General features: G+C 69.1%; 59 protein-coding genes (2 of these 59 cut by a window edge). 22 read left to right on the top strand and 37 right to left on the bottom strand.

Annotated features, from left to right (window positions below; translation table 11 throughout):
• The 5 genes from purT to pgk form a co-directional block, all read left to right on the top strand.
• A protein-coding gene (purT, locus tag EGK63_RS12360; RefSeq protein WP_125901743.1) for a formate-dependent phosphoribosylglycinamide formyltransferase crosses the window boundary here: on the top strand, positions 1-847 show its 3' portion. Its footprint begins 347 nt before the window's first position; the window shows 847 of its 1,194 coding nt (coding positions 348-1,194); its start codon lies beyond the left edge, outside the window; its stop codon occupies positions 845-847.
• Positions 848-972: 125 nt separating this feature from the next.
• On the top strand, positions 973-3,060 hold the full coding sequence (locus tag EGK63_RS12365) for a carbon starvation CstA family protein (RefSeq protein ID WP_125901744.1): 2,088 nt from the start codon (positions 973-975) through the stop codon (positions 3,058-3,060).
• The gene (locus EGK63_RS16920) at positions 3,053-3,307 is read left to right on the top strand and encodes a YbdD/YjiX family protein (RefSeq protein WP_256375790.1); all 255 of its coding nucleotides are present in this window, start codon (positions 3,053-3,055) and stop codon (positions 3,305-3,307) included. The genes EGK63_RS12365 and EGK63_RS16920 overlap by 8 nt, the downstream gene beginning before the upstream one ends.
• A 198-nt stretch (positions 3,308-3,505) precedes the next feature.
• On the top strand, positions 3,506-4,513 hold the full coding sequence (gene gap / locus EGK63_RS12375) for a type I glyceraldehyde-3-phosphate dehydrogenase (protein WP_003165800.1): 1,008 nt from the start codon (positions 3,506-3,508) through the stop codon (positions 4,511-4,513).
• A gap of 112 nt (positions 4,514-4,625) precedes the next feature.
• On the top strand, positions 4,626-5,822 hold the full coding sequence (pgk, locus tag EGK63_RS12380) for a phosphoglycerate kinase (RefSeq protein ID WP_125901745.1): 1,197 nt from the start codon (positions 4,626-4,628) through the stop codon (positions 5,820-5,822).
• 55 nt (positions 5,823-5,877) lie between these two features.
• On the opposite strand, the gene EGK63_RS12385 is transcribed toward pgk, so the two are convergent.
• The gene (locus tag EGK63_RS12385; protein ID WP_125901746.1) at positions 5,878-6,279 is read right to left on the bottom strand and encodes a hypothetical protein; all 402 of its coding nucleotides are present in this window, start codon (positions 6,277-6,279) and stop codon (positions 5,878-5,880) included.
• A gap of 157 nt (positions 6,280-6,436) precedes the next feature.
• Between EGK63_RS12385 and fba the strand changes: the two genes are divergently transcribed.
• Positions 6,437-7,501 carry a class II fructose-bisphosphate aldolase gene (fba, locus tag EGK63_RS12390; RefSeq protein ID WP_088410130.1) on the top strand — a complete coding sequence of 355 codons (1,065 nt, stop codon included), beginning with the start codon at positions 6,437-6,439 and terminating at the stop codon, positions 7,499-7,501.
• A gap of 67 nt (positions 7,502-7,568) precedes the next feature.
• Here the strand turns inward: fba and EGK63_RS12395 are convergent, their stop codons facing one another.
• Positions 7,569-8,207 carry a DUF2799 domain-containing protein gene (locus tag EGK63_RS12395; RefSeq protein ID WP_125901747.1) on the bottom strand — a complete coding sequence of 213 codons (639 nt, stop codon included), beginning with the start codon at positions 8,205-8,207 and terminating at the stop codon, positions 7,569-7,571.
• 72 nt (positions 8,208-8,279) lie between these two features.
• Here EGK63_RS12395 and EGK63_RS12400 point away from each other — a divergent pair, with 72 nt between their 5' ends.
• Together EGK63_RS12400 and rpoH are read left to right on the top strand one after the other, a co-directional pair.
• Positions 8,280-9,284, top strand: a complete 1,005-nt coding sequence (locus EGK63_RS12400; protein ID WP_125901748.1) for an RluA family pseudouridine synthase — start codon at positions 8,280-8,282, stop codon at positions 9,282-9,284.
• 233 nt (positions 9,285-9,517) lie between these two features.
• Positions 9,518-10,402 (top strand): RNA polymerase sigma factor RpoH, encoded by an 885-nt coding sequence (gene rpoH, locus EGK63_RS12405; protein ID WP_125901749.1) that lies wholly within the window; start codon positions 9,518-9,520, stop codon positions 10,400-10,402.
• 16 nt (positions 10,403-10,418) lie between these two features.
• Here the strand turns inward: rpoH and EGK63_RS12410 are convergent, their stop codons facing one another.
• The 8 genes from EGK63_RS12410 to EGK63_RS12445 form a co-directional block, all read right to left on the bottom strand.
• The gene (locus EGK63_RS12410; protein ID WP_125901750.1) at positions 10,419-11,225 is read right to left on the bottom strand and encodes a two-component system response regulator; all 807 of its coding nucleotides are present in this window, start codon (positions 11,223-11,225) and stop codon (positions 10,419-10,421) included.
• A 77-nt stretch (positions 11,226-11,302) separates the two neighbouring features.
• A complete protein-coding gene (locus EGK63_RS12415; protein ID WP_040345924.1) occupies positions 11,303-12,598 on the bottom strand; it encodes an adenylosuccinate synthase in 1,296 nt (431 codons plus the stop codon).
• A 92-nt stretch (positions 12,599-12,690) separates the two neighbouring features.
• A complete protein-coding gene (locus EGK63_RS12420; RefSeq protein ID WP_125901751.1) occupies positions 12,691-13,851 on the bottom strand; it encodes a phosphoserine transaminase in 1,161 nt (386 codons plus the stop codon).
• Between the two features lie 53 nt (positions 13,852-13,904).
• The gene (locus EGK63_RS12425) at positions 13,905-14,840 is read right to left on the bottom strand and encodes a DnaJ C-terminal domain-containing protein (RefSeq protein WP_125901752.1); all 936 of its coding nucleotides are present in this window, start codon (positions 14,838-14,840) and stop codon (positions 13,905-13,907) included.
• 126 nt (positions 14,841-14,966) lie between these two features.
• A complete protein-coding gene (locus EGK63_RS12430) occupies positions 14,967-18,644 on the bottom strand; it encodes a glycoside hydrolase/phage tail family protein (protein WP_125901753.1) in 3,678 nt (1,225 codons plus the stop codon).
• 3 nt (positions 18,645-18,647) lie between these two features.
• Positions 18,648-19,085, bottom strand: a complete 438-nt coding sequence (locus EGK63_RS12435) for an NlpC/P60 family protein (RefSeq protein WP_243637681.1) — start codon at positions 19,083-19,085, stop codon at positions 18,648-18,650.
• Positions 19,086-19,264: 179 nt separating this feature from the next.
• On the bottom strand, positions 19,265-19,918 hold the full coding sequence (locus EGK63_RS12440) for a DUF2163 domain-containing protein (RefSeq protein ID WP_125901755.1): 654 nt from the start codon (positions 19,916-19,918) through the stop codon (positions 19,265-19,267).
• Between the two features lie 3 nt (positions 19,919-19,921).
• Positions 19,922-20,533 (bottom strand): DUF2460 domain-containing protein, encoded by a 612-nt coding sequence (locus tag EGK63_RS12445; protein WP_125901756.1) that lies wholly within the window; start codon positions 20,531-20,533, stop codon positions 19,922-19,924.
• A 163-nt stretch (positions 20,534-20,696) separates the two neighbouring features.
• On the opposite strand from EGK63_RS12445, the gene EGK63_RS12450 reads away from it, so the two are divergent.
• Positions 20,697-21,395: a DUF805 domain-containing protein gene (locus EGK63_RS12450; RefSeq protein WP_207896375.1), complete on the top strand. Its 699-nt coding sequence runs from the start codon at positions 20,697-20,699 to the stop codon at positions 21,393-21,395.
• Between the two features lie 90 nt (positions 21,396-21,485).
• On the opposite strand, the gene EGK63_RS12455 is transcribed toward EGK63_RS12450, so the two are convergent.
• The 8 genes from EGK63_RS12455 to EGK63_RS12490 all read right to left on the bottom strand — a co-directional run bounded on the left by EGK63_RS12455 (position 21,486) and on the right by EGK63_RS12490 (position 25,473).
• Complete coding sequence (locus EGK63_RS12455) at positions 21,486-22,022, bottom strand: phage tail tape measure protein (protein ID WP_125901758.1); 537 nt, start codon at positions 22,020-22,022, stop codon at positions 21,486-21,488.
• Positions 22,012-22,200, bottom strand: coding sequence for a phage tail assembly chaperone (locus tag EGK63_RS12460; RefSeq protein ID WP_125901759.1), 189 nt, complete (start codon positions 22,198-22,200; stop codon positions 22,012-22,014). The genes EGK63_RS12455 and EGK63_RS12460 overlap by 11 nt, the downstream gene beginning before the upstream one ends.
• Positions 22,200-22,493 (bottom strand): GTA-gp10 family protein, encoded by a 294-nt coding sequence (locus tag EGK63_RS12465; protein WP_125901760.1) that lies wholly within the window; start codon positions 22,491-22,493, stop codon positions 22,200-22,202. The genes EGK63_RS12460 and EGK63_RS12465 overlap by 1 nt, the downstream gene beginning before the upstream one ends.
• Positions 22,490-22,900, bottom strand: a complete 411-nt coding sequence (locus EGK63_RS12470) for a phage major tail protein, TP901-1 family (RefSeq protein WP_125901761.1) — start codon at positions 22,898-22,900, stop codon at positions 22,490-22,492. The genes EGK63_RS12465 and EGK63_RS12470 overlap by 4 nt, the downstream gene beginning before the upstream one ends.
• Positions 22,901-23,096: 196 nt before the next feature.
• Positions 23,097-23,504: a DUF3168 domain-containing protein gene (locus EGK63_RS12475; RefSeq protein ID WP_125901762.1), complete on the bottom strand. Its 408-nt coding sequence runs from the start codon at positions 23,502-23,504 to the stop codon at positions 23,097-23,099.
• The gene (locus EGK63_RS16960; RefSeq protein ID WP_305764432.1) at positions 23,501-23,818 is read right to left on the bottom strand and encodes a head-tail adaptor protein; all 318 of its coding nucleotides are present in this window, start codon (positions 23,816-23,818) and stop codon (positions 23,501-23,503) included. The genes EGK63_RS12475 and EGK63_RS16960 overlap by 4 nt, the downstream gene beginning before the upstream one ends.
• Positions 23,815-24,081 (bottom strand): head-tail connector protein, encoded by a 267-nt coding sequence (locus EGK63_RS12485; RefSeq protein WP_125901764.1) that lies wholly within the window; start codon positions 24,079-24,081, stop codon positions 23,815-23,817. The genes EGK63_RS16960 and EGK63_RS12485 overlap by 4 nt, the downstream gene beginning before the upstream one ends.
• Positions 24,082-24,246: 165 nt before the next feature.
• Positions 24,247-25,473 (bottom strand): phage major capsid protein, encoded by a 1,227-nt coding sequence (locus EGK63_RS12490; RefSeq protein WP_125901765.1) that lies wholly within the window; start codon positions 25,471-25,473, stop codon positions 24,247-24,249.
• 127 nt (positions 25,474-25,600) lie between these two features.
• On the opposite strand from EGK63_RS12490, the gene EGK63_RS12495 reads away from it, so the two are divergent.
• Together EGK63_RS12495 and EGK63_RS12500 are read left to right on the top strand one after the other, a co-directional pair.
• Positions 25,601-26,032: a hypothetical protein gene (locus EGK63_RS12495; protein WP_125901766.1), complete on the top strand. Its 432-nt coding sequence runs from the start codon at positions 25,601-25,603 to the stop codon at positions 26,030-26,032.
• 3 nt (positions 26,033-26,035) lie between these two features.
• Complete coding sequence (locus EGK63_RS12500; RefSeq protein ID WP_125901767.1) at positions 26,036-26,566, top strand: shikimate kinase; 531 nt, start codon at positions 26,036-26,038, stop codon at positions 26,564-26,566.
• 4 nt (positions 26,567-26,570) lie between these two features.
• Here EGK63_RS12500 and EGK63_RS12505 read toward each other — a convergent pair whose 3' ends face one another.
• The 11 genes from EGK63_RS12505 to EGK63_RS12555 form a co-directional block, all read right to left on the bottom strand.
• Entirely contained in the window at positions 26,571-27,014 is a 444-nt protein-coding gene (locus EGK63_RS12505; protein ID WP_125901768.1) for an HK97 family phage prohead protease, read from the bottom strand.
• Entirely contained in the window at positions 27,011-27,226 is a 216-nt protein-coding gene (locus tag EGK63_RS12510; RefSeq protein WP_234288076.1) for a hypothetical protein, read from the bottom strand. The genes EGK63_RS12505 and EGK63_RS12510 overlap by 4 nt, the downstream gene beginning before the upstream one ends.
• 8 nt (positions 27,227-27,234) lie before the next feature.
• Positions 27,235-28,413, bottom strand: coding sequence for a phage portal protein (locus EGK63_RS12515; RefSeq protein ID WP_125901770.1), 1,179 nt, complete (start codon positions 28,411-28,413; stop codon positions 27,235-27,237).
• Between the two features lie 103 nt (positions 28,414-28,516).
• Complete coding sequence (locus tag EGK63_RS12520; RefSeq protein WP_125901771.1) at positions 28,517-29,059, bottom strand: hypothetical protein; 543 nt, start codon at positions 29,057-29,059, stop codon at positions 28,517-28,519.
• 407 nt (positions 29,060-29,466) lie between these two features.
• Entirely contained in the window at positions 29,467-30,711 is a 1,245-nt protein-coding gene (locus EGK63_RS12525; RefSeq protein ID WP_243637682.1) for a DNA-packaging protein, read from the bottom strand.
• Entirely contained in the window at positions 30,611-31,066 is a 456-nt protein-coding gene (locus tag EGK63_RS12530) for a hypothetical protein (protein ID WP_125901772.1), read from the bottom strand. Before EGK63_RS12530 ends, EGK63_RS12525 begins: the two co-directional genes overlap by 101 nt.
• Positions 31,067-31,187: 121 nt before the next feature.
• Complete coding sequence (locus EGK63_RS12535) at positions 31,188-33,599, bottom strand: PAS domain-containing protein (protein ID WP_125901773.1); 2,412 nt, start codon at positions 33,597-33,599, stop codon at positions 31,188-31,190.
• A 32-nt stretch (positions 33,600-33,631) separates the two neighbouring features.
• On the bottom strand, positions 33,632-34,111 hold the full coding sequence (locus EGK63_RS12540; protein ID WP_125901774.1) for a YcgN family cysteine cluster protein: 480 nt from the start codon (positions 34,109-34,111) through the stop codon (positions 33,632-33,634).
• Positions 34,112-34,153: 42 nt separating this feature from the next.
• Complete coding sequence (locus tag EGK63_RS12545; RefSeq protein WP_125901775.1) at positions 34,154-34,492, bottom strand: multidrug efflux SMR transporter; 339 nt, start codon at positions 34,490-34,492, stop codon at positions 34,154-34,156.
• Positions 34,489-35,079, bottom strand: coding sequence for a TetR/AcrR family transcriptional regulator (locus tag EGK63_RS12550; protein WP_125901776.1), 591 nt, complete (start codon positions 35,077-35,079; stop codon positions 34,489-34,491). Before EGK63_RS12550 ends, EGK63_RS12545 begins: the two co-directional genes overlap by 4 nt.
• A 47-nt stretch (positions 35,080-35,126) precedes the next feature.
• Entirely contained in the window at positions 35,127-35,720 is a 594-nt protein-coding gene (locus tag EGK63_RS12555) for a hypothetical protein (protein WP_125901777.1), read from the bottom strand.
• Between the two features lie 97 nt (positions 35,721-35,817).
• On the opposite strand from EGK63_RS12555, the gene EGK63_RS12560 reads away from it, so the two are divergent.
• From EGK63_RS12560 to EGK63_RS12580, 5 genes are all read left to right on the top strand, one after another.
• Positions 35,818-37,635 carry an ABC-F family ATP-binding cassette domain-containing protein gene (locus tag EGK63_RS12560; RefSeq protein ID WP_125901778.1) on the top strand — a complete coding sequence of 606 codons (1,818 nt, stop codon included), beginning with the start codon at positions 35,818-35,820 and terminating at the stop codon, positions 37,633-37,635.
• 186 nt (positions 37,636-37,821) lie between these two features.
• The gene (locus EGK63_RS12565) at positions 37,822-39,366 is read left to right on the top strand and encodes a S10 family peptidase (RefSeq protein ID WP_125901779.1); all 1,545 of its coding nucleotides are present in this window, start codon (positions 37,822-37,824) and stop codon (positions 39,364-39,366) included.
• A 669-nt stretch (positions 39,367-40,035) separates the two neighbouring features.
• Entirely contained in the window at positions 40,036-41,064 is a 1,029-nt protein-coding gene (locus EGK63_RS12570) for an ABC transporter substrate-binding protein (protein ID WP_243637683.1), read from the top strand.
• Positions 41,065-41,144: 80 nt separating this feature from the next.
• Positions 41,145-42,569, top strand: a complete 1,425-nt coding sequence (locus EGK63_RS16965; protein WP_165906605.1) for a hypothetical protein — start codon at positions 41,145-41,147, stop codon at positions 42,567-42,569.
• Positions 42,566-43,684: a DUF2336 domain-containing protein gene (locus EGK63_RS12580; RefSeq protein WP_125901781.1), complete on the top strand. Its 1,119-nt coding sequence runs from the start codon at positions 42,566-42,568 to the stop codon at positions 43,682-43,684. The genes EGK63_RS16965 and EGK63_RS12580 overlap by 4 nt, the downstream gene beginning before the upstream one ends.
• A gap of 84 nt (positions 43,685-43,768) precedes the next feature.
• Here the strand turns inward: EGK63_RS12580 and EGK63_RS12585 are convergent, their stop codons facing one another.
• The 7 genes from EGK63_RS12585 to EGK63_RS12615 all read right to left on the bottom strand — a co-directional run bounded on the left by EGK63_RS12585 (position 43,769) and on the right by EGK63_RS12615 (position 49,035).
• Complete coding sequence (locus tag EGK63_RS12585) at positions 43,769-44,191, bottom strand: MucR family transcriptional regulator (RefSeq protein WP_125901782.1); 423 nt, start codon at positions 44,189-44,191, stop codon at positions 43,769-43,771.
• Between the two features lie 164 nt (positions 44,192-44,355).
• Positions 44,356-45,570 carry a DUF2336 domain-containing protein gene (locus EGK63_RS12590; protein ID WP_125901783.1) on the bottom strand — a complete coding sequence of 405 codons (1,215 nt, stop codon included), beginning with the start codon at positions 45,568-45,570 and terminating at the stop codon, positions 44,356-44,358.
• 52 nt (positions 45,571-45,622) lie between these two features.
• Entirely contained in the window at positions 45,623-46,615 is a 993-nt protein-coding gene (gene cysK / locus EGK63_RS12595; RefSeq protein WP_125901784.1) for a cysteine synthase A, read from the bottom strand.
• Between the two features lie 128 nt (positions 46,616-46,743).
• Positions 46,744-47,424: a GNA1162 family protein gene (locus tag EGK63_RS12600; protein ID WP_125901785.1), complete on the bottom strand. Its 681-nt coding sequence runs from the start codon at positions 47,422-47,424 to the stop codon at positions 46,744-46,746.
• The gene (locus EGK63_RS12605; protein WP_125901786.1) at positions 47,421-47,789 is read right to left on the bottom strand and encodes a DUF4810 domain-containing protein; all 369 of its coding nucleotides are present in this window, start codon (positions 47,787-47,789) and stop codon (positions 47,421-47,423) included. The genes EGK63_RS12600 and EGK63_RS12605 overlap by 4 nt, the downstream gene beginning before the upstream one ends.
• Positions 47,786-48,103 carry a hypothetical protein gene (locus EGK63_RS12610; protein WP_125901787.1) on the bottom strand — a complete coding sequence of 106 codons (318 nt, stop codon included), beginning with the start codon at positions 48,101-48,103 and terminating at the stop codon, positions 47,786-47,788. Before EGK63_RS12610 ends, EGK63_RS12605 begins: the two co-directional genes overlap by 4 nt.
• A complete protein-coding gene (locus EGK63_RS12615; protein WP_125901788.1) occupies positions 48,100-49,035 on the bottom strand; it encodes a CsgG/HfaB family protein in 936 nt (311 codons plus the stop codon). The genes EGK63_RS12610 and EGK63_RS12615 overlap by 4 nt, the downstream gene beginning before the upstream one ends.
• A gap of 166 nt (positions 49,036-49,201) precedes the next feature.
• Here EGK63_RS12615 and EGK63_RS12620 point away from each other — a divergent pair, with 166 nt between their 5' ends.
• Positions 49,202-50,644 (top strand): aldehyde dehydrogenase family protein, encoded by a 1,443-nt coding sequence (locus EGK63_RS12620; RefSeq protein WP_125901789.1) that lies wholly within the window; start codon positions 49,202-49,204, stop codon positions 50,642-50,644.
• Positions 50,645-50,822: 178 nt separating this feature from the next.
• Here EGK63_RS12620 and gloB read toward each other — a convergent pair whose 3' ends face one another.
• Positions 50,823-51,554 (bottom strand): hydroxyacylglutathione hydrolase, encoded by a 732-nt coding sequence (gene gloB, locus EGK63_RS12625; RefSeq protein ID WP_125901790.1) that lies wholly within the window; start codon positions 51,552-51,554, stop codon positions 50,823-50,825.
• A 192-nt stretch (positions 51,555-51,746) separates the two neighbouring features.
• On the opposite strand from gloB, the gene EGK63_RS12630 reads away from it, so the two are divergent.
• From EGK63_RS12630 to EGK63_RS12650, 5 genes are all read left to right on the top strand, one after another.
• Positions 51,747-52,517 (top strand): class I SAM-dependent methyltransferase, encoded by a 771-nt coding sequence (locus EGK63_RS12630; RefSeq protein WP_125901791.1) that lies wholly within the window; start codon positions 51,747-51,749, stop codon positions 52,515-52,517.
• Positions 52,518-52,527: 10 nt separating this feature from the next.
• Positions 52,528-53,022, top strand: coding sequence for a histidine phosphatase family protein (locus tag EGK63_RS12635; protein WP_125901792.1), 495 nt, complete (start codon positions 52,528-52,530; stop codon positions 53,020-53,022).
• Entirely contained in the window at positions 53,019-53,372 is a 354-nt protein-coding gene (locus EGK63_RS12640) for a DUF952 domain-containing protein (RefSeq protein ID WP_125901793.1), read from the top strand. Before EGK63_RS12635 ends, EGK63_RS12640 begins: the two co-directional genes overlap by 4 nt.
• 2 nt (positions 53,373-53,374) lie before the next feature.
• Positions 53,375-54,412 (top strand): quinone-dependent dihydroorotate dehydrogenase, encoded by a 1,038-nt coding sequence (locus EGK63_RS12645; protein WP_125901794.1) that lies wholly within the window; start codon positions 53,375-53,377, stop codon positions 54,410-54,412.
• A 64-nt stretch (positions 54,413-54,476) separates the two neighbouring features.
• Positions 54,477-54,996 carry the 5' portion of an ATP-binding protein gene (locus tag EGK63_RS12650; protein WP_125901795.1) on the top strand. It continues 1,403 nt past the right edge of the window, so only the first 520 of its 1,923 coding nucleotides appear in the window; the start codon lies at positions 54,477-54,479; its stop codon lies beyond the right edge, outside the window.

A 54,996-nucleotide genomic window follows, 5' to 3' on the forward strand; every position in this document is an offset into this window, starting at 1 on the left:
CATCCGCCGTCTGGCCGCCGAAGAGCTGGGCCTGCCGACCAGCCCCTACGCCTTCGCCAGCTCGGCCGAGGAACTGGCGGCGGGGGCCGAGGTCGTGGGCTTCCCCTGCTTCGTCAAGCCGGTGATGTCGTCATCGGGCAAGGGCCAGTCCTATGTCGAAGGACCTGAGGGCGTGGCCGACGCCTGGGCCTATGCCGAGGCGTCAGGGCGGGTCGCAGGCGGCGTCGTCATCGTCGAGGGCAAGATCGACTTCGACTATGAGATCACCCTGCTGACGGTGCGGTCGTTGCGCGACGGCGTGGTCCGTACCGACTTCTGCGCCCCCATCGGCCATCGCCAGCAGAAGGGCGACTATGTCGAAAGCTGGCAGCCGCAGATCATGAGCGAGGCCGCGCTGAAAGCGGCGCAGGCCATCGCGGGCAAGGTCACGGACGTCTTGGGCGGCCTCGGCGTCTTCGGCGTCGAACTGTTCGTGAAGGGCGACGAGGTCTGGTTCTCGGAGGTGTCGCCGCGTCCGCATGATACGGGCCTGGTGACGCTGGCGACGCAGGTCATGAGCGAGTTCGCCCTGCACGCCCGCGCCATCCTGGGCCTGCCCGTAGACGTGACCTTGCGCGAGCCCGGCGCCAGCGCCGTCATCTACGGCGGCATGGAGGCCGAGGGCGTAGTGTTCGAGGGCGTAGCCGAGGCCCTGTCGGTCCCGACCGCCGACCTGCGCCTGTTCGGCAAGCCCCAAGCCTTCGAGCGCCGTCGCATGGGCGTGGCCCTGGCGCGCGGCGCCGACACGGACGAAGCGCGTGCGCGCGCGACCGAAGCGGCGGGCAAGGTGCGGGTGGTCGCTCCGTAATCCTTCTCCCGCAAGGGGAGAAGGACCGGCCAAGCTTCTTCGACTTTTGTCGATTGGCGCCGGACGCGATTAGGGTCCAAAAAAGGCGAAAGGTCGCACCCAGTCGACCCGGAGGACCGTTCGCCATGGGCAAGCTCAAGACGGCGCTGATTTTCGGCGCCATCGCCATATTGGGGGCCGTGTCCCTCGCCGTCATCGCCCTGCATCAGGGCGAAAGCATCAGCGCAGTATGGATCGTGGTCGCGGCGTTGTGCGTCTACGCCATCGCCTACCGCTTCTACGCCCGCTATCTGGCCGGGAAGGTGCTGGGGCTGAACGCCCGCAGACCCACGCCCGCCGTGCGGCATAACGACGGGCTGGATTACGTCCCGACGCCGCGTAACGTGCTGTTCGGCCACCATTTCGCGGCCATTGCGGGCGCGGGGCCTCTGGTCGGGCCGGTGCTGGCGGCGCAGATGGGCTATCTGCCCGGCGTGCTGTGGATTCTGGTCGGCGCCGTTCTAGCGGGGGCGGTGCAGGACATGATCGTCCTGTTCATGTCGACCCGCCGCGACGGCCGCTCGCTGGGCGACATGGTGCGCACCGAGATGGGCCCCATCCCCGGCGTCATCGCCCAGGTCGGGGTGCTGATGATCATGGTCATCATCCTGGCGGTTCTGGCCCTGGTGGTGGTCAAGGCTCTGGCCGAGAGCCCCTGGGGCACCTTCACCGTCGCCGCCACCATTCCCATCGCCGTCTTCATGGGCCTGTACACCCGCTTTCTGCGGCCCGGCCGCGTGGGCGAGGTGTCGGTGATCGGCGTGGTGCTGCTGGTTCTGGCCATCATCGGCGGCGGCCATATTGCGGCGGATCCCTTCTGGGGTCCGGCCTTCACCCTGTCGGGCACGACGCTGGCCATCGCCATGATGGCCTATGGCTTCATCGCCTCGGTCATTCCGGTGTGGCTGCTGCTGGCCCCGCGCGACTACCTGTCCACCTTCCTGAAGATCGGCGCCATCGTCGCCCTGGCCGTCGGCATATTGATCGTGCGGCCGCATGTGCAGATGCCCGCCATCACCCCCTTCATCGACGGCACCGGGCCGGTCTTCTCGGGCGCCCTGTTCCCCTTCCTGTTCATCACCATCGCCTGCGGAGCCGTGTCGGGCTTCCACGCCCTGATCTCGTCGGGCACCACGCCCAAGCTGCTGGAGAACGAGAATCAGATCCCGCTGATCGGCTATGGCGCCATGCTGTGTGAAAGCTTCGTGGCCATCATGGCCCTGATCGCCGCCACCGTGTTGGACCCGGCCGTCTATTTCGCCATGAACAGCCCGGTCGCCGTCATCGGCGACAACGCCGCCTCGGCCGCCGCCGCCGTGGCCCAGTGGGGCTTCCACATCACCCCGGCCGAGCTGGAGCAGTTGGCCAAGGACGTGGGCGAACACTCCATCCTGTCGCGCGCGGGCGGGGCGCCCACTCTGGCCGTCGGCATGGCGCACATCCTGTCGGGCGTCATCGGCGGCAAGGCCATGATGGCCTTCTGGTATCACTTCGCCATCCTGTTCGAGGCCCTGTTCATCCTGACCACGGTCGATGCGGGCACCCGCGTCTGCCGCTTCATGATCCAGGATCTGCTGGGCATGGCCGTGCCGAAGATGCGCCAGACCCAGTCCTGGACCGGCAATGTCGTGGCCACGGCCCTGACGGTCGGGCTGTGGGGCTATTTCCTCTATACCGGCGTGGTCGACCCTCTGGGCGGGATCAACAGCCTGTGGCCCCTGTTCGGCATCGCCAACCAGATGCTGGCGGCGGTCGCCCTGATCCTGGGCACGGTCGTCCTGTTCAAGATGAAGCGGCACAGGTTCGCCTGGGCCACGGCGGTTCCGGCGGTCTGGCTGCTGATCTGCACCGTCACGGCGGGGCTGCAGAAGCTGTTCCACCCCGACGTGAAGATCGGCTTCCTGGCCCACGCGCGGAAGTATCAGGACGCCATGGCCGCCGGCGACATCCTGGCCCCGGCCAAGACCATCGGCGACATGCACCGGGTCATCGTCAACGACTACGTCAACTCGGCGCTGACGGCGGGCTTCCTGTTCGTGGTGCTGACGGTCGTGGTCTATGGCGTCGGAGCCTGCCTCAAGGCGCTGAAGTCCGACCAGCCGACCGTGGTCGAAACCCCGGCCGAGCATGAACTGACCCTGAGCGACGAAGCCATGGACATCGCCCGTGCTTAAGTCCTCTTCATCCTCGGCGACGAGCGGCGGCGCGGACCTGCTCTGCGCCTGCCGGGACACCCTGGTGCGGTGGGGCAAGGACGCCCGCCGCACCGCCGGGCTGATGATCGGCCAGCCCGATTATGACGCCTATGTCGCCCATGCCGCCGTCACCCACCCGGATCAGGCGCCGCTGGACCGCACCGCCTTCTTCCGCCTGCATGAGGCGCGGCGGTTCGGCGAAGGCGGCGGCTTCCGCTGCTGCTGAGGGCGCCGGCCCCTCCCACGCCGTCATCCTCGGGTCAAGCCCGAGGATGACGGCTATGAAAGGCAGAAGGCAAAGCGGCGCCGGCCCCGGACGGTTACACCCGATCATACCTTGTTACGGCGACGGGGTTGCAACCGCGCGCGCTCCGTCCCACTAAGGCGCCCATCATAATCGCCCCTGTTCAGGAGACTGCTCCCCATGACCGTTCGCGTCGCCATCAACGGCTTCGGCCGCATCGGCCGCCTCGTCCTCCGCTCGATCGTCGAGCACGGCCGCAAGGACATCGAGGTCGTGGCGATCAACGACCTGGGCCCGGTCGAGACCAACGCCCACCTGTTCCGCTATGACTCGGTGCACGGCCGCTTCCCCGGCACGGTCACGACCGGCGAGGACTGGATCGACGTCGGCACGGGCAAGATCAAGGTCACGGCTGAGCGCGACCCGGCCAACCTGCCGCACGCCGAGCTGAAGGTGGACATCGCCCTGGAATGCACGGGCATCTTCACCTCCAAGGACAAGGCCTCGGCTCACCTGAAGGCCGGCGCCAAGCGCGTGCTGGTCTCGGCCCCGGCCGACAACGCCGACAAGACCATCGTCTTTAAGGTCAACCATGAGACCCTGACGGCCGACGACATCGTCGTCTCCAACGGCTCGTGCACGACCAACGCCTTGGCCCCGGTGGCCAAGGTGCTGCACGACCTGTTCGGCATCGAGCGCGGCTACATGACCACCATCCACGCCTACACCGGCGACCAGCCGACGCTGGATACGATGCACAAGGATCTGTACCGCGGCCGCGCCGCCGCCCTGTCCATGATCCCGACCTCGACCGGCGCCGCCAAGGCCCTGGGTCTGGTCCTGCCGGAACTGAAGGGCAAGCTGGACGGCTCGTCGATCCGCGTCCCGACCCCGAACGTCTCGGTCGTCGACCTGAAGGTCGTCGCCGGTCGCGAAGTCACGGTCGAGGAAATCAACGCCGCCCTGCTGGCCGCCGCGAACGGCCCGATGAGCGGCGTCCTGGCCACGACCACCGACCCGCTTGTCTCGGTCGACCTGAACCACGTCGCCGCCTCTTCGACCGCCGCCCTGCCCCAGACGCAGGTCGTCGACGGCAAGCTGGCCCGCGTCCTGACCTGGTACGACAACGAATGGGGCTTCGCGACCCGCATGGCCGACACCGCCCTGGTAATGGCGAAGTTCCTCTGATCCGGTCTCGCGCCTGACAGACTGCTGACCTATGAGGGGCTCTCGCCGAACGGCTGAGAGCCCCTTGTTTCAAGACGACGGGCCGCCGCCCAGATCAAAAGACGGACCACCGATGACCTTCCGCACCCTCGACGACGTTTCCGACCTTTCGGGCAAGGCCGCCCTGGTCCGCGTGGACTTCAACGTGCCGATGGAGGACGGGAACGTCACCGACGACACTCGTCTAAAGGCCGCCCTGCCGACCATCCACCGCCTGCGCGAAGCGGGCGCCAAGGTGGTGCTGCTGGCCCACTTCGACCGTCCCAAGGGCGAGCGCGTGCCGTCGATGAGCCTGAAGCCTGTCGTTCAGCCGCTGGAGCTGCTGCTGCACGGCCCCGTGCGCTTCGCCGACGACTGCGTGGGCGACGAGGCCAAGGCCGCCGTGGCCGATCTGGACGCGGGCGGCGTGCTGCTGCTGGAGAACGTCCGCTTCCACAAGGGCGAGGAAAAGAACGATCCGGCTTTCGCCCAACAACTGGCGGAACTGGGCGATCTCTACGTCAACGACGCCTTCTCGGCCGCGCACCGCGCGCATGCCTCGACCGAGGGGCTGGCCCGCCTGCTGCCCGCCTATGCCGGTTGCGCCATGGCGCGCGAGCTTGAGGCGCTGGACGCCGCGCTGGGCAAGCCGCAGAAGCCGGTCATCGGCATCGTCGGCGGCGCCAAGGTCTCGACCAAGCTGGACCTGCTGAAGAATCTGGTCGCCAAGCTGGACTATCTGGCCATCGGCGGCGGCATGGCCAACACCTTCCTGTTCGCCCAGGGCGTCGATGTCGGCGGTTCGCTGTGCGAGAAGGATCTGGCCGACACCGCCCGCGAGATCATCGAGGAAGCCCGCCGTCAGGGCTGCGAGCTGCTGCTGCCGGTCGATGTGGTGGTCGCCAAGGGCGTCAAGCCGGGCATCGAATCGGGCGTCCGCGCTCTGGACCGCATCGCCGCCGACGACCTGATCCTGGACGCCGGGCCGGAGACGGTCGCCCGCCTGAACCGCGCCATGGATCTGTCCAAGACCCTGATCTGGAACGGCCCGCTGGGCGTGTTCGAGGTTCCGCCCTTCGACAAGGCCACGGTCGAGGCCGCCAAACACGCCGCCGAACTGGCCAAGGCCGGCAAGCTGGTCGCCGTGGCCGGCGGCGGCGACACGGTCGCGGCCCTGAACCACGCGGGCACGGCCGACGACATGACCTTCGTCTCCACCGCGGGCGGCGCCTTCCTGGAATGGATGGAGGGCAAGGTTCTGCCGGGCGTCGAAGCCCTGCGCGCCGCCTAACGGCAACCATCAAGGCGAGGGCTGTCCGCGGCCCTCGCCCCTGATGCCCGAAGCTTTAGTCTTCGCCGTCCATGTCGACGGCGCGCGCGACCAGATCGCGCCACGTCGGATCGGTGTCGTCCACCAGATCGACGTCGTCCAGCAGGGCCACCGCCCCGCCGCCGTCGGGCAGGATCAGACCCAGCACTTCCATCACATCGCCGTCGGGCCCGACGTGGGCCTCGGCCTGAACGATCACGGCCGCCTGCTCGCCGTCCTCCTCCCACCAGATGACGGGCTGAGGCAGCTCCATGTTGATGACGCGCGCCTCTTCAGTGTCGCCCAGGGCGAACACGGCCTTGCCCGCTTGAACGTCGTCCAGCGTCGCCACCGCGCCCGTGAAAGGCGTCAGCCGCGACCAGTCGTCGACGTCGAAACCGCCGCCGTCTTCATCCAGCGCATCGTCGTTCTGGCTCATCGCCGCTCCTTGGTCGGACACGCCCGAGGCGTCGCGTCCACTTAGAGGCTGCGCGCCCAAAGTCCACCAGGCTTGCGTCCTGTCACATCGGCGTGACTTCCCCCGCCTGACGGGCTAAGACCTCGGGCAAAATCATATCTGGTTCAGGAGACTATCCATGGCGCGCATCACGCTGCGACAACTGCTCGACCACGCGGCGGAGCACGACTACGGCCTGCCCGCCTACAACATCAACAACATGGAGCAGGGCCTGGCCATCATGGAGGCCGCCGACGCCGTCAATGCGCCGGTCATCATCCAAGCCTCGCGCGGCGCCCGCTCCTACGCCAACGACGTCGTCCTGGCCAAGCTGATCGACGCCCTGGCCGAACTGTATCCGCACATCCCGGTCTGCATGCACCAGGACCACGGCAACGGCCCGGCCACCTGCGCCACCGCCATCCAGTACGGCTTCACCTCGGTGATGATGGACGGCTCGCTGGAAGAAGACGCCAAGACCCCCGCCTCCTACGAATACAACGTCGAAGTGACCCGCCGCGTCACCGAGATGGCCCACAGCTGCGGCGTCTCGGTCGAGGGCGAACTGGGCGTGCTGGGTTCACTGGAAACCGGCATGGGCGAGGCCGAAGACGGCCACGGCTTCGAAGGCAAGCTGGACCACTCGGCCCTGCTGACCGACCCGGATCAGGCCGTCGACTTCGTCAAGGCCACCAAGGTCGACGCCCTGGCCATCGCCATGGGCACCTCGCACGGCGCCTATAAGTTCACGCGTCAGCCGGACGGTGAAGTCCTGGCCATGAACGTGATCGAGGAAATCCACCGTCGCCTGCCCAACACCCACCTGGTGATGCACGGATCAAGCTCGGTGCCGCAGGATCTGCAGGACATCATCAACGCCTATGGCGGCCAGATGCCCCAGACCTGGGGCGTACCGGTCGAAGAGATCCAGCGCGGCATCAAGAACGGCGTGCGCAAGGTGAACATCGACACCGACAACCGCATGGCCATGACCGGCGCCATCCGCAAACTGCTGGCCGAGAAGCCGGGCGAGTTCGATCCCCGCGCCTATCTGAAGCCCGCCAAGGAAGCCATGCGCAAGCTGTGCCAGGAGCGCTATCTGCAGTTCGGCTGCGAAGGCCAGGCGTCGAAGATCAAGCCCCTGTCCACGGCCCAGATGGCCAAGCGCTACGCCGGCGGCGAACTGGACCCGCGCATCGGCTGATCGCCGGTCGCATCGCCGTCAAATTGAAACGCCCGCCTCCGTCGACCGGAGGCGGGCGTTTTCATGTTCACCAGACGCCGTAACGGCCATCGAGCATACGGCGCACAGTCCGCAGTTCGACCTCAGCGTAGCGCAGGTCGTCCTCGGCCCGCCGCGCGGAGCGATGCGCGTCGTCCAGTTCGCCCTCGACCTCGCGGATGCGGTTGCGGATACGCTGGCGCTCTTCGGAGGTCAGGCCTTCCTGACGCAGTTCGCGCCGCTTGGCGTCCAGCTTGTCCTCACGGCTTTCGATGCGACGGATCGCCGAGTTCAACGCGCTTTCGGCCGAAGAGACGGCCTGCTCGACCTCATACAGCTGTCGTCCGTCGCGATGCGCGGGCACGAAGGCCCGCTCTTCCGCCGGCGAACAGACGCCCTGATAGGTTCCGCCCGCACGCCCCGCGCGGAAGCCGTTCTCCCAGGTGCAATAGGTCCGCAACCCATCCTCGCGCGCCGCCATATAGGCGCTCATGTTCGGGGTCACGCCATGCTTGGCGCAGGCCTTGGCGTGGTTATGCAGGCGGCTGGACGGATGCCCTTCGGCCCCATCGCGGTAGCCCTGTCCGCCCCAGTCGCCGACCAGGCACTGGCCCTCGCTCATCGTGGCGCAGCCCGACAACAGGACGACGCTGGATGCCGCAACGACGGCGACGGTCAGCAACTTCATTTAGGCCTCTAGACAACAGCCGCGCTCGAGGTCCGATGACGCCTCTTCACGCAAGCCATGCTATTTCACACCATGGCTGATGAACCTTTACTGTCGGAAGACGACGAAGCGCCTGAATTGCTCAACGCGCGCATCGACGCGCCGGGCGTGCGTCTGGACAAGGCTCTGGCCGAGGCCTTCCCGACCCTGTCCCGCGCCCGGCTCCAGGCCCTGCTGGCCGACGGCGCCGTCACCCGCGACGGCCAGACGGTCTCCAACGGTTCGGCCAAGGCCCAACCCGGTCTCTATGTGGTCGCCCTGCCGCCCGTCGCCCCGGCCACGCCCCAGCCGGAAGCCATTCCTCTGACCGTCCTGTTCGAGGACGCCGACCTGATCGTCATCGACAAGGCGCCCGGCATGGCCGCCCACCCGGCGCCGGGCTGCGAGACAGGCACTCTGGTCAACGCCCTGCTTGCCCACTGCGGCGACAGTCTCTCCGGCATCGGCGGCGTCGCCCGCCCCGGCATCGTCCACCGCCTGGACAAGGACACTTCGGGCGTCATGGTCGCCGCCAAGTCCGACCGCGCCCACGCAGGTCTGTCCGCCCTGTTCGCCGCCCACGACATCGAGCGCACCTATGTGGCCCTGACGCGCGGCGCGCCCTCGCCCGAAAAGGGCCGCATCCAGACCCAGATCGGCCGCTCCAGCGGCGACCGCAAGAAGATGGCCGTGCTGCGCTCCGGCGGGCGCGAAGCGATCACCGACTATGTGGTTCAGCAAACCTTCGGCCGCCCGGCCAAGGCCTCGAACGCCCCGCTAGCCGCTCGCGTCGCCTGCACCCTGCACACCGGCCGCACCCACCAGATCCGCGTCCACATGGCGTCCAAGGGCGCGCCCCTGCTCGGCGATCCTGTCTACGGCTCGGGCAGCCCCGCCGCCACCGTCCGCGCCGCCGTCGAGGAGTCCGGCTTGATACGCCAGGCCCTGCACGCCGCCGTCCTCGGCTTCATCCACCCCGTCACCGGCGAAGCCCTCCGCTTCGAAACCGCCCCGCCCGAGGACATGCTGCGGCTGGAAGCCCTGCTCAGCGAACTCTGACGCTTTGGCGCGCCGTCGCGTCTGCGCCAAACTGTCCGCTTTATTAGCAACAACATCTGTGCTAGATAATCGCCACGACGGACGACCCGCGCGGTCGCCGCCGAATTGAGACAATCCGCCCCTTTCGCTCCGGGCAACGGATTCCCATCTTATCAGTTGAGGGGCGAGGCGATGATGCACGTCATGTGGTCAAAGCCGCGGCGCCTGCTCTAGCATTCGGTCGGAGGGACCACATGGCCAATACCACGCTGACGGTGATGTCGCCTGAACAGGGACTGTCCCGTTATCTCACGGAAATCCGTAAGTTTCCGATGCTGACCAAGGATGAGGAGTTCATGCTCGCCAAGCGGTGGAGCGAACACCAGGATCCTGAGGCCGCCCACCGTCTCGTGACCTCTCACCTGCGCCTCGTGGCCAAGATCGCCATGGGTTATCGCGGCTACGGCCTGCCGATCGGCGAGGTGATCTCCGAGGGCAACGTCGGCCTGATGCAGGCCGTCAAGAAATTCGATCCCGACAAGGGCTTCCGCCTGGCGACCTACGCCATGTGGTGGATTCGCGCCTCGATCCAGGAATACATCCTGCGTTCCTGGTCTCTCGTGAAGATGGGCACCACGGCGGCGCAGAAGAAGCTCTTCTTCAACCTGCGCAAGGCCAAGAGCCAGATCTCGGCCTTCGAGGAAGGCGACCTGCACCCGGAACACCTGGCGGCCATCGCCACCAAGCTGGGCGTGTCGGAAGAAGAAGTCACCAACATGAACCGCCGCCTCGGCGGCGACGCTTCGCTGAACGCCCCGTTGCGCGCGGACGGCGAAAGCGAGTGGCAGGACTGGCTGGCCGACGACGACGCCGTCAGCCAGGAGACCCAACTCGCCGAAGACGAGGAAAAGTCGATCCGCATGAGCCTGCTGCAAGAGGCCATGGAGGAGTTGACCGACCGCGAGAAGCACATCCTGACCGAGCGTCGCCTCAAGGACGACCCGGTCACGCTGGAAGAACTCGCCGGCCAGTACGGCGTCAGCCGCGAACGCGTGCGTCAGATCGAGGTGCGCGCCTTCGAAAAGCTGCAGAAGGCCATGCGCGCTGCGGCCGAGGAACGGAACCTGGTCGACGCCTGACGTCGACCACGGCTCCCTACCCCGCCCGCGCCAGGGTCTCGGGCGGCGCCAGCTTCAGCACCGCCTGAACCGGCGCCGTCAGGACGGCTTTCGTCGGCGCCCCGGCGGCCAGCACCGTATCCAGACCCGCCGCCGCGATCGCCAGCGGCGCGTCGCCGGTCTTGATGGCCAGCGCCTTCAACGTCTCGGCCTGCTGCTTGATGGCCCGTACGGCCTGCATCGGGTCGCTGTCGAACTGCGTCAGGGCCGAGAACAGGATCCGCATCGCCTGATCCTTGACCGCCACCGCGGCCTCGGCGCCGGAACGCGGCTTGTCCGCCTTGCGCTTCTGCGGTCCGGCGTAGTCGTCCGAGTTGAAGCGCCGCCGATCCGGGCCGACATAACCCACCGCCTCGACCCAGTCGCGCGGCTTGGTCGCCAGGTTCTCGATCCGACGTTGCAGATCGCCGCTGGTGAAGGGTTTTCTCAGGAACTCGTGCACGCCGGAATCCCGCGCGCCCTTGATGGCGCTGGCGGTCGCCTCGGCCGTCACCATGATGATCGGCGCGCGTCGGCACGACAGGCTGGAGCGACGGATGCGCCGCACCAGGGCCTCGCCGTCCAGCTTCGGCCCCGCCCGCTCGGTGCAGATCAGGCCCGGCTCCATCTCGCGCGCCAGGTCCAGCACGCGCGCCTCGTCGCCCTCGACCACGATCTCGCGCGATCCGAACCCCTTCAGCAGGTCCATCAGCAGGCGCGCGGCGGCGGGATTGGGATCAACGATCAGCACGCGCCGAACCACCGGCGCGATCCTCTGTATCGTTTTGGCGTCTAGGGCGAACACGGGGCGAGCTCCATTCCAGAGCCCGACCCTATGCCCCACGGGTTAAGGCGATGTTGCCTCAGCCCAAAAATGTAAACTTAGCCTTGGAACGGATCGCGCATCAGAATGGTGTCGTCGCGCTCGGGGCTGGTCGACAGCAGGGCCACCGGCGCGCCGATCAGCTCCTCGATCCGCCGCACATACTTCAGCGCATGGGCGTTCAGATCCTTGAAGCTGCGGACGCCGCCCGTGCTCTCGGTCCAGCCTTCCAGCTCCTCGAACACCGGCTCGGCCGAAGCCTGATCCTTCAGGCTGGACGGCAGATAGTCCAGCACCTCGCCGTTGATGCGATAGCCGACGCAGATCTTCAGCGTCTTCAGTCCGTCCAGCACGTCCAGCTTGGTCAGGGCGATGCCGTCGATGCCGTTGATCGCCACCGACTGGCGCACCAGCACCGCATCGAACCAGCCGCAGCGACGCGCCCGGCCGGTGTTCACGCCGACCTCGCGACCCACGACCGCCAGATGTTCGCCGACCTCATCGTTCAGTTCGCAGGCGAAGGGGCCTTCGCCGACGCGCGTCGTATAGGCCTTCACAATGCCCAGCACATAGCCGACGCCGCGCGGACCGACGCCCGACCCCGCCGCCGCCTGTCCGGCGATGGTGTTCGAGCTGGTCACATAGGGATAGGTGCCGTGATCCACGTCCAGGAAGGCGCCCTGCGCCCCTTCGAACAGCACGCGCTTGCCTGCCTTCTGCGCGGCGTCCAGCACCCGCCACGCCGGCTTGACGTAGGGCAGGATCTTCGGCGCGATCTCCAGCAGTTGCGCCAGCAGGGCCGCCGGGTCGATCGGCTCCAGCCCCAGACCCGCGCGCAGCGGATCATGGTGCGAGCGCAGACGGTCGATCTTGATCTTCAGGTCGTCTTCATTGGCCAGGTCGCAGACGCGGATGGCGCGGCGGCCCACCTTGTCCTCATAGGCCGGGCCGATGCCGCGGCCGGTCGTGCCGATCTTGGCGCCCGGCGCGCTGGCGGCGGCCTCGCGCGCCACGTCCAGCGCCGGGTGGATCGGCAGGATCAGGCAGGCGTTGTCGGCGATGGTCAGGATGTCGGGGGTGATGGCCACGCCCTGGGCCTGGATCTTCTCGATCTCGCCGACCAGGTGCCACGGGTCCACGACCACGCCGTTGCCGATGATCGAGGGCTTGCCCTGCACCACGCCCGAAGGCAGCAGCGCTAGCTTGTAGACCTTGCCGTCGACGACCAGCGTATGCCCGGCGTTATGGCCGCCCTGGAACCGCACGACCATGTCGGCCCGGTTCGACAACCAGTCGACAATCTTGCCCTTGCCCTCGTCGCCCCATTGGGCGCCGACCACTGCGACGTTAGCCAAGACCGTTTCTCCGCAATCCAGAATGCGGTGGGAGCCTATAACCCCTGAATCGTCCGGAGTCGCCCCCAAAGGGCGTAGGATGGGCGACAGAATTATCCAACCAGCTCGCCGACCGCCGTCTGGAACGCCCACTCCAGCCACGGCGTCGCGGCCACGACGTCCGCCGTCTCGACCGTGCAACCGCACCACAGGCGCAGGCCCGGAGGCGCATAACGATGCGGCTCCATGTCATAGACCGCCCCTTCGCCTTCCAGCAGCCCCTTGAACCGCTTCACGAAGGCCTTCTGTCCCGCCTCGTCCATCGCCGCCACGCGCGGATCGACGAACTTCAGGCAGACCGACGTGGTCGAGCGGATTTCGGGGCGCTCCGGCAGGAAGTCGATCCAGTCGGTCCGCTCCACCCACTCGGCCAGAGCCGCATAGTTGGCGTCGGTGCGCGCGATCAGCGCGGGCAGGCCGCCCACGCCCTTCGCCCAGTCCAGCGCGTCGATCCAGTCCTCGATGGTCAGGACCGAGAAGGTGTTCATCACCACCCCGTCCGCCAGGGTCCGGTCAAAACCCTTCCTGTCGACGATCCGCAGCACCTTGGGCACGGCCCGATCGGGGCGATAGGCGTCCAGCCGCGCCACGGCGCGCGGCGACAGCACCATCAGGCCGATGCCCGCCTCGCCGCCCAGCGCCTTCTGGAAGCTGAAGGTCGTCACATCCAGCTTGTCCCACGGCAGATCCATCGCAAACGCCGCCGAGGTCGCGTCGCAGATGGTCAGCCCCTCGCGGTCGTCGGCGATCCAGTCCCCATCCGGCACTCGCACGCCCGAGGTCGTGCCGTTCCACGGGAACACCACGTCCTTCTTCGGATCGACCTGGGACAGATCCGGCAGCTCGCCCCACGGCGCCGTCAGCACTTCCGGCTCCAGCTTCAGGTGGTCGCGCACGTCGGTCGCCCAGACCTGACCGAAATTCTCATAGGCGACGACCTGCACCGGCCGCTCGCCCAGCATGCACCACAGCGCAGCCTCGACCGCCCCGGTGTCCGAGCCGGGCGTATAGAGCAGCACATAGTCGTCCGGCGGGCTCAGCACCTCGCGCGTCAGCTTCAGCCCATGCGCAAACCGCTCGGCCACTTCCGGCGCGCGGATGCCCCGGCCCATCAGATTGGTCGGCAGCCCCGCCAACGACCAGCCCGGACGCTTGGCCGTCGGCCCGGCCGAGAACCAGGGGCGAGCGGGCTTGGCGGCGGGCTTGGACGTCATGACGGTCTCTACAGTCTCGGGGAGGAGAAGAAGTAAGCTAAGCCCTTAAGCCGTCAGCGGCCGGGCTTATAGGGCCGGCGTTCACGCCATTCGGCCGCAAACCGGACCAGTTCGTCGTCCGGCGTCTCCGGCAGCGTCACCACCAGCTTCGCCAGCAGATCGCCGCGCTTGCCGTTCGCATAGGCGCCGCGCCCCTTCAGCCGCAGCACCTTGCCCGAGTTCGAGCCCTTGGGGATGGTCATCATCACCGCGCCCTCGGGCGTCGGCACCTGGATCTTCCCGCCCAGCACCGCGTCGGGGACCGACACCGCCAGATCCATCGTCAGATCAGCGCCGTCGCGCTTGAACACCGGGTGCGGCTGGATACGCAGTTCGATCAGGGCGTCGCCCGCCTGACCGCCCCGCCCCGACGCGCCCTGCCCCTTCAACCGGATCACCTGGCCTTCGGACGCGCCCTTGGGAATGGCCACATCCAGCATCCGCCCGTCCGAGAACTGGATGCGCCGCGTCGTCCCGGCGATGGCGTCCTCAAGGCTGATGTCCAGGGTGGCCCGCACGTCCTGGCCGCGCCCGCCGCCGAACCCACGCCCGGCCCCACGCCCGCCGCCGCCGAAAGCGCCGAAAATCTCTTCCAGATCGATGTCGTCGAAGCTGGCCCGGCCGCCGGGACCGCCCTCGCCGCGCCCGCCGAAGCCGAAGCCCCCGAAACCCCCGCCGCCCGGCCGTCCGCCCTGCGCCCCGCCGCCGAAGCCGCGAAACTGCTCGCGTCCGTCGGCGTCGATCTCGCCGCGATCATACTTCGCCCGCTTCTCGGCGTCGCCCAACAGGTCGAAGGCGGCGGTGATGCGCTTGAACCGTTCCTCGGCGGCCTTGTCGCCGGGATTCTTGTCGGGGTGCAGTTCCTTGGCCAGCTTGCGGAACGCCTTCTTGATCTCGTCCGCGCTCGCGCCCTTGGAAACGCCCAGTTCCTGATAGGGATCGCCAGCCAATTTTCGCTCCACTCGGATCAATACGAACCAGAGCGTCAGTTAAGCCATGCGCCCGCCCGCCGAAAGAGGCGAGGATGGTTTCCTCATGTTGCAACACCCTCTCCCGGCGGGAGAGGGCCTTGTATCTCACAACCCCAACACCGCCTCCGTCCCCCAGCCATACCCTTCGCCCCACTGAGCCACGGCAACCCGGACGCCCGCCCCAACGCCCCCGGGAAAGTCCGCCGCGACCTCTACCGCGCCATAGACCGCCGCCAGCCCCTCGACCTCCCAAACCCGGCGCACGACGACGCCGTCCAGCACCCGCACCCGAAACCGCCTCGGATCGACCTCGGGCGGCTCGCCTTCCCAACCGTCGCCGCCCCGCCGCACGCGCGGCAACCAGTTCAACCGCCACCCGCCGCCCTCCGACCTCGCCTGCAGATGCGCCGGTCGCCACGGCGCCGCGTTCCGGTTGCTCCAGACGAAGCCGACCTCCGTCGTCCCCGCCCCGCCCGGCGGCGAACCCACAGGCCCCGCCCGCCAGATCCGCGGCAATCCACGCTCGACCGCATCGACCTCGGCGCGCGCCATGCCGCGATCCAGCACCACGACCAGCGTCCCCGGTTCCGCCCCGCGCGCGGCCGCCTCTTCCGTCCCCTGCTGTCCGCGCAACAGGCCGCTCAACCGCCACACGTCGCCGCCGACCATCTCGGCCCGGCGGAACTGCACCAGCTCCCACCCGTCCGCACTGCGCACCGCCAGCAGATTGGCGCCCGACAGAACCGCCTCGGCCGCCCGGCTCTGCGGCGCCTGCCCCTCGATCCGCACGTTCAGCACGCCCGTCTCGTCCCTGCGCCCGACCACGCCGGGCCGCAAGCGCGCCGTCAGCGTCCCCACCGTCGCGGGCGTCTCCACCACCGCCCTCTGCGTCAGACTGTCGACTGAGGCCCCGCCATGCAGGGCCATCGGCGTCCACGGCTCCGCCGCGGCCGCGACCACCGGCCGCCCGTCCGCCTCCTCGCCCGGCAGAGGCGGCAGGTCCAACAGCATCAGGAACGGCGCCCCCGGCGTTCCCGCCCCGCCGCCGTCTCCGCGCCAATCCTCGGGCGCGTCCACGACAGCGACCTCGACCACCGGCGCCAGCACCGCCCTGGGCGTCTCATCCCAGTCCAGCCGCTCGACGCGCCAGTCGCCCGCACGCCCCTCCACCGCCGTCACATCGCCCGGCTCCAGCCTCAGCGCCTCCAGCGGCCCCAGCTTCAGCGTCAGCCGCTCCACCGCCTCGCCCGCCAACAGCCGCTGCGCCGCCGCCGTCGCCAGCCCGGCCCCGACCACGGCGGGCAAGGCCGCATCCACGCCGCCGCCTTCGCCCTCGCCGCGCACCGTCACCGCGCCCAACTGATAATCCGCCGCCTCATCGATGAAGCGCAGCCGCGCCGCGCCCGGCCGAGGCGTCAACCGACGATCCGCCGCCGCGCTCCCGCCCTTGTCGGGCAGGGCCAGCGCCGCCTGATGCAGCGTCATCCCCCGCGCCGTCTCGCCCAGCACGGCCACCCGACCACCCCGCTCGGCTGTCGTCGCCCCCAGCGCCTGCACCAGCGGCGACAAGGCGTCCTTCGTCGCCATCGGCCGGTCGATGACATAGCCCGTCACCCCGCCGTCCACCGCCCCGAGCGTGAAGTCCGTCTCCGCCAAACCGCCGCGCTTCAGGATCGCCTCGATCAGCCCGCGCGCATCGCCGCCCATCCGCCCGTTCAGCCAGTGCCCCGTGCGCCAGGCGCCCGCATCGGCCCACACTTCACTCAGCGCCGGAAACGCCGGATAAGGCCGCGCGTCCCAGCACCAGACGTCCGCCCCTTCCAGCATCGGCCCGCCATAGACGCTTGAAACCGGGTTGTTCGCGGGCTGCGCATAATGCCCCAGCACCGCCTCGATCAGCCGCCGCTGCATCCGGTCGTCGCGCGCCCCGGTCGAGTACGGCGGAAGGGCGTTCTCGCTGCTCTTCGGGTCTTGGAACAGGTTCGGCGCATTGCCCCCGCGATCCACCGCCGCACAGCCGAACTCGGTCAGCCGGATCGGCTTCATCCCCGGAACCCAGGCCGTCGGCGACGCCTGCCGCACGCCGCCCACGCGCTCATGATGCCGGTTCGACCACCAGCCCTTCAGATCCTTGTAGCACCAGATCCAGTCCTCGCCGTGGGCGCCGTCCGTGATCGGCGTCCGCGTCTGCGCCGCCCGATCCGCCGCGCTGGCGTAGAACCAGTCATACCCCTCGCCGCCCGCCACCTGCGCCGCCAGATAGGCCGGGTCCGACGGCCCCTTGAAATCTTCGGCGTCCCGCCCTCCGGCGCCCGCGCGCCAGTCGCCCATCGGCGGATACCAGTCGATGCCGACGTAATCGATGTTCGGGTCCGCCCACAGCGGATCGAGGTGAAACCTTGCCTCTCCATCCCTCTGCCAGCCGAAATACTCCGACCAGTCGGCAGCGTAGCTCAGCTTGACCCGCGCCCCGACCACCGCCCGACACTCCGCCGCCAGCGTCCGGAACTGCGCCACCGCCGGAAAGCCTCCGTCCGCATCCCGCGTCCAGGTCAGCCCTCGCATCTCCGAGCCGATCAGCAGGCCGTCCGCCCCCTCATCCGCCGCCATGCGGGCATAGTGCAGCGCCAGCCGCCTCAACCCCCAACCGCCCGCCGTCCCGAACAGAGCCGCGACCTCGGCCGTCGCCCCCGCCCCGTCCGTCCCCGTGATCCGCCCCCGCCACGGATAGCCGGGGCAGTCCATGAAGACGAAGGGATACAGCGTCACCTCCAGCCCGCGCGCCTTCAGCGCCCGGATCGCCTGCCGCACGCTGTCGTCCGAGGGCGTGCCGCCATAGGCCGGACCATCCTCTACCTGAGAGATCAGATGCGCGTCCGCCCGCTCGACCCCGGCCACGCGCCAGACCAGCGGCTCGGTCGGTTTCTGACGCCGCTCCACCCCCGGCCGGATGCGGCAATGGCTCATGCGTATGTCGTCGCCGAACCAGCCGACCACCAGACTGACCCGCTTCAACCTCGGCGCCTGGGCCGTCAGCTGATCCAGCGAGGCCTCCAGGTCGGTCTGACCCGCCGTCAAATGCACGTTCTCCGGCGTCGATTTCGCCAGCCCTTCGCGCCGCATCACCGGCTCGGTCGCCAGGCAGAACTCCCCCGCGCCGGGGATCAGGCAAACGCCCTCAAGCCGGTCTTCCAGCTGCGGCGCCGCCCCCTGCGGCCGCCGGAACACCTCGAACGCCAGTTGCGGCGGCCGGTCGCCCCAGGCGTCCAGCGGCAGATCCTCGAACACCACATAGGCTGTACCGCGATAAGCGGGCGCCCGCCCCTCCACCGCCTCGATCAACGGATCCGGCGTCTGATCCTCGGTCCCGCGATGCAGGCGCATGGTCACGCCCGCCATGTCCATCGGCTGGCCGTCGGCCCAGATGCGGCCCACTCCGTCGATCGGCCCCTCGCACAGGGCCACCGCGAAACTCAGCGAATAGGCGTAGTCGACCGTCTTTCCCGCCTTGCCCGCCGACCGCTTCTCCTTGCGCTCCAGAAACCGCGCGGCCCAGATCACCTGTCCCGTCACCCGCGCCCGCCCGAAGACGCAGGCCATCGGCGCCCCCTCGGCCGAGGATTGCAGCTTCAGCCCCTCCAGCCTCGGCCCGACCTGCCGCGCGGGCGACAATCCAGCGACCAGCCTGTCGTCCAGCGCCCGCCCCAGCAGCCCCCCGGCCAACAGGCCCAGGCTGCTGACGCCCGCCATGCCCCCAAGGCCGCCCAGCAGCACCTGCGCCATCGTCTACTCCTTCAAAATCGTCCGGGATTCAGGCCAGCGAAAGGCCGCGACCAGACGCCGCCGCCACCACGGCCCCATCCAGCTTTCCACGACCGAGCGGCCCCAATAGGCGTGGATCATCCGCCGCTCCGGCGCCTCGACCGCGCTCAACACCGCGCAGTGTTTGGCCGGCGCGCCCGCCGCCATGCGGAACAGCAGCACGTCGCCCAGCCCCACCCGCTCCGGCGATATCTCCACCAGCCAGCGCCGCGCCGCCGACCACAACGCCTCCTCGCCCCCGACCTCGGCCCAGTCGGGGCGATAGGGCGGCGGCGCCTCCGGTTCCTCGCCCATCACCTCGCGCCACACCCCGCGCACCAGGCCCAGACAGTCCGCCCCCTCGCCTTTCAAGCTAGCCTGATGCCGATACGGCGTGCCCAGCCAAACGCGCGCAGCGGTCACGATCTGCGCGCGCCACGCCTCTCCCTCCCTTTCATGGGGAGGGTGGTCGCGCAGCGACCGGGTGGGGAGGGCTTGCTGATCGGGGCGCGGCGCTTGAACAGCCCCGCCGCCCCCACCCGGCTTCGGCTCCGCCTCAGCCACCCTCCCCATGAAGGGGAGGGAGAGATCAGCGCCCGCCCTCATCGCCTGCGGCTCCCGCCGTCATTGCGTCCCGCCACGGGCCGCGCGGTCAGAAAATCCTCGCCCGGCACATCCGGAAACCCCTGGAAATTCACTCCATTGCCGAACACGCCCACACAGGTCGCCCACCGCTTGTCGCAACTGCGCCCCGCAACCGCCGCCGCGCCCAATCGGCAACGCCCGTCGCCCAGCACCGCGTCGCAGCCCCGGCCATAGGTCCGCCCGACCACCCGCTCCAGCGCCGCCATCGGCCCGTTCAGGTCGGCGATGAACCGCCCCTCCTCGCGCCGTATCCGCGCCAGCCGCCCCGTCCACAGCCGCACCTTCAGGTCCGGCCGCATCCAGTCCACGCGCCACAGTTCGACCCCGGCGGCGTCATACCGCCCCGACGCTATGTCCTCTTCGGTGATCGCCGCATCATCCAATCCGCCCGACGCCGACAGCGCGCCCGCCGCCAGCCCGACCTCGCCCTCGCCCGCCCCGCCGGTCCAGCCGCTGGCCGCCCGGCACGCCACGCCCTCGACCTCCAGATCGCGGTCATGGTCGGTGAAGCCCATCACCCGCCCATCCGACCGCCTCAGCAGCCAGGCATGACACAGCGTCGCCGCCCCGCTCTCGATGCGGGCGGCCAGTTCGTTCGGAACATTGCGCATGGCTCAGACCCGCACTTCGATCAGAGGCATGGCGACCATCCGCCCGGCGCCGAAGCTCTCCAGCGTCACCTCCATCCGATCCGCGTCGAAGCGCACCGGCACGTCGAAGGCGAACCCCGCCGTCACCGGCGCGCCTTGAGGCGGCGCCGTCGCCAGCGTCACCCGCCCCGTCGTCGTCTCCAGATTGAAGGCCGCGGTCTCCACGCCCGCCACGGCCACGCGCACCGATCCCTCGACCGGCTTGGCGATGACCCGCCGGTGATCCCCATAGGCCTTGCTCAGCTGAAAGACGCGCGCCTGCCCGTCTCCAGTCCCGATCGCCTGATCCAGCGACGTCACGGCCGCCCCCGGCGCCCCGCTCCTGAAGTCCGCGAAGTCGCGAAACCGGAACCCGTGCAGCCGCCCGCGCCGCGCCTCGAAAAACGCCGTCAGCGCCGCCATGTCGTCCAGCGACCGCAACCCCGCCCCGATCAAATAGCGCCTGCGCCCGTCCGCCCAGGGCGTCGAGCGCCGCTCGACCCCCGAGGCGAGCGTCGTGATCTCCGTCCTGCGCTCGACCCCGCCGGTCGAACCGAACGCCAGCCGCGCGGGCAGGCGCACCTCATGAAAGGCCATGCGTCCTCGCTAGTTTGATGTGGATTGCGTCCCGTCGCGGGACAGTTTGCGAACGTCTCGCGAAAAACTTCGCCTAACGTCAGACTTCGGGTTGTCCGCGCCGCCCGCGTCAGCCATGCTTTCGCCACACCACGGCGAAGCCGTTCAACGACAGGAGATCCGCGTGCGCGGCGAAATACTCAGCTATGACGACGTCTCGGGCACGGGCCTGATCAGCGGCGACGACAGCATCCGCTACGGCTTCACCCGCGCGGACATCCAGGCTGGCGGAACCGTCGCCGTCGGCGCCCGTGTCGACTTCGTGCCGGAAGGCATGGAGGCGACCCAGGTCATGATCCTGGCCTCCACCGCCCCCGCCGCCGCCTTCGGCCAAGCCGCCGCCTCATCGACGGGCGGCGCTCCGCTCGGCGCCTATGACTTCGCCACGGCCATGTTCTCGTTCAACGGCCGCCTGCGTCGTCAGCATTTCTGGATCAGCTGGCTGATCCTGTTCGGCGTCGGCCTGATCCTGAACTTCATCCCGTTCCTGAACCTGCTGGGCCTCGCCCTGCTGTGGCCGCACCTCGCCATCGGCGTGAAGCGCCTGCACGACATGGGCAAGGCGGGTTGGATTATCGCCATCCCCTACGTCGTCATGATCGGCGGCTGGGTCTTCGCCTTCATGTCGATCGGCGTTTCGGCCTTCATGAACGCCCAGGCGCTGGAAAACGAGGATCCCGCCGTCATCCTCAGCACCTTCGGCCCGGCGCTGGGCATCCTCAGCCTGACCTGGCTGGTCGCTATCGGCTTCTGGCTCTGGATCGGCATCTCCGACAGCCAGCCCGGCGACAACAAATACGGCCCGAACCCCAAGGGCGAGTAGTCGACCCATCGGTCTGAAAGGGACGCCTCCGGGCGTCCCTTTTTGTTTGCGCTATCGTTCGGCGCCCGGCGCCTCCCTGCTTGAACGCCGCTAGCCGCGCGCGCCCAGGGCCGCCGCCCGCGCCAGCATCCGGGCGATCTGCGTCTCCGAGCGCAGCAGCCCTTCGGCCCCTCCATCCACCGTGACGTTCACCGTCACCCCGGCCCCCGAACCAGAGCGACCGCCCATCGGCTCGACCGTCCCCGCGCTCGCCGGACGGAACACCTCCGGTCCGCGCTCCCCGACCAGATAGGCCCCGCCGCCCAACACCAGCCCGCCGTCCGCCCGCGCCCCGCCGAAGCCGCCCAGCGCCGCCGCTATGGCCCCCGACAGTCCGCCGCCGCGCGCGCCCGCCGCCGCATTAACCGCGTTCAGCACCGCCCGCGCCAGTTCGGCCAGCGTCACCTCTCCGTCCGCCGCCGCCCGCGTCAGCGACCGCGTGAGGCTGGCCCCCGCGCGCCCGAAGGCGTCCTCGATCGAGGCCGCCGCCCGTTCCGCCGGCTCCTTCAGCGCCTCCAGCGCCGCCGCGGCCTCCGCCGCCTTCACCGGCACGGCGTCGATCCCGTCCGGCCTGAAACTATCGGTCATCCGGCCACATCTCCTGCATCCGCTCCAGTTCGCCCCGTCCCAGCGGCGCCGCCTGAACCGGCCCGGCCGTCAGCATCCGCCACTCCTTCAGCGACAGCCGCCAGAAGCTCTCCGGCGCCACGCTCATCCGCGCCGCCGCCTGCATCATCTCCGCCCATTGACGGTCTTGGGGCGTCATCAGGCGGCCGCCGCAAAGGCCTTCGCCACCGCCTCCGCCGCCTCACGCGGATCGACCGACGCGCTCGCCAGCCCCTCCGCCAGCGCAACCTCGCCCCCGCCGCGCAACAGCGCCGCCAGCACCACCATCAGATCCCGCGCCGACAGCGCCTTCATCCGCTCGGCCAGCGCCGCCATCCCGGCGACGCCCAGCCCGGTCTCGATCTCCGCCAACGCCCCCAGCGTCAGACACAGCTTCCGCTCCGCCCCCGCCAAAATCGCGGCGACCTCGCCCCGCACGCCGTTCACGCTCATAGCGGCGAGAACCCAATCTCGCCCGCGCTGGCCAGGCTCAGCGCAAAACTGGCCTCGCCCTCATGCTCCCCGGCGTATTCCAGCGCAGCGACCAGAAACGGCCCCTCCAGCACGCCGAAGTCCGGCACGATCAGCCGCCACGTCTTCGCCGCCTGCTCAAAGAAGGCCTCGCGGATCAGGGCGTCCGAAGCCGCGTCTCGAAAAATCCCCTGACCCGACACCGCCGCCGACTTCACGCCCGCCCCCGCCAGCAGTTCGCGCCACCGCCCGGCGCTGTCGCTGTCGGTCGCATCCACCGTCTTGGCGTTCAGCGAGATCGTCCTCGCCCTCAGCCCCGCCACCGTGGTGAAGGCGCCCCCCGCGCCCTCGATCTTCAGCAGGATGTCCTTGCCGCGTTGCGCCGTCATGATGTTCCCCGTTTCTCTGTTTCCTTCCCCCGGTGGGAGAAGGTGGCCCGAAGGGCCGGATGAGGGTTCCCGGTCGCCGTCGGCTGAAAGCCGCCGCGCCACGGCTGACGCCGACTGCAACGTCAACCCCTCACCCTTTCGCCTTGCCGATCGCTTCGCTCCCGGAGGCTCAAGCCCTCTCCCGCCGGGAGAGGGTTCAGATCTCTTCCGTCACCGCCCGCACCCGCATCACCGCCCACGCCCGCTTCAGATCCGGGCTGCGGAACAGGTCCGTAAACGTCATCGCCACGCTGACCGCCTTCACCCCGTCCGCCTCCAGCGGCGCATCGGCCAGCCGCGCCCGCACCGCCGCCGCCACGGCCCGCGCCTCCTCCAGCCCCCTGAACTGACTGGCGCAGGTCAAGGTCAGCCGCTGCTCCACCCCGCCGCCGTCGGCGTTCAGCGGCCGGCTCTCGCACCGCCCGATCACCAGATGCGGAAACCCCGCCCCGGACGGCGCTTCGTCCCACACCCGCACCGGATCGCCCAGCAGCGCCTTCAGCGCCCCGTCGTCGCCCAGATGCGCGATCAGCGCCTTCACCAGCGCCCCTTCATGATCCTTCATCGCGCTCGCTCCAGGTTCAGCCGCACCCGGCCCGCCGCCTTCGGATCGGCCTCGATCCCGACCACGCCCCAGTCCGCCCCGCCGAAGCGCACGACCAGCCCTTCCTCCAGCCTCGGATCGGCCCGCACGGTGGCGCTCAGCGTCTCGACGCCGCGCGTCACGCCCGCTTCCGTCCGCTCGCGCCGCCTGCGCGCGCCCAACGCCAGCCACAGCGACCCGACCGGCTCATAGCTGACCACCTGCCCGCCATAGGGCGTCTGCGCCTCAACCGGCCGCACCACCGACGCCACCACCTTCATCGCCCCCGCGCTCACAGCCGCACCACGCGATAGGGCGCGATCCACCCCTCGACCGGCGCCGCGCTCATCTCGCCGTCGCCGCGCTCATAGGCGCGCATCACCAGCATCATCACCGCCAGCCTCAGCGGCGCCGGCGAGGTCGAAGTCAGGCTCAACCCGACCTCCCCCTCCACCCGCGCCCTGGCGGCGTCGATCAGCGTCTGGATCAGCCCGTCCTCCGCCTCATGCTCGACGCGCAGGAACAGCTTCGCCTCCGCGAGGCTCACGGGTGCGCTCATTCAAATCTCCCTATGTTCCTTTTCCTTCTCCCCTTGTGGGAGAAGGTGGCCGCCGCAGGCGGACGGATGAGGGGTCTTGCGCCCGCGAAACCCCTCACCCTCCCACCGCTCACGCGGCGGGCCCCTCCCTCTCCCACAAGGGGAGAGGGCTCTCGTTCGCCGCCCCTACGAAGCCGCGAACTTCATCAGCTTGATCGCGTCGAAATTCTGCACCCCGCCGCCGACACGCTTGGTCGTGTAGAACAGCACATAGGGCTTGGCCGAATAGGGATCGCGCAACACCCGCACCCCCGCCCGATCCACGATCAGATAGCCGCGCGTAAAGTCGCCGAACGCGATCGACAGACTGTTGGCCGCCACATCCGGCATCGTCTCGATCTCGGTGACCGGATAGCCCAGCAGACTGGCCGTCTCGCCCGGCCGCGTCGCCGGCGACCAGACATAGTTCCCGTCCGCGTCCTTGAACTTGCGCACCGCCGAGACCGTGCGCCGGTTCATCACGAAACGCCCGTTCGGCCGATACTGAGCCTTGGGCGCATAGATCAGGTCGATCAGCTTATCGACCGGACTGGCGCTGGCGAAGGCCCCCGCCGCGCCCGAGACCACCGTGCCGATCTGGCCCCAGGTCTGCGTGCCCTCGGTCGCCGTGGCGTAGGCCAGGAAGCCCTTGGGCTTGTTCACCCCGTCGCCGCTGACGAAGGCCGCCGTCTCCTGCGCCGCGAAGGCGTCCTCGACCTCGGCCGCCAGCCATTCGTCCAGGTCGATCAGGGCGTCGTCCAGCAGGCTCTGCGTCGCCGCCGGACAGGCGTAGAGATCCGCCGAAGAGAACTCCAGCAACGCCAGCGTCGCCGGGTCCGTCTCGGGCCTGGCCGCCGTCTCGGCCACCCAGCCCGCCTGAACGCCCGCCGTCGACACCGGCTTCCTGAACACGCCCGAGCCGACCGTGCGCACCGTGGCGATCTCGCGCATCGGCGACCCGGCCATCAGGCGCCGCTCGATCGCGCGCTCCGTCTCCGGCGGCACGACATAGCCCGCCGAGTTCGACGCCGACGACAGCCCCGCCTTCAGCTCCAACCCGTGCGAGGCGCCCGACTTCATATAGCCGTCCCACGCCGCCTTGGCCTCGGGCGCCGCGACCACGGCGGGCGGCTCGGCCCCCAACATCGGACGGCGGCTCTCGCTCAGCGCACGGTCCATGCGCGCCTGCGCGCTGGCCACGGCCTGATCGATGCGCGCCACCTTCTCCTCCAGCAGCGCATCGGCGGAAGCCTTCTTTTCGATCTCGTCCAGACGGGCGTCGTTGGCCCCTTTGAACGCCTCGAACGCGGCCATCATCTCATGCATGGCGGCGCGCGCCTCGGGCGTGCCCGAGACGGTCTTGGTCTCTTTCATGGTCTCTCCAGAAAAATGCGCGACCGTCCTGCGGCGCGCCGTCAACCGGGCCAGGCCCGGAACGGGTGCGATCCTTCGTGCATCCGGGGAACCGTGCTACGCCGTCCTCGGATCAAGGGATGGATCAATGTTCAAGATCGCCGTCGCCGCCGTGTCTGCAGCTGGGCTCATGTCATGCACGGCGCATGACGCTTCGGCTCAACGCCTCTCCGCCGCCTCGCCGTCAGAAGCGCCGCGCGTCTCGCCGGACCGGGGCCGCCTTTCGGCCTACACCTCGATCAATCTGCGGATGTTCGAGACCCTCGGCGCCTGCGAGCACCTCAATCGCGACGGCGCCGGCGATCAGGCTTTCTCGGCCCATCTCCGCCGCCACGCCCCGGCCGCCGATCAGGCCGAACGACGCGCCCTCCGCGCGGCCTACGACCGAGGCCGGACGCCCGCCGTCGCCGCCCGCCAGACGGCCGAAACCTGCGCCATCGCCATGCGCGGCTACGACCAGGAAACGCCCGAACTGCACGGCCGCCGCGACGATCGCCCCCTCGCCTCGCCCAAGCTCTGAGCCATGCGGATCGTCTTCCTCTACGGCCCCGTCGGCGCGGGCAAGCTGACCGTCGGCCGCGAACTGGCGCGCCTGACCGGCCTGCCGCTGTTCCACAACCACTTCGTCGTCGACGCCGTCGGCGCCGTGTTCGACTTCGGCTCCGAGCCCTTCATCCGCTTGCGCGAAGCCTTCTGGCTCCAGACCTTCGCCGAGGCGGCCCGCGCCGGGCGCTCGCTCATCTTCACCTTCGCGCCCGAGGCCACGGTGGACCCCGGTTTCCCCGCGCGCGTCCAGGCGGCCGTCGAACCGTTCGGCGGCGTCGTCACCTTCATCGCCCTGGCCGTCTCGCCCGAGGAACAGGAACGCCGGATCGTCCAGCCCAGCCGCGCCGCCTTCGGCAAGCTCCAGTCGGTCGATCTGCTGCGCCGCCTCCGCGCCGAGTTCGACGCCAGTCTGGCCGCCATGCCGCCCGCCGACCTGACCATCGACACCGAGGCCTGCTCACCGCCCCAGGCCGCCGAGCGCATCGCCGCCCACCTGGCCGACCGATAGGCCGTCAGGCGTCAGGCCCCCGCACCCCGAACCGCGCCCCCGGCAGCATCGGAAACGTCACCAGCGACACCTCCCACAGCTCGACCGCGCTCAGCACCCTCAAGCGCCCCTCGCGCCGCGCCTTCATCGCCCGAAAGCCGATCGACAACCCGTCCAGCGCCCCGGCCCGCGTCAGGACGGCGGCGTAGCGGGCCTCGGCGGACCAGTCCTCGATCCGCCCCTCGACCCACAGGCCGCGCTCGTCCTCGACCATCCGGTCCCAGACGCCGACCACGGCGCGGCTCTCATGCTGATGCAGCATCCGCACCCCGCCCGCGCCGGTCTTGGCCAGGCTCTCGGCGAAAACGCCGCGCGCCGTCACGTCCCCGTTCAGGTCCGCCACGCCCCACAGGGAGGCGTAGCCGGCGATAGCCAGCCCCGCCCTTGTCCGGCTTGTCGCCGCCATCATTTCTCCTCCAAACGCCGCTCGATCCGCTCGACCGCCGCGCGCGTCGCTTCGCCCTGGGCCTCCAGCCGCGCCAATCGCTCGGCGACCAGCCTCTGCTCGCCCACGCGCTGCTCCAGCGTCGCGATCCGCGCCGCCGCCCCGCCTGCCCAAACCAGGCCCCCGATAGTCTGCACCAGCAAGGCCGCGATCAGGGCGACGGGCATCTTCTTCATCGCCTCCATCACGCCTCCACCCCGGCCATCCGGCGCCGTTCCTCGTCAGTCAGGAAGCTCGCGGCATTCAGCCGCGCCCACAGCGCGTCCCGTTCGACCTGCAACGCCGGAACCGCATCCAGATCCGGCTCGACCCGGCAATCGACGAAGCGGCTCCCCAGCCACCCCGTCATCGCCCCCGCCGCCTTCCGCACCAGCGGGATCACTGTCCCGCGCCAGAAGGCCGCGTTCGCCTCGCGATAGTTGGCGTAGGTCGCATCCCCGGGAATCCCCAGCAGCTGCGGCGGCACGCCGAACGCCAGGGCGATCTCCCGCGCCGCCGCGTGCTTGCCGGCGATGAAGTCCATGTCGTGCGGCGTCAGGCTCATCGGCTTCCAGTCCAACCCGCCTTCCAGCAACAACGGCCGCCCGGCGTTGCGCGCCCCGGCATGGGCCTCGCCCAGCTCCGCCTTCAGCGCCTCGAACTGATCCGCCGTCAGCCGCTCCCCGTCCTTGGCGCCATAGACCAGCGCCCCCGACGGCCGCGCCGCATTGTCCAGCAGCGCCTTGTTCCAGGCCCCCGACGCATTGTGCACGTCGATGGCGAAGGCCGCCGCCTCCAGCGGTGAAAACCCGTAATGATCGTCCGTCGGGTGAAACAGCTTCAGGTGCATGACCGGCGACCAGCCGTCGCCATGCCGCCCGATCCGCACCGCGCGCCCGCCGACCGCATACTCATAGGCTTCCGGCCAGCCCGCCCGTCCCGGAACCACCTTCACCCGATCCGGCCTCAGCGCCCACAGCTCGTCCGGCGCCCCGTCGCCGTCGGCGTCGCCGGTCGCCTCGACATAGGCGTTGCCCGCCGTCTGCAGCGCGCCGTACAGCGCCTCCATCAACTCCCCGCCCGACTGATCGGGATTGGGCTTGGCCAACAACCGCGCCAGCGGATGGTCCGCCGTCCGCACGCCCCCGACCATCACCATCAAGGGCGTCGAGGCCGCCGCCTCCGCGATCATCCGCACACAGCGATAGGCCACGGCGTTCTTGCCGAATCCCTCGTCCGCCAGATGGGCGTAGTCGCGCGGCGTCCACCGCGCCCGGCCCGCCCCAGTCAAGGCGATCAGCGGCCCCGTGCGGCTATCCTTGATCTCGGGCGCAGAAACACGCCGCCGACCGAACGGTCGTCGCCAATCCATATGGTTCTCCATCAAGAGCTCGACCTCTCAGCAACGGAGGGAGCGCATTCGCTATAGAAAAAGGCGCACCAAATCAGGTGCGCCTTCCTTAAGTTCAGCTGTATTTTCAGATGGGCTACGCCAGCGCACAGCCATTAAAACCACCCGAAAGATCGATAGCGGCAGTATTAGCTCTATCCACCGAAATATTCTTATCGCCGCGCCGCCCAGATGCCGAAAAAAATACGTTCAGCACAGTCAGGTAAACTCTGGACAATATAGGATCAGAGGCTGCACTAGCGGCAAGACCATTCACAACAAAGACAGCAAAAAGCTCCTGCTTATCCTTAGGCATAGATTCCAAATCAAAGGCCAAAATTCTGGATCTTTCGCTAACAATTGGCCTCGACGCCTTCAGTCTTCCGCCCAATATATGTAGGGCCAGCTGACGAGCATGTGTAGGGGCTCCAGCATTTCTTGAAAAAGAGGCTACAAAATCGATGACGCTTTCAGGTGTCGCATCATCGCTAATCAAGCGCTGTGCCGCACGGTAATAGTTATCAAGAAATTCAGATGAGGCTTGCAAATCGCGATGGTGGCACCGCGCCCAAGTGAGCATGATCCACGTCACGGCGAAGGCGCAAACCGCTGTGGCGGCGAGAGGCGCAAATGATTGCATTACACTTCTCCCTGATCGTAACGACGTTCTGCAGCATCTGACATTGCCACCGCATTAACAAGAATCCAATGGGTCATCTGGTTCCGCCCTGCCCCGTGCCGCTGCCTTTTTGCTGCCTTTGGCGACGCTGGCCTACGCTGTTAGCGATCTTTCGCTCCATCTCTTTGCGCTTGTGCGTGACGCGACGCTGCTCAGCAACAGCAGCAGAAACAGCCGATATAATGGCCGGCGAGCGCCAAGCTAGGATTCCAACCAGCAGCCAAAGCGGCCCAAGGCGAACTAGCACATTCAGCCAGGCGCTAAAATTCTCGCCGAGTTCAAGTTCCAAAGCTGCCAAATCCCCCAAGATTCGCAGCAACTTAGCTAATAGAACAGCATTACCGCAATAGCGACGCTTTACGCCATCGTCACAACGCCCGCAACCTCGGCTGCGTCTTCCCGGCCAGCAGCAGATGTGTCAGCGCCCAGACCAGCGCATCCGCCCGATCCGGGCTCTGGCTCCCCGGCGTCTCGCTCCCCAGCGCCATCATCTCTTCCTCCAGCGCCGGAAACGCGCCGCAGTGGACCACCCGCCCCTGCTCATACAAGGCCGCCACCGGCTCCGCCCGCGCCTTCTTCGACCGGCTGGCGTGGACCAGCCTCACCTGCGCCGGACAGTCCGCCTGCCCCAGCAGGGTGCGCACCATCTCCCCGCCCTGATTGGCCTCGGCCAGCACCAGGTCAGCCTCGAACTCCCGCGCCGTCTCGGCCACGCGCCGCGCCCAGCCCGCAGGCGACAGCCCCCGCGCCGAGCGATCCGCCAGCACATAGCCCGTCTTATCTTTGCGCCCCGCGACCACGATCCCACAGGCGTCGCCGTGGGCGCTGGCGGGCGGATCGACCGCCACCACCACCCGCTCGAACTTCGCCGGTCGGCTTCCCCGCGCCCGCGCCAGATCCTCGGCCCGAAACAGGGCGCCGTCGGCTTCGACCACCAGCCCCTCCATCTCCTGCGCCTCCAGCCGCGTCCCGGCGTAGAGCGCCTGCAGATGCCCGAGAAACCCCGGCGCCAGATTGTCCGCATTGTTCTTGGTCGCCAGCCGCGCCTTCACCACCCCCGGCTCGGCCAGCAACCGCCTCAGCGCCGGGATCGGACGCGGCGTCGTCGTGATCGCCAGCTTGGGATCCGCCCCCAGCCGCAGCCCGAACCTCAGGTTCGACAGCGTCGCCTCGATGTTCCTCCAGGCGCAGAATTCATCCGCCCAGGCCGCATGAAACTGCGGCCCCCTCAGACTGTCCGGGTCTTCCGCCGAAAACGCATAGGCCGCCGCGCCCGAGGGCCAGACCAGTCTGCGCCGCCCCGCCTCCCAGCGCGGCCGGTTGTCGCCCGGCGCCTGGGCCTTCAGCCCCGACGGCCCCTCGACCATCACCTCGCGCACGTCGTGCAGCGCCGGACCCACCAGGGCGAAGGTGCGATCCTCCGTCTTGGCCAGTTCATTCATCCAGAACCCGCCCGCGAAGGTCTTGCCCGACCCGCGCCCGCCCAGCAGCACCCAGGTCCGCCAATCCGTGTCAGGCGGCGGCCAGACCTGATCGTCGTTCAGCCTCGGCGTCGCCTTCAGCAGCCGCAGCAACTCCTCGCGCGTCGCCCGTTCCAGCCGCTGCTGCGCCAAACCCCTTGCGCTCGGCGACCCCGAGAAGATGATCGAGACGAGACTGCAGCTCTGCCCGCACGGCCCGTTCTTCGTCATCGGTGATGTCACGATCGTCTTCGCTCATTCCGTCCTCTTCAGGGTCGCGAGGCTTTCGAGGGGGCGAAGCCGCCAAGGCCGCCACAGCCTTGGCCGTGCGGGCCAGCACGCCGATGGCGCGCCCCCGCTTCTCGGCCTCGGCCACATCGGTCGGAGGCTCCGCGGCGGCCACCACGGCGATCGCCTCGTCGGTCAGCTGCATCAGCCGCCCCAGCGCCCCATCCAGCCACTGCGCGACCGCCGCCGCCCGCCCCGCCTCGTCCCCTTTTCCCGCCATGACCGAACCATAGCGGACCAGCGTCCTCAGGCTGACAACCAGCCTCCAGAACGTCGAAAAGCCGGGAATTTACAGGGATCGGCGCCCCCGGCTGCGATAGCCGGGACGAGATGGCCTTCGCCTAGCCCGCCATCGCGGTCGGCCCGTCGCCCGTCAGCCACCGCGTCAAGGCGGCGGCCAGTTCGGCGATCTGGATCGGCTTGGCCAGGTGTCCGTCCATGCCCGCCTCCAGGCAGCGCGCCACCTGCTCAGCCTGGACGTTGGCGGTCAGGGCCAGGATCGGCGTCCGGCGCCCCGTGCCCGCCTGCATCCGGCGGATCTCGCGCGTGGCCCTCAGCCCGTCCATGACCGGCATGTGCACGTCCATCAGCACCAGGTCATAGGCGCCCGAATGCACGGCGTGGACCGCCTCAGCCCCGTCGGCCACGGCGTCGATCTCCAGCCCCAGATTGCGCAGGATGGCGCTGACCAGTTCGCGGTTGGCGGCCGCGTCGTCGGCCATCAGCACCCGACCGCGGATCGCAGGGTCCGCCGCCTGTCCCTGGCGCGTCTCGACCGTTTCATCCTCGGCCTCGGCCACGGCCAGCGGCGCCTCGAACCAGAAGGTCGAGCCCTGCCCCGGGGTGCTGTCCACCCCAATCCGCCCGTCCATCAGCTCGACCAGACGGCGTGAAATCGCCAGACCCAGCCCCGTCCCGCCATAGACCCGCGTCGTCGAGGCGTCGGCCTGGGTGAAGCGGTGGAACAGCTCATCGACCTTTTCGGCCGGAATACCGATGCCGGTGTCGCTGACCGTCGCACGCATACGCCACAGACCGTTCTCGTCGAACCGCCCGTCCAGCGTCAGCGTCACCTCGCCCCGCGCCGTGAACTTCACCGCATTGGACAGGAAGTTCAGCATCACCTGGCGCAGCCGCCCCTTGTCGCCGGTCAGGCGCGCGGGCGTATCGGCGGCCACCACCACGCGCAGGGTCAGCCCCTTGAGCGAGCACTGGCTTTCGATGATGGCGGCGGCGCCGTCCACCAGGGCCCGCGTGTCGAACGGCTCGGGGTCCATCTCGATCGCGTCGGCTTCCAGCTTGGAATAGTCGAGGATGTCGTTGATGACGCCCAGCAGGGCCTCCGACGCCGTGGCGATACGCTCGACATAGATGCGCTCTTCCGGCGGCAGATGCTCCGACCCCTGCAACAGGCCGGAGAAGCCGATCACGCTGGTCAACGGCGTCCGCAGCTCATGGCTCATATTGGCCAGGAATTCGCTCTTGGCCTGAACCGCCGCCTCGGCGGTCTCCTTGGCTTCCAGCACCTCCGCCTCCAGCGCCTTGCGCTGGGTCATGTCGCGGATCACCACCACCACGTCGTCGACATGGCCGTGTTCGTCCCTCAGCGCCTTGAAGGTGCACTCGACCCAGACGGTCTCGCCATTCTTGTGCACCGCCCGGTGCTCCAGACGGGTCGGCTCGCCGCTCTTCACCGCCTTGCCGATGGCGCCCAGCACCAGGTGCCGGTCCTCGGGGTGGACATAGTCGGTCGACTGCCCGGTCATCTCTTCAAAGGTCCAGCCCAGAAGCTGCTGGATCGCCGGCGAGATGTATTTGCTCGACCCGTCCATCTTGACCCGGGTGATGACGTCGCCGGTGTTCTCGGCCAGCAGGCGATAGCGACGCTCATTGGTCTGGGCCGCCCGCAGCAGGCCCTCGCGCTCGGTCACGTCCTGCATGACGCCGAACAGGGCGATCACCCGGCCGGTGGCGTCCTTCTCCGCGGCGCCCTCGGCCGCCACGACGCGCTCGACGCCGTCAGCCCCGACCAGCCTCAGCTTAAAGGTATAGCCTTCGCCCGTCTTCAACGCCCGCTCGACCAGGCGTTGAATCTCCGCGCGATCGTCTTCGTGATAGTGGCTGAACACGTCCTCCAGCGTGGGCGAGAAGGCGCCCGGCGCGATCGCATGGATACGGTAGATCTCGTCCGACCAGGTCACGGCCCCGGTCACGACCTCATAGCGCCAGCGCCCGACCCCGACCATGTCCTCGGCCAGCCGCAGCGTCTCCAGACGCGCCGCCTCCTGGCGCATGGCCTCGGCATGCTCCATCAGCTCGCCCGCCAGCCCGGCCAGCTCGCGGATCAGCCGCAGCTCCGTCTCGGTCGGCGCCGGACGCGGCTTGACGTCCATCACCCCGATGGCGCCCGCCGCGCGGCCGTCGGCCCCGCGCACCGTGGCCCCCAGGAAGAAGCGCACGCGCGGCTCTCCGACCACCATGGGGTGATCGCGATAGACCGGATGCTCCAGCGCGTCCTCGACCACCACCACGGCGTCGACGCCCATGCCCGCCAGGGTGTGGCTGACGCTGCTCATGCGCGGGATGCTGGTCTCGTCCAGGCCTACGCCGGACAGGAAGACGGCCCGTTCCTCGTCCAGCACGGTGATCATGGCGTGGGGCGCGCTGAACGCCGCGCAGGCGATCGCCGTCAGCCGATCGAAGGCGTCACGCCCGCCCGCCGCAGATTTCGATTGTGTCGCGACAATAGCCATTTTCGCCCCCACCCTGGCCCGCCCCCAACGAATTATTCGTTAGCGACGCCCCGTTCGCCCATCCATTCCGGCGCTTCGAAGTCCAGCGCGTCCTCCGGCTCCTTCAACGCCAGTTCCGAAATCGTCTGACGCCGCACCGACACCCCGGCCGTGTGCACCGTCTCCGGATCGCCGGACACCAGCGGATGCCACCAGGCCAGCGTCCGCCCTTCATCCAGCCGGCGATAGGCGCACGACAGCGGCATCCATTTCAGCCGCTCGATGTTGTCCGGCGTCAGCTGCACGCAGTCCGGCACCTCGGTCTGACGCTGGGCGTAGTCGGTGCAGGTGCAGCGGTCCGGGTCGAACAGCTTGCAATGGACGTGCGTCGGAATGATCTGGCCCGTGTCCTCATCCTCAAACCGGATGACGCAGCACAGGCCGCAACCGTCGCACAGGCTCTCCCACTCGGTCGGAGACATCTCCGCCAGGGTCTTGGTTTCCCAGAAAGGCTTGGGCGACGTGGAATTCATGGGCGCGCCCTATACGCCCCAAATCCCCGTCTGTCGCGGCTTTCAGTGAGTCACGCTCTTGGAGAAGACGTTGATCACCACCACCCCGCCGATGATCAGCGCCAGGCCGACGATCGCCGGAACGTCCAGCTTCTGCTTGAACAGGAACAGGCCGATCACCGAGATCAGCACCACCCCCAGCCCGCTCCAGATGGCGTAGGCCAGCCCCACCGGCATCTGCTTCAGCGCCAGGGTCAGCAGATAGAAGGCGACGCCGTAACACACCGCCAGCCCCGCCGTCGGCCAGGGTCTGGTGAACTGCTGCGACTGCTGCAACAGGGTCGTGCCCATCACTTCAAAGCCGATCGCCCCCAGCAGGGCCAGCCAGGTCGTCGGGTTCATTCAGCGGCCTCGCCATAGGCGTCCGTCAACAGGCTGCCCGGCGTCAGCAGTGACAGAAGGGCCTTCCTCTGCTCCGGCGACACCTCATGCGTGCCGAACAGATCGGTCATCCACAGGCCGTCGGCGATCAGTCGCAGCATCAGGGCGTCGTCCCGGCCCATGGCGTCTTCCGGGTCGTCGACCGCCAGGCTGCGGATCGCCGCGCGCCAGCGTGGGATCAGGCTCGGCTCGATGGCGCAGGCGACGAGGGCCGCGCGGCCGATGCTGAGGTCGCGCTCCGTCGCCGGTTCGTTGACGATCGTCCTCAGATAGGCCCGCGCGTTGCGGCCATAAGGGTTGGGGTCGCGCGCCGCCTCCGCCAGAACCGTCGTCGTCATCTCGATCGCCAGGTAGTCGATCACCCCTTCGAGCAAGGCCAGCTTATTGGGGAAGTGGTGCAGCAAGGCGCCCTTGCTGAACGGCAGACGCGCCACGACCGCATCCAGCGTCACCGCCATCGCCCCTTGGTCGGCGGCGATCTCGATGGCCATTTCTATGATCTGGCGACGGGTGTCTTCGGGCGTGCGGCGGATGGTTTGCGTGTCCATGACGCTTTACATACCAACTGGACGGTATGCGTCAAGCCAAGACTCGCTCAGGCCCGTCTCGCTCTCCGCCGCGCCAGATAGACCCCGACCACCGTCGCCACCGTCAGGATCATGCCCAGGAAGACGGCGCCCAGCCCCATGAAGACCGTGGAGAACAACTGCCCCATGAACCCTTGTCCCACGGCGATCACCGTCTGCGGCCCGACCTGCCCGTCATAGTCGGCCGAAATCCTGTAGGTTCCGGCTCGTTCGACGCGGAACACGTTGATCGCCTCGCCCTGACGCCCGCCCAGTGTGTAGGTGGAGCTTCCCATGGGCGCGCTCACGGCCACCGGCGCGCCGTCCTCCGCCTCGACGCGGACGGCCAGACCGGGCACTTGATCGACCGCATAGACCCGGCCGTCGACGACGCTGCGATATTCCAGAAAGACCGTGTGCCGGCCCGGCTCCAGCCGCAGTTCGCGCGCGCCCGGCACGACGATCTGCTCCAGCCCGTCGTCCAGCTTCGACAGTTGCGTGAACAGCACTGCGCCCATGGCCGCGAACCCGCAGATCATGGGCAACGCCGCCAAGGCGTACCAGCCCCGGCCCGGTCCCTTCTTCGCGGCGCGACCGTCTCTTGCCGAGGCGCTCAGATCCATTCCACCCTCCGTCGTCAACGCCCGCGACTACAGCCCGCCGCCAGGGAAGCGTCAACGCCGATGGCCGAAGCGACGGTCAGTCGCTATATGCGCCCCCATGGCCGCCAGACCCCCCCTTGTCGCTCTCAAAGACGTCCGCCTTCAGGACGGTCCCCGCCCGCTGTTCGACGGCGTCGACATGGCGATGGAGCCGCGCAGCCGCGCAGCCCTGGTCGGCCGCAACGGGGCGGGCAAGTCCACCCTGATGAAGGTGGTCATGGGTCTGATCGAGCCGGACTCGGGCGACCGCTCGGTCCAGGCCGGCACCCGCTTCGCCTATGTCCCGCAGGAGCCGGTCATCACCGGCGAGACCCTGGCCGACTACGCCGCCTCGGGCGAGGCCGAGCGCTGGACCGCCGAAAGCTGGCTGGAGACCTTCGGCCTCGACCCGAACAAATCCACGCAAGGCCTGTCCGGCGGCGAGATTCGCCGCGCCGCCCTCGCCAAGGCCTTCGCCGAAGAGCCCGACCTGCTGCTGCTGGACGAGCCGACCAACCACCTCGACATCCTGGCCATCGAACTGCTGGAGAACGAGCTGATCCAGGCCCGTTTCGCCCTGCTGGTGGTCAGCCACGACCGCGCCTTCCTGAACCGCGTCACCGACACCGTCCACTGGCTGGAAGGCCGCAGGGTCCGCACCCTCAACAAGGGCTTCGTCGAGTTCGACGACTGGGCGGCCAAGGTCATGGAGGAAGAGGCCGAGTCCCTGCGCCGCCTGACCAAGCGCATCGAGGCCGAGACCTACACCTTCTACCGCTCCATCACCGCCCAGCGCACCCGCAACGAGGGCCGCGCCCGCGCCCTGCAGCAGATGCGTCTGGACCGGGCCGAACGGGTCAAGGATCTGCCGCGCGAGCTGAACCTCGGCGTCGATTCCGGCGCCGTCTCGGGCAAGCTGGTGGCCGACATCAAGGGCGTCAGCAAGGCGTTCGGCGACCGCGCCATCTTCCGCAACCTGACCACCCGCATCATCCGCGGCGACCGTCTGGCCATCGTCGGCCCCAACGGCGCGGGCAAGACCACCCTGGTCAAGGTGCTGCTGGGCGAACTGGCCCCGGACGAGGGAACCGTCCGCATGGGCGCCAACCTGGAATCCCTCTACCTCGACCAGTCGCGCGAGGGGCTGAAGTCGGACATGACCCTGTGGGACGCCCTGACGCCGGGCGGGGGCGACAGCATTCTGGTGCGCGGGCGCTCCATGCACGTCGCCGCCTACGCCAAGGACTTCCTGTTCCAGGAGGCCCAGCTGAAGCAGCCCATCTCCACCCTGTCGGGCGGCGAGCGCAACCGCCTGCTGCTGGCGCGGGCGCTGGCCCAGCCCGCCAATCTGCTGATCCTCGACGAGCCGACCAACGACCTCGACATGGACACGCTGGAGAAGCTGGAGGAGCTGCTGGAATCCTACGACGGCACCCTGATCCTGGTGTCGCACGACCGCGATTTCGTCGACCGCCTGGCCACCTCGACCATCGCCCTCAACGGTCGCGGCGACGTGGTCGAGACCCCCGGCGGCTGGCGGGACTTCCTGCGCCAGAACCCCGGCTTCCTCGCCCCGCCCCCGACCCACGCCGAGGCAGCCCCCTCCGGGGCGCGTCGGGTCGAGAAGTCGGAGCTTTCCGACCGCGCCCCCAAGAAACAAGCCAAGCTCTCGTATAAGGACGCCCGCCGTCTGGAAGAGGTCGAAAAGCTGATGGAGACCCTGCCGGTCGAGATCGCCCGACAGGACGCCGTCCTGGCCGACCCCGACCTCTATGCGCGCGACCCGGCCGCCTTCGACCGCGCCATGAAGGCCGCCGAAAAGGCCCGCGCCGAGCTGGAGGCCGCCGAGCTGGACTGGCTGGAGCTGGAAGAAAAGAAGGCCGCCCTGGCGAGCTGACGAACACGCGCGCCTCGCCGCATATTCTTCGTCAAACCCCTCCGCATCCGGCCAACCCTTCCGCAACGAGCGCGGAAGCCACGGTTTACATTCGGCCCCGCTTGTCGCCTCATTCCAAGCTGGGCGGCGCTGTTCGCGCGCCCGGCTCTCGAGGGGGAGCCGCGTAAACCAACTGGGGGTTTATCCATGAAGAGACTGCTTGTCGTCGCCGCTTCGGCGCTGGCCCTGGCCGGGCCGGCCATGGCGCAAAGCGGAGGCCAGAGCGGGCCTCAGGGCGCGCCGCGCGTCGATGTCGCCGCCGCGAACCGCACCGAAGCCGCCATCCCGCCGCCCGTCATGTCCGAGACCCGCCACACCGGCGTCTTCGGCGGCCAGCGCATCGCCTACCGCGCCATCGCCGGCGAGACCTATCTGAAGGACAAGGAAGGCAAGCCGCTCGCGGCCATGGTCTCCTACAGCTACATCAAGGAAGGTCCGACGGACCCGAACCGCCCCGTGACCTTCCTGTGGAACGGCGGCCCTGGCTCCGGCTCCCTGTGGCTGCACATGGGCGCCTTCGGGCCCAAGCGCGTGGTCGTGCCGTCGGACGCCCGCGACGACGGCGCCGCGCCCTTCCCCATCATCGACAACGTCGACTCCCTGCTGGACGTCACCGACATCGTCTTCATCGACCCGATCGGCACCGGCTTCAGCCGCGCCCTGGGCAAGACCGACCCGGCCGACTACTGGGGCGTGACCAAGGACGCCAAGTCGATCGCCGAGTTCATCCGCCTGTGGCTGAACGAGCACGGCCGCTGGAACGCGCCGAAATTCATCGGCGGCGAGAGCTACGGCACCACCCGTTCGGCGGCGGTGATCAACGAGTTGGAAGGCAGTTACACCGACGTATCGATCAACGGCATCCTGCTGATCTCGTCGATCCTCGACTTCAGCCTGGCCGCCGACGCTCAGGGCAATGAGCTGGGCTTCGTCACCACCCTGCCCTCGATGGCGGCCGCCGCCTGGTACCACGACAAGGTGCCGAACAAGCCCGCCACGGTCGAGGAATTCGTCGCCGAGGCCCGCGCCTGGGCCATCGGCCCCTACGCCTCGGCCCTGCTGAAGGGCAACGCCCTGCCCGCCGACGAACGGGCGACGATCCTACAGCAGCTGTCGCGCTACACCGGCATCTCCCAGACCTATCTGAGCAACGCCAACCTGCGCCTGTCGCCCGGCCGCTTCTACAAGGAGCTGCTGCGGGATCGCGGCCTGACCATCGGCCGTCTGGACGCCCGCTACACCGGCGTCGACTACGACAACGCAGGCGATCGCCCGGACAACGACCCCAGCTTCTACGGCATCGACGGCGCCTATACCGCCGCCATGAACGCCTGGTCGCGCGAAGGCCTGAAGTATTCGCCCGACGTGGTCTATTCCTCGATCGGCGGCACCCGGAACTGGGACTGGAACCTGCCGACCGCCGGACGCGGCGGGGCGGAATATCTGAACGTGGCTCCCTACATCGGCCGCGCCCTGCGTGAGAACAGCGGCCTGCGCGTCTGGGTGGGTCAGGGCTACTACGACTTCGCCACGCCCTTCTTCGGCGCCGAATACTCGCTGAACCGTCCGGGCTTCCCGACCGACGGCCGCATCGAGTGGCACTACTACCACTCGGGCCACATGATGTACGTGCGCGAGGACGACCTGAAGAAGTTGTCGACCGACATCCGCACATTCATCCGCAATCGCTGATGATCCGCCGCCATCCGCTCCTGCGAGCGGGTGGCGGTCGCTTTCCTGTGGACAACGCAAGACGCTGATCCGCTTCCGCGAATTTCTTCCGCCCACAGATATCCACAAACTTGCCCACCGCGTCCGGGTCGATTTCGCACAGACGCTCCGGTTTGGGCGCTTGCCCAATAACGGATTTCGCGGGAACGTCAACAGGCCGAGGGACACGGCGGCGCGGAAATCCGGGGAGACCCGGAGATCAAGCGGACCGGTCCGGCTCTCTGACCCAGGGTTCCAAGCCTCTTCGGAGGACGCGGAAACACCGAAGCAGGGCCCAGGCTCCCGATCCTTTAGCGCCTCGGCGCCGGGATCACGGAGAACCAGGCCGGGATCGACGGACGGCGCGAGGTTCGCCTTGCGGAACGCCGAAGACCAGGGGCCGATGGAACGACAGTCGAACGACGCCGGGTCCGCCCGCCGACGCTAAAGACCGACTTCCGACCCGATAGCGGCCAAGTCCAACCCGGACTTGGCGAGGGGACGCGATCCGCGATCCGACCGGCGACGGTCTGGCTCAAAGGGTTACGTCCCCTCGCTCAATTCCGGCGCATGATTTCCGGGCTGAAATCCCGCCCGGCGACGCCTCGCCGCCTTTCCAAGCGCGGCCCGCCCCCCTACACCCTAGACGTGATGACTCGCGCCCGCCTGCACCGACGCGGCCTGATGGCCGGCGCCCTCGGCCTGACCGCCCTGGGCGTCCTGTCCGCGTGCGGCCGACGCCCGGCCCAAACCGACGAATCCGGCCGGGTGCGCCTGCGGGTGGCGGCGGGCGGCCCGACGGGCGCGCTTCACGGCGGCTTCTACCAGGCCGTCGCGACCGGGGCCTATGAACGGCGCGGCCTCAACGTCGAGATTCTGGCCGGGCCGTCGGGCGCCGACATCCCCGCCCTGCTGGCCGCCAGCGCGGTCGAACTGGCCGTCGGCCGCGACAGCTTCCTGCCCCTGCGGCTGATCGCCGACCGGGCGCCGGTCAAAGCCGTGGCCGCCTTCCTGCAGAAAGATCCCGTCGTCCTGCTGGCTCACCCCGGCCAGGAGCTGGAGGATCTGACCGTCCTGCGCGGCCGCCGCATCCTGATGGAGCCGGGCGACCAGACCGGCTTCTGGACCTGGCTGCGCGCCCGCTTCGACCTGACGCCCGACCAGGCGCAGACCGGCGCCCCCGAGGACAATCTGAAGACCTTCCGCGAGGATCGCCAAAGCGTGCTGATCGCCCGCCTGACCGACGGCGCGCCCAGCCTGATTGCGCGCGAGGTCGGCTTCCAGCCCCTGGTCCTGACCCCGGCCGAGGACGGTTATCCCTCCTATTCCGGCCTGGTGCTGGCGCCCAACGCCTTCGCCCGCGACAACGCCCAGGCCCTGCGCGACTTCATCGCCGCCTCGGTCGAGGGCTGGCGCGACTATGTCCACGGCGACGGGGCCAAGGGCGACGCCCTGATCCGCCGCGCCCATCCTGACCTGCCCCAGCGCGTGCTCGACGCCGCCCGCGCCTCTCTGCGCGCCCAGGCCATGGTCGACGGCGGCGATGCGGCCCTCTACGGCCTGGGGGCCATGACCCCCGAACGCTGGCAGGCCTTCGCCGAGCAGACCCAGGACGCCTATTCCGTCGTCCCCGACTGGCGCGAGGCCTTCACCAGCCAGTATCTGCCCTCGCGCGGCTAAGACCGCCCGGCGTTAGGCGAGGATTAAGCCGCGCCGCCTAGGGTGTCCGGCTGAACGTCTTCACCTTGCACGAGGCGCCGGTGCCGCGCATCCTGACCATAGCCGCTCTTCTGCCCGCGCTCGGCGCCTCGACGGCCGCCCTGGCCCAGGCCGCGCCGTGGGCCCCGCCGCAGGCTCAGGCGCCCTATCCGCCCGCCGCCTATGATCGCCAGCTGTCCTGGCCGGGCCGCGCCCAGGTCCATCCGTCCAGCCATACGACCCCCGCCTATCCGGCCGCGCCCGCCGACGGCTTCGCCCCGCCGCAGGAAGCAGCCTACTTCGCGGCGCCCGCCGCCCAGACCGCCGCCCAGACCGTCGCCCGCCCGGCCGTCATCCCCCACGGAGGCTATCCCTGGCGCGCCGGCGCGCCGGGCTACAACCGCCAGCTGACGCCTGCCCAAGCCTGGGGCGCGCCGTCGCCGATCCCGGCCCCGCCGTCTTCGGCCAACGCCCTGACGCCCGCGCCCGACTTCCGTCCCGTGACCAACCATACCGACGCGGCCTGGGGCCCCTACGTCTCGCCCCCGGCCCAGCAGCCCGCGCCGACCTACACGCCGCCGGCGCCGTATCAGCCGACCTACCAGCCTGCGCCCTGGACGCGTCAGCCTCTCTCGGTCCCGCCCCAGCCCGTCGCGCCGCCGCCTTCGAGCGAGGCCCCCGCGCCCTACGTCCCCGAGCGCCAGCCCCAGCCCCAGCCGATAGAGCGCGCCCCGGCGCCCAGCCACGTTCCCTGGACGCGCGCCCAGCCCCAGCCGCAACCCGCGCCCCCGCCGCCCGTCCAGCGCACGCCGCCGCCCGAACCGGCGCCGATGCCTATGCCCGAGCCTGTGCGGCCGATGCCGACGCCGCCTGCGCCAGCCCAGCCCATCCCGGTCCAGCCCGCCCCGCGCGCCGTCGCGCCCGCGCCCCGACCGGCCCCGCAACCCGCCCCTGAGCCGGTCCGCCAGCCCGCGCCTGTCGCCGAGCGCATTCCTGAGCACATCCCCGCGCCGCCCGTTCAACCTCCGGCCCCGCCGCCCGCCCAGCCTGCGCCGCAGCCGACGCCTGCGCCCGCCCCGGCTCCGGCCGACCCGGCCTTCGACCCGATGGCCCCCCGCCGCGACGCGCCGATCTTCCAGTTGCAGCGCAACACGCCCCCGCCGCCTGCTGCGACGCCCGCCCCCGCTCCGGCTCAAGGTCAGGCGCCTGCAGCCCCAACGCCCCAACCTGCGCCTCAGCCCGTGTCGAACGGCGCCCCGGCCCAGCAAGGCAGCGCCCGCTACTATTCCGTCCACCGTCAGGCGGGCCGCCAGCCGGACGCCACGCCCCTGCCCGCGCCCAACTATCTGGACGCCCTGCCGGTCGAGCTGACTGAAACGCCGTCCTCCGACGACCTGGCCCAGCCGCCCGAGCCGCCCGCCGTCATGCGCGACGCCCAGGGCCGCCTGCGCGCCGCCCCGCTGGCCGATGACCCGATGCTGCCATGAGCGACGGCGCCCCCCTGCCTCCCCCGGCCGAGACCGGCTCGCGCCTGCCCGACCTGATCGCCCTGGCGCAGGAGGCGTCCAGCCCCAAGCGGCGCGCCCTGCTGCGTGAGCTGACCGACTGCTTCTTCGGCGCAGCCCAGCGCACGGAGGCCGAGACCGCCCTCTACGGCGCCGTCCTATCCGATCTGACCGACGCCATGGAGACGGCCGTGCGCGCCGAACTGGCCGAACGGTTCGCCCAGTCGCCGGACGCTCCGCATCAGCTGATCCGCCGCCTGGCCAATGACGAGGCCGAGACCGTCGCCGCCCCCGTCCTCAGCGCCTCGCCGGTGCTGACCGAGGCCGATCTGATCGGCGTGGTGCGTTCGCGCAGCCAGGGCCACCTGCGCGCCGTCAGCCGCCGCGCCGCCGTGTCCGAGGCCGTGTCCGACGCCATCGTCGAGCGCGGCGACGACGAGACCCTGGGCGTGCTGCTGGGCAACGAAGGCGCCGCCCTGTCGCGCGCCGCGACCGAAACCGCCGTCGAGCGCGCCCGCGCCAACCCGGCCCTGCACGCCGTCACGGTCGAGCGCGCCAGCCTGCCGCCCGACCTGCTGAACGACATGTATTTCGCGGTCGAGGCCCGCCTGCGTCAGCGCATCCTGGAGCAGAACGCGCGTCTGGACCCGGCCCTGCTGGAAAGCGCCCTGGCCGCCGGCCGAACCCGCGTGGCGGCCGAAGACGGCGCCCTGCCCGCCGACTACGCCGAGAGCCTGGCCTATGTCGAGGAACTGCGCGCCGCCAACCAGCTGACGCCCCAGGTGCTGGCCCGCTTCCTGCGCTCGGGCGGCCAGACCGCCTTCCTGATCGCCCTGTCGCAACTGGCCGACGTCGACTTCCACACCGCCCGCCAGATCATCGAGCGGCGCGAGCTGGACGCCCTGGCCGTGATCTGCAAGGCGGCGGACCTGGATCGCGCCCTGTTCCTGACCTACGCCGTGGTGCTGCTGAACACCGACGACAACGCCATGGGCAAGGCCCGCGCCTACGCCGGGATGTACAACGAGCTGACGCGCGAGGCGGCCCTGCGGACCCTGCGCTTCTGGCGCGCCCGCAAGGCCATGCAGGCGGCCTGACGGCTTTCGCAGCAGCATTCGGACAGCAAAACGCCCGCCTTTCGCTGGAAAGGCGGGCGTCAGTTTTTTAGTCGCGCTGGCGTATTACTTGCGCGTCGCGCGAGCCGGCTTACGGCCGCCCTGACCTAGGCCCATCTGCTTGGCCAAATCCGAACGCGCCTTGGCGTAGTTCGGAGCGACCATCGGATAGTCTTTCGGCAGACCCCACTTGGCGCGGTATTCCTCGGGGCTCATGTTGTATTTCGTGCGCAGGTGACGCTTAAGCGACTTGAACTTGCGACCATCTTCCAGACAGATCAGGAAGTCTGGCGTAATCGACTTGCGGACCGGAACGGCCGGTTCTTGCGGTTCAGGCTCGGCTTCCGCCGGCGCGACGGAAACGCCTGACAGCGCAGCGTGGATCTGAGCGATCAGACCCGGCACGGCGTCAGCCGATACGGTGTTGTTGCTGACATAAGCCGACACGATGTCCGCCGTCATCTCAAGCAGTTCGGGTTTTTCTTCCATCCGGATCAGCCTCTTGAAGCCCCAAATTCAATCGACTGATCTGAAACGATCTGCCGCTAACAGGTTCCATACGTATGTTCGATGTCGAAAGCAATGCAGCAACAATTTATCGCTTGATACGCGAGTTCAACTGCCCTGATCAGTAGTTACAACAACGTCGGTTTTTATAGACCGAAGTTCTCTGCAAGAGCCAATAGGGCCGCACGCTCCGGCGCCGAGTATTCATCGATCAGCGCCCCATCCCCTTCGCGGATTGCGCGTAGAAGCGTCGGAGTCAGGGCTGAAGACAGAGTCCAGTTCCAGTAACGCAGCACGGTTTGAGCCCGGTCCACAGCCAACATTTCATAAGTCGTCTGGACCCGACGCCAGTCCGGGTGCTCCTGCCCGTCGGCCGTCGTTTCGGGACGGCGCATGGCGCGCCACAAACCGGACAGATCGCGTCGGGTCAGGCCCGTCGCCTTGCACAATATAGCCAGGGGCTCGCCGCCCGCATCGCCCATGATCTTGGCCGAAGTCAAAGGCTTGATCCCCGAAAGATAGCCGATCTCGCTGACCAGATCGCGCGTCAGGCCGCCAGACGCAGCCGCCGCCACCGCCGCTTCCAGATCGGCGTAGGGGCTCTTTTCAATGGCCGCTCGATTACGTTGGCGGCGCTCGATGAACTGAAGCGCCTTGCGCGCGACGGGGTCGTTCCAGCCCTCCTCCGCCGCCATGGCGAAAACGTCCTCAACGCTGCTCTGCATGACTTCGCGCGACACGGCGAAGCGCTGCAGGATGATGCGGCGCTCGGTCGGCCCGCACCACCAGAACATGACATAGGCGCCCGACGGCCGCAGCTCCGCGCGCCGTAGCAACAGGTCGCACAAGGCCGCCGTCCCGCGGCTCAGCGCAATCACCCCCTCAAGGGCCGACTGTGACAGGCGAGCCGAATCGTTACGTAAGACGGCGACAATCACCGCCTCTTCTCCCCAACTCAGCAGGGTTTCCGTCACGGCTTCGGACAGACCGCGTCGGCTCGCCATCATCAGTCGGTGCTCCAGCCCCGCGTCGCGCGCGCAGCCGATCAGGTCCGCGTCGGACAAGGCGGCGCAATCTTCCAGCAGCGCCCGCGCCACCTCCGGCTCGTCGCGCAGCAGCAGCCGCTTCAGCGTGTCCGGGAGTTCGCCCAGCGGGGCCAGACGCTGCGCCACCCGGCGCCGCTCCTCGACCGGCGCGGGCCGCAGCACGTCGACCAGCAGATCGCCGACCACCGAGCGTTCGAAGACGTTGATCCGGCTGGCGGGCAGGCTGACCACGTCGGCCAGACGACGCAACAGGGCGCGACGCGCCCTCGACGGCCGCGCCCCGGTCTCTTCCGCCCTGACCCCGGTTTCACCCATGACGCGAACTCTAGCGCCGACCGGTTAACCGCACGTCACGGACGAAGCGGCCTCACAGCCCTTCGAACAGGGCCGTCGACAGATAACGCTCGGCGAAGCTGGGAATGACGGCCACGATGGTCTGACCCGCGTATTCGTCCTGCGCCGCCAGGCGGAAAGCCGCCGTCAGGGCCGCGCCCGAGCTGATGCCGACCGGAATGCCTTCCTCGCGCGCGGCGCGGCGGGCCATGTCGAAGGCGTCCTCGTTGGTGACCTGCTCGACCCCGTCGATAACCGCGCGGTCGACCACGGCGGGGATGAAGCCCGCGCCGATGCCCTGAATCTTGTGCGGACCGGGCGCGCCGCCCGACAGCACGGGCGAGGCGGTCGGCTCGACCGCGATCATCTTCACCGAGGGCTTCTTCGCCTTCAGCGCATGGCCGACGCCGGTGATGGTGCCCCCGGTGCCGACCCCCGACACCACCACGTCCACGGCCCCGGCCGTGTCGTTCCAGATTTCCTCGGCCGTGGTGGCCTCATGGATGGCGGGGTTGGCCAGATTCTCGAACTGAGCCGGACTGACCGAGCCGGGAATTTCCATCAGCAATTCCTCGGCGCGGGCGATGGCGCCCTTCATGCCCTTTTCGGCGGGCGTCAGCTCCAGCCGCGCGCCCAGGAGGGCCAGCATCTTGCGCCGCTCGATCGACATGCTCTCCGGCATGACCAGGATCAGCTTATAGCCCTTGGACGCCGTCACGAAGGCCAGGGCGATCCCGGTGTTGCCGCTGGTCGGCTCGATCAGGGTGGCGCCCGGCTTGATCTGGCCCAGCTGCTCCAGCGCCTCAACCATGGCCACGCCGATGCGGTCCTTGACCGAAGCGATCGGGTTAAAGAACTCCAGCTTGGCCAGCACCGTGGCCTTGGGTTGCAGCGCCGCCGTCAGATTGGGCAGCCGCACCAGGGGCGTGTCGCCGATGGTGTCGACGATGCTGTCATAGACCCGGCCGCGGCCCGCCTTCCGATGGCGGCTGGCGTCATAGGCCTGAGTTTGGGCGGTGTCGGACATGGCGAGGTCTCCGTGCATCGGGGGGCGGCGTAACAGATAAGGCTTATACGCGCGACGCAAGGCGCCGCCCCTCAGGAATTCTGTCGCGGACTTTAGCCGCGCTCGCCGCCTCCCCTTCGCCAAGCGCCCTATTCGTTCGGGAAGGTCTTGTGGTCCTGCTGGTGCTGGGCCGGCAGATAGGGTCCGGCGGGCAGGCCCTGACCCAAGGTGTGAGTCGCGATCAGATTGGCCTGCTGGGTCAGCGGCATGTAGTTCGGCTTGGCCTTCTCCAGCGCCGAGACGATCGCCTGGGCCAGCAGGTCGGCCAGCGGGTTGCCCGAACCGGACGCCTGCGGGCTGTAGGTCATCGACTGATGGTCCGACCACAGCACCTGGCCGGTGCGGCAGCTCTTCAGCGTGTATTCGAACTCCACATTGGTCGAGGTGGAGATGACGACGTATTGCGACTCCCACTTCTGGATCTCGACGAACAGCACGGAGTCGCAGCCGAACAGCGGACCGAAGCGCGAGGCGTCGGCCTGATGCACCAGCCCCGCGTCCGACAGGCCTTCGTCCTCCAGCACGCCCTTCACCATGTGGGCGGGGAAGACGTAATAGCCGCGCTCGGCCACCGGCCGCGAAATGGTCGAGACGAAATAGTCCGCCGCATCCACGTTGACCGTGGAATTGAGTGCCGGAACCACCATGACGCTGCGCGGATTCTCGGCGCGCAGGGCGGCGTAGCTCTTGGGCGCCGGCGCGGTCACGCAGGCGGCCAGCAGGGCGGTCGAGGCCAGGGCGGCGGCGGCGAGCGATTTCCTGACGATCATTGCGCGCCTCCTCCGGCGACGGCGGCGTCGCCGGAAATCCGGACGATCACGCGATCCATGAAGACGGCCGATTCCGGAAAGCGCGTGCGCTCTTCCTTGAACAGAACCAGGGCCTGGGCCGTCTCGCCCGCCTGCAGGTGCAGATAGCCCAACTCGGCCAGCAGACCCGGCGCAACGGCGTCGCGCTTGCGCCCGGCCTCGATGGCGCGCTCCAGAGCGGTGCGATAGGCCTCGCGGTTCTCGGGGTTCTGCGAATAGGCGTAGAGGGCCGGCTCATAGGCTCCCCACTCGAAGCGAGCGGCGGGCGCGCAGGCGGCGACAGCGGTCAGGGCCGCCAGCGCGGCGATCGAGAGCAGACGTTTCAAGGCACCACCACCACGGCCTGGGCCCCGGCGGCGACGATCACCGCCTGGGCGTGAAGAACCCTGCCGCCCTGGGTGACGGCGATCTCATGTCGGCCCGGCGTCAGCGACGCGCCTGCGGCCAGGGCGCTGACCGGCCCCATATCGCGCCCATCCACGATCAGGCGAGCGTCCGCCGGGGCGTTGCTCAGCTTCAGAATCCCGGCGGGCGCGCCCTGGACGGCCTCGCGCGTGGGATAGTTCTTGACGCACCCCGCCGTCAGGCCCGCCGAAAGGGCGACACACAGGACGGTCAGGATGACCGCGCTCGTCTTCATGGTCTGATCTCCGTGACCCGCAGGCCGCTGATGTTCTGGGGCAGCTCCCCCTGGACCACGCGGGCGGTCGCGCCCTCGGTCTCGGCGCTGTCGCCGAAGAAGCCGGTGATCTCGATCTGCGCCACCCGGCTGCCCGGCAGGGTGATCGGCAGGCCCGACTGGCCGCTGACCACCGTCTCGCCTGGCGTCTCGACGTGGAAACGGTCGCCCGCGCGCAGGCCCTGGCTGGGACCGCCGCTGACATAGACGGTCGAACCCGACACCCGCAGGATGTCGGTGAACCAGGCCCGCTGCTGCAACTGGTTGACGATATTGGTCATGGTGTCGGCGATGGCCGCCGAGATGGCCCGGTCGTTCAGCGTCGAATCATAGCCCGCGCGGCTGCCGAAGCCCGCCACCTCGCCCGTCTCGGTCGTCGCCTCTCCAGCGCCCGAGGCGGTGAAGAAGACGCGGCCCGTGCGCACGTCCACCAGCCGGATCTCGACCGTGGCGTTGACCGCCTGGCGCCGCTGGGAGTTGAGGAACCCCTGCTTGCCCTCGTTGCGGCGGCCCAACTGGGTGATCGAGCCCAACAGGAGGGCGTCGACCCCGCTCAGCGCCTGACCGTCCGCCTCGGACAGCACCCGCTCGGCGTTCAGCGCCGTCAGGTCGGACCGCTCGAAGACAAAAAAGTGGTCGGACGCCACCAGGGCGTTGACCAGCATGTCGCCCGCCTGGGTCGCCACCGGATCGGCCTGCCCCGGCGACAGCAGCAGACGGCCGTAGGGCGTGCTGTTGGTGAAACGCCCGACCGCGACCCGACGCTTCAGCCCCGGTCGCGCCGCCGCCTCGGCTTCGGCCTGAACCGCGCCCTGCGCCGCCGCCGTCGAAGGCTGCGCCGCCACGCACACGGCCACGGCCGCGAACGTTGCAAGAAGACTCTGTAATGACATGATGAACCGCCCCCGGTGTATCAACGATCTCCATGACACAGGCGACGGCATCGGCGCAATCCCTTCGCGAAACAGGCGCCGATTCCGGAGGCCCGTCGCGCACCGACGCCTTGTCCGCAGCCGCTGCGTCAGGCAATCCAGAACCGGAACCAAGGGGATGATCCGAATGACCGACACGCTTGAGCTTTCGCACTGGATCGGCGGCGAGAAGATCGCCGGGGCGCGGACGGGCCAGAGCCTGAACCCCTCGGACACGCGCGAGGTCGTAGCCCGCACGCCCCAGGGCGGGGCGGCCGAGGTCGATCAGGCGGTTCAGACGGCGCGCGCGGCCTTCGGCCCCTGGGCCGACGCCTCGCCCGAAGTCCGATCGGACATCCTGGATCGGGCCGGCGCCCTGCTGATGGAGCGGCGCGAGGTCATCGGCCGCCTGTTGTCGCGTGAAGAAGGCAAGACCCTGGCCGAGGGGATCGGCGAGACCGCCCGCGCCGCCCGCATCCTGAAGTTCTTCGCCGGCGAGGCCCTGCGCCTGCACGGCCAGAATCTGGCCTCGACCCGGCCCGGAGTCGAAATCCAGACCTATCGCCAGCCGGTCGGCGTGTTCGGCCTGATCACGCCGTGGAACTTCCCCATCGCCATTCCGGCCTGGAAGATCGCGCCGGCCATCGCCTTCGGCAACACCGTCGTCATCAAGCCCGCCGGCCCGACCCCGGCCACGGCCGAGGCCCTGATCGCCATCCTGCATGAGGCGGGCCTGCCCGGCGGCGTGGTCAACATGGTCATCGGCGACGGCGACGTCGGCCGCGCCATCGTCGCCCACCCGAACGTGGACGGCATCAGCTTCACCGGCTCTCAGAAGGTCGGCGCCGGCGTGGCCGAGGGGGCGATGAAGCGCCAGGCCCGCGTCCAGCTTGAAATGGGCGGCAAGAACCCGCTGATCGTGATGGACGACGCCGATCTGGAGCGCGCCGTGGCCATCGCCCTGGACGGCAGCTTCTTCGCCACCGGCCAGCGCTGCACCGCCTCCAGCCGCCTGATCGTTCAGGATGGAATCCACGACCGCTTCGTCGCCGCCCTGGCCGAAAAGGTGAAGGCCCTGCGCGTCGGCGACGCCCTCGACCCGACAACCCAGATGGGCCCCGCCGTGACCGAGGCCCAGCGCGACGTCTCCTATGACTATATCGACATCGCCCGCGACGGCGGGGGCCGCGTGCTGGCCGGCGGCCAGCGTCTCAGCCTCGACAAGCCGGGCTGGTACGTCCAGCCGACCCTGATCGTCGACACCCTGGCCGACGCCCGCATCAACAACGAAGAGGTCTTCGGCCCCGTCGCCTCGACCATCCGCGTGGCCGATTTCGAGGAAGCCCTGGCCGTCGCCAACGGCGTCGAGTTTGGTCTGTCGGCAGGCATCGTCACCCAGTCGCTGAAACACGCGCGCGAGTTCCAGCGCCGGGCGCGGGCGGGCATGACCATGGTCAATCTGGCCACCGCCGGGGTCGATTATCACGTCCCGTTCGGCGGCACGAAGAAATCCAGCTACGGCCCCCGCGAGCAAGGTTTCGCCGCCGCCGACTTCTACACCCAGATCAAGACCAGCTACTCAGCCTGTTAAGGAAAGGCTGTCTTCACGTTAAGTGTGGGCGAACGAGCGGTCTCATGCGCGTTGTTTCTTCTGCTCGTCATCCTCGCCACAAGGGCGAGGATGACGGACCGAAAAGCAATCACGCCTTGCCCCTAGAGCGCACCTCCTTCCCGACCCCTTCCATCGATGGGGAAAGGTTCGCCGGCGACTACCCCTTGAACCCATCCTTGGCCGCGCGGCGCTGGGCGAAGTCTTCGACGTCGCGGGCGCGCAGGAAGGGATTGAAGCGGCGCTCGACCCCCACCGTGGTCGGCACGGTCGCTTCGCCCCGCTCGCGCGCGGCGAAGATCGCCTCGGCATGGACTTGCAGGGCGTCATCGGCGTCCGGCAGCGACAGGGCGAAACGCGCGTTCGACGCCGTATATTCATGGGCGCAGTAAAGCGTCGTCGCCTCGGGCCAGGCGGCGATGCGGTTCAGGCTGTCCCACATCTGCTCAGGCGTGCCCTCGAACAGCCGCCCGCAGCCCAGGGCGAAGATGACGTCGCCGACAAAGGCCAGGCCGTCGTCGGCCGCATGATAGACCACATGGCCCAGGGTGTGGCCCGGCGACAGCACCACGTCGAAGGTCGTCTCGCCCAGCCGCACCGCCTCGCCGTCGACCAGGACGTGATCCAGCGGCGCCGCGCGGCGCACCTCTTCCGGTCCGGCGATCTCGCAGCCGGTCTCGGCCTGCAACCGTTCGTTGCCGCCGGTGTGATCGGGATGCCAGTGGGTGTTCAGGATCAGGTCCAGCCGCCCCCAGCCCGACGCCTCCAGATCGGCCAGGATGGCCTCGGCGTCCGGCGTATCGACGGCGGCGACCAGCCCCGTCGCCTCGTCGCGGATCAGGGAGCCGTAGTTGTCGGACAGACAGGGAAACTGGCGAACGGTCAGGGTCATGAGGGAGCTCCGATCAGGCGACATTCTAGCAGGCCGCACAGAGAAGGCGCCAGAAAGGCAATGACGGCGACCTCAGAAGCACCACGTCATCCTCGCCCTTGTGGCGAGGATGACGTGGAAGAATGAGCGCTGGCGTCAAGGAGGACGCTGGGAAAGCCGACATCCGCCGCGAAATCCGCCATACTGCCCGCCATGCGCCGCAGCATCGACGATCTCCGCACCTTCTACGGCGAGCCGACCGGCGCGCTGGCGCGGCGCATGCTGGCGCGGCGGCTGGAAGACGCCTGGGGCGCGGCCAACGGCAATGACGTGCTGGGCCTGGGCTATGCGACGCCCTGGCTGGACGGCTTCATCGGCGCGCGCCGAACGATCGCCGCCATGCCGGGCGGACAGGGCGCCGAGCAGTGGGCGGCGGCGGGACGCAACCGCACCGTCCTGGTCGACGACCGGCGCCTGCCCTTCGCGGCCGGGACATTCGACCGCATCCTGCTGGTCCACGCCCTCGAGGAAGCCGACGATCCGCAGGCCCTGCTGGCCGAAGTCGTGCGTGTCCTGGCCCCGGCCGGGCGCATCATCCTGGCGGCGGCGGCGCGCGGCGGCATGTGGGCGCGGGCCGAGACGACCCCCTTCGGCCACGGGCGCCCCTTCACCCGCGGCCAGCTGGAACGGCTGGTGCGCGAGGTCGGACTGGAGCCGACCGCCTGGTCCCAGGCCCTCTACGTCCCGCCGTGGCGGCCGATGCTGCCGCTGGCCGACGGGCTGGAGCAGGTGGGGCCGAAGCTCTTTCCCGGCGCGGCGGGCCTGATCATGCTGGAGGCTTCGCGCCGCGCCTACGCCCGCGTGCGACCCGGCGGCGCCGCCCAGGCCGTTTTAACCGGACGGCCGGCCCTGACCCCTTCGCCCGCCGCGCGCGATCACGCGCCCGCCGCGCACCCTATGGTCGCCGCACGCAAACAGCCGTAAAGCCCTCGCCATGCAGAGATTGATCCTGATGCGTCACGCCAAGGCCGAAGCCTCGGCGCCCGGCGGCGACGCGGCTCGCCCCCTGAGCGAACGCGGCCGCCGCGACGCCGCCGCCATGGGCCGCGCCCTGGCCGAACGGGGCCTGAAGCCGGACATGGCCCTGGTCTCGGGCGCCCAGCGCACGCGCGACACCTGGGATGGGGTCAGCGAGCATTTCGGCGATGTCGAACTGCACGTCTCCGACGCCCTCTACAACGCTCCCGCCGACGTGCTGCGCCGCGCGGTCGAGGCGGCCGAGGATCAGGCGGGTTGTCTGCTGCTGATCGCCCATAACCCCGGCGTGCATCAGCTGGCGGTCGAATATCTGATCGAGAGCGCCGCCTCCCCCTCGGTGCTGGACAAGATGAGCGGCGGTTTCCCCACCGGGGCCGCGGCGATCTTCAGCGTCGATGTCGCCGGACGCCCGTCCTATGAAGGCTGGCTGACGCCGGAGACCCTGGCGTGACCGACTTGTCCGACGTCGCCTTCAAGATCCTGAGCCGCGCCGACTGGCGCGCCGCCCTGGCCGAGGGCCGTTATGACGGCTCTGCCGTGGATCTGGCCGACGGCTACATCCACCTGTCCGCCGCCGACCAGTTGGAAGCCACGGCGGCGAAACACTATGCGGGTCAGACCGAGCTGATGCTGGTCGAGGTCGACCTGAGCGCCCTAGGCGACGCCCTGATCTGGGAGCCGTCGCGCGGCGGCGCCCTGTTCCCCCACATCTACGGCCCCCTGCCCGTCGCGGCGACGCGCGCCGCCCGCGCCCTGTCGGTGACGGCCGACGGCCGCATGATCGTCGAAGAGACCGCCTGAACATGAGCCTGACCGACCTCGGCGCCTGCGCGTTGCGCCAACTCGACCCGGAAACCGCGCACCGCCTGGCCATCCGCGCCCTGCAGGTGACGCCCCTGCCCGCGCCCGGCGCCGACGATCCGATCCTGAAGACCGTCATCGCCGGACTGGAGATGTCCAATCCGGTCGGTCTCGCCGCCGGCCTCGACAAGAACGGCGAGGCGCTGGAAGGCCTGTCGCGCCTGGGCTTCGGCGCCGTGGAATGCGGCTCGGTCACGCCGCGCGCTCAACCCGGCAACCCCAAGCCGCGCCTGTTCCGCCTGGCCGAAGACCGGGCCGTCATCAACCGCATGGGCTTCAATAACGAGGGGCTGAAACCCTTCGGCGCCCGCCTGGCCCGACGTCCGACCCGCACCCCCATCGGCGCCAACCTGGGCGCCAACAAGGAGACCGAGGACAAGGCCGCCGACTATGTGATCGGGCTGAAGAAGCTCGCGGGGCTGGCCGACTATTTCACCGTCAACATCTCCTCGCCCAACACGCCGGGCCTGCGCGCCCTTCAGGGACGCGAGGCGCTGGACGACCTGCTGAGCCGCATCCATGAGGCCCGCCCCGCCGACGGCGCGCCTATCTTCCTGAAGATCGCGCCCGACCTGATCGGCGACGAAATCGGCATGATCGTCGAGGCGTCTCTGGCCCACAGAATCGACGCCCTGATCGTGTCCAACACGACGCTGGAGCGGCCCGCCTCGCTGCGCTCGGCCTTAGCGGGCGAGAGCGGCGGCCTGTCGGGGGCCCCGCTGAAGCCCTTCGCCCTCAAGGCGCTGGAAGCGGCGGCCGAGGCGGCGGGCGGGCGCCTGCCGCTGATCGCCGTCGGCGGAATCGCCAGCGGCGAGGACGCCTTCGCGCGTATCCGCGCCGGCGCCACGGCGGTCCAGATCTATTCGGCCCTGATCTATGAAGGCCCCGGCCTGATCCGCCGCATCAAGCGCGATCTGGCCGCGCGCCTGCGCGCCGAAGGTTTCGCGAACATGGCCGAGGCGACCTCAGCCCGCCGTTGACGGAGCATTAGCAACCCTCAGTCGATGATGAACCAATGGGCGCCGAGCCCGTTTGGAACGTCGCATGTCGGATTCTCTCGCCGACGCCCACATCGGTTGGGCGCAAGCCATTCGCCAACGTCGCAAGGCGACGATGCAGCGCCTTGTCATGGGCGCAGCGACAGCGCTTGTCTTCAGCCCCCTTCTGGGTCTGGCGGCCTGCCTGGCCTGGCTGGCGGTCTATGTCCTGATTCAGGGGCTTGAGGCCTGGCAGGCCGAGCCTGTGGTGAAGGGACAGGTCAACGCTCCCCTGGGCTGGCGCGGCCCGGCCCTTGACGCAACCCTGGCCCTGAACGCCGGCTTCATTGGCTTTCTGTCCATTCCCTTGTGGCTGGTCGGCGGGTCCATGGGCGGATTCGCCGCAGCCGTCCTGCTGTCCGCAGGCACGGTCAATTCGGTGATCATGTCGGCCGGCAACATGCGGGTGTTCGCCTTCACCGTCGTGCCCCAGCTCGGCTATCTGGCCCTGACCCCCTTCTTCATGGCCCAGTGGGGCGCCGAAAGGCCCCTGGTCACCGCCGTCGGCATAGGGGTCGTCATCTACT

The organism is Brevundimonas sp. 357 (assembly GCF_003938605.1).
Classification (GTDB): Bacteria; Pseudomonadota; Alphaproteobacteria; order Caulobacterales; family Caulobacteraceae; genus Brevundimonas.

Excerpts from the sequence above, each read along its gene's own strand:
- EGK63_RS12365 (WP_125901744.1), top strand. The coding sequence starts at position 973 with ATGGGCAAGCTCAAGACGGCGCTGATTTTCGGCGCCATCGCCATATTG.
- gap (WP_003165800.1), top strand. The coding sequence starts at position 3,506 with ATGACCGTTCGCGTCGCCATCAACGGCTTCGGCCGCATCGGCCGCCTC.
- pgk (WP_125901745.1), top strand. The coding sequence starts at position 4,626 with ATGACCTTCCGCACCCTCGACGACGTTTCCGACCTTTCGGGCAAGGCC.
- EGK63_RS12385 (WP_125901746.1), bottom strand. The coding sequence starts at position 6,279 with ATGAGCCAGAACGACGATGCGCTGGATGAAGACGGCGGCGGTTTCGAC.
- fba (WP_088410130.1), top strand. The coding sequence starts at position 6,437 with ATGGCGCGCATCACGCTGCGACAACTGCTCGACCACGCGGCGGAGCAC.
- EGK63_RS12395 (WP_125901747.1), bottom strand. The coding sequence starts at position 8,207 with ATGAAGTTGCTGACCGTCGCCGTCGTTGCGGCATCCAGCGTCGTCCTG.
- EGK63_RS12400 (WP_125901748.1), top strand. The coding sequence starts at position 8,280 with ATGGCTGATGAACCTTTACTGTCGGAAGACGACGAAGCGCCTGAATTG.
- rpoH (WP_125901749.1), top strand. The coding sequence starts at position 9,518 with ATGGCCAATACCACGCTGACGGTGATGTCGCCTGAACAGGGACTGTCC.
- EGK63_RS12420 (WP_125901751.1), bottom strand. The coding sequence starts at position 13,851 with ATGACGTCCAAGCCCGCCGCCAAGCCCGCTCGCCCCTGGTTCTCGGCC.
- EGK63_RS12430 (WP_125901753.1), bottom strand. The coding sequence starts at position 18,644 with ATGGCGCAGGTGCTGCTGGGCGGCCTTGGGGGCATGGCGGGCGTCAGC.
- EGK63_RS12440 (WP_125901755.1), bottom strand. The coding sequence starts at position 19,918 with ATGCGCAATGTTCCGAACGAACTGGCCGCCCGCATCGAGAGCGGGGCG.
- EGK63_RS12445 (WP_125901756.1), bottom strand. The coding sequence starts at position 20,533 with ATGGCCTTTCATGAGGTGCGCCTGCCCGCGCGGCTGGCGTTCGGTTCG.
- EGK63_RS12455 (WP_125901758.1), bottom strand. The coding sequence starts at position 22,022 with ATGACCGATAGTTTCAGGCCGGACGGGATCGACGCCGTGCCGGTGAAG.
- EGK63_RS12460 (WP_125901759.1), bottom strand. The coding sequence starts at position 22,200 with ATGACGCCCCAAGACCGTCAATGGGCGGAGATGATGCAGGCGGCGGCG.
- EGK63_RS12465 (WP_125901760.1), bottom strand. The coding sequence starts at position 22,493 with ATGAGCGTGAACGGCGTGCGGGGCGAGGTCGCCGCGATTTTGGCGGGG.
- EGK63_RS12470 (WP_125901761.1), bottom strand. The coding sequence starts at position 22,900 with ATGACGGCGCAACGCGGCAAGGACATCCTGCTGAAGATCGAGGGCGCG.
- EGK63_RS12475 (WP_125901762.1), bottom strand. The coding sequence starts at position 23,504 with ATGAAGGATCATGAAGGGGCGCTGGTGAAGGCGCTGATCGCGCATCTG.
- EGK63_RS12485 (WP_125901764.1), bottom strand. The coding sequence starts at position 24,081 with ATGAGCGCACCCGTGAGCCTCGCGGAGGCGAAGCTGTTCCTGCGCGTC.
- EGK63_RS12490 (WP_125901765.1), bottom strand. The coding sequence starts at position 25,473 with ATGAAAGAGACCAAGACCGTCTCGGGCACGCCCGAGGCGCGCGCCGCC.
- EGK63_RS12495 (WP_125901766.1), top strand. The coding sequence starts at position 25,601 with ATGTTCAAGATCGCCGTCGCCGCCGTGTCTGCAGCTGGGCTCATGTCA.
- EGK63_RS12500 (WP_125901767.1), top strand. The coding sequence starts at position 26,036 with ATGCGGATCGTCTTCCTCTACGGCCCCGTCGGCGCGGGCAAGCTGACC.
- EGK63_RS12505 (WP_125901768.1), bottom strand. The coding sequence starts at position 27,014 with ATGATGGCGGCGACAAGCCGGACAAGGGCGGGGCTGGCTATCGCCGGC.
- EGK63_RS12510 (WP_234288076.1), bottom strand. The coding sequence starts at position 27,226 with ATGAAGAAGATGCCCGTCGCCCTGATCGCGGCCTTGCTGGTGCAGACT.
- EGK63_RS12515 (WP_125901770.1), bottom strand. The coding sequence starts at position 28,413 with ATGGAGAACCATATGGATTGGCGACGACCGTTCGGTCGGCGGCGTGTT.
- EGK63_RS12520 (WP_125901771.1), bottom strand. The coding sequence starts at position 29,059 with ATGCAATCATTTGCGCCTCTCGCCGCCACAGCGGTTTGCGCCTTCGCC.
- EGK63_RS12530 (WP_125901772.1), bottom strand. The coding sequence starts at position 31,066 with ATGGCGGGAAAAGGGGACGAGGCGGGGCGGGCGGCGGCGGTCGCGCAG.
- EGK63_RS12535 (WP_125901773.1), bottom strand. The coding sequence starts at position 33,599 with ATGGCTATTGTCGCGACACAATCGAAATCTGCGGCGGGCGGGCGTGAC.
- EGK63_RS12540 (WP_125901774.1), bottom strand. The coding sequence starts at position 34,111 with ATGAATTCCACGTCGCCCAAGCCTTTCTGGGAAACCAAGACCCTGGCG.
- EGK63_RS12545 (WP_125901775.1), bottom strand. The coding sequence starts at position 34,492 with ATGAACCCGACGACCTGGCTGGCCCTGCTGGGGGCGATCGGCTTTGAA.
- EGK63_RS12550 (WP_125901776.1), bottom strand. The coding sequence starts at position 35,079 with ATGGACACGCAAACCATCCGCCGCACGCCCGAAGACACCCGTCGCCAG.
- EGK63_RS12555 (WP_125901777.1), bottom strand. The coding sequence starts at position 35,720 with ATGGATCTGAGCGCCTCGGCAAGAGACGGTCGCGCCGCGAAGAAGGGA.
- EGK63_RS12560 (WP_125901778.1), top strand. The coding sequence starts at position 35,818 with ATGGCCGCCAGACCCCCCCTTGTCGCTCTCAAAGACGTCCGCCTTCAG.
- EGK63_RS12565 (WP_125901779.1), top strand. The coding sequence starts at position 37,822 with ATGAAGAGACTGCTTGTCGTCGCCGCTTCGGCGCTGGCCCTGGCCGGG.
- EGK63_RS12570 (WP_243637683.1), top strand. The coding sequence starts at position 40,036 with ATGACTCGCGCCCGCCTGCACCGACGCGGCCTGATGGCCGGCGCCCTC.
- EGK63_RS12580 (WP_125901781.1), top strand. The coding sequence starts at position 42,566 with ATGAGCGACGGCGCCCCCCTGCCTCCCCCGGCCGAGACCGGCTCGCGC.
- EGK63_RS12585 (WP_125901782.1), bottom strand. The coding sequence starts at position 44,191 with ATGGAAGAAAAACCCGAACTGCTTGAGATGACGGCGGACATCGTGTCG.
- EGK63_RS12590 (WP_125901783.1), bottom strand. The coding sequence starts at position 45,570 with ATGGGTGAAACCGGGGTCAGGGCGGAAGAGACCGGGGCGCGGCCGTCG.
- cysK (WP_125901784.1), bottom strand. The coding sequence starts at position 46,615 with ATGTCCGACACCGCCCAAACTCAGGCCTATGACGCCAGCCGCCATCGG.
- EGK63_RS12600 (WP_125901785.1), bottom strand. The coding sequence starts at position 47,424 with ATGATCGTCAGGAAATCGCTCGCCGCCGCCGCCCTGGCCTCGACCGCC.
- EGK63_RS12610 (WP_125901787.1), bottom strand. The coding sequence starts at position 48,103 with ATGAAGACGAGCGCGGTCATCCTGACCGTCCTGTGTGTCGCCCTTTCG.
- EGK63_RS12615 (WP_125901788.1), bottom strand. The coding sequence starts at position 49,035 with ATGTCATTACAGAGTCTTCTTGCAACGTTCGCGGCCGTGGCCGTGTGC.
- EGK63_RS12620 (WP_125901789.1), top strand. The coding sequence starts at position 49,202 with ATGACCGACACGCTTGAGCTTTCGCACTGGATCGGCGGCGAGAAGATC.
- gloB (WP_125901790.1), bottom strand. The coding sequence starts at position 51,554 with ATGACCCTGACCGTTCGCCAGTTTCCCTGTCTGTCCGACAACTACGGC.
- EGK63_RS12630 (WP_125901791.1), top strand. The coding sequence starts at position 51,747 with ATGCGCCGCAGCATCGACGATCTCCGCACCTTCTACGGCGAGCCGACC.
- EGK63_RS12635 (WP_125901792.1), top strand. The coding sequence starts at position 52,528 with ATGCAGAGATTGATCCTGATGCGTCACGCCAAGGCCGAAGCCTCGGCG.
- EGK63_RS12645 (WP_125901794.1), top strand. The coding sequence starts at position 53,375 with ATGAGCCTGACCGACCTCGGCGCCTGCGCGTTGCGCCAACTCGACCCG.